Annotated in this window: 53 protein-coding genes and 3 pseudogenes (2 of these 56 running past the window's edge); 36 read left to right on the top strand and 20 right to left on the bottom strand. The window is 61.1% G+C overall.

What is annotated here, in order from left to right; translation table 11 throughout:
- Window positions 1-500, bottom strand: the 5' portion of a protein-coding gene (locus tag ACF8FG_RS22615) for a zinc-dependent alcohol dehydrogenase family protein (RefSeq protein ID WP_014591124.1). The gene continues 502 nt to the left of window position 1, outside the view; only the first 500 of its 1,002 coding nucleotides appear in the window; it begins with the start codon at window positions 498-500; the stop codon falls past the left edge of the window.
- 107 nt (window positions 501-607) lie between these two features.
- Between ACF8FG_RS22615 and ACF8FG_RS22610 the strand changes: the two genes are divergently transcribed.
- On the top strand, window positions 608-1,486 hold the full coding sequence (locus tag ACF8FG_RS22610) for a LysR family transcriptional regulator (protein ID WP_014591125.1): 879 nt from the start codon (window positions 608-610) through the stop codon (window positions 1,484-1,486).
- Between the two features lie 62 nt (window positions 1,487-1,548).
- On the opposite strand, the gene ACF8FG_RS22605 is transcribed toward ACF8FG_RS22610, so the two are convergent.
- The gene (locus ACF8FG_RS22605; protein ID WP_318078880.1) at window positions 1,549-2,370 is read right to left on the bottom strand and encodes an AraC family transcriptional regulator; all 822 of its coding nucleotides are present in this window, start codon (window positions 2,368-2,370) and stop codon (window positions 1,549-1,551) included.
- A 129-nt stretch (window positions 2,371-2,499) separates the two neighbouring features.
- Here ACF8FG_RS22605 and ACF8FG_RS22600 point away from each other — a divergent pair, with 129 nt between their 5' ends.
- Window positions 2,500-3,018 (top strand): carboxymuconolactone decarboxylase family protein, encoded by a 519-nt coding sequence (locus ACF8FG_RS22600; protein WP_010953859.1) that lies wholly within the window; start codon window positions 2,500-2,502, stop codon window positions 3,016-3,018.
- A 13-nt stretch (window positions 3,019-3,031) separates the two neighbouring features.
- The gene (gene grxC / locus ACF8FG_RS22595; protein ID WP_134698447.1) at window positions 3,032-3,286 is read left to right on the top strand and encodes a glutaredoxin 3; all 255 of its coding nucleotides are present in this window, start codon (window positions 3,032-3,034) and stop codon (window positions 3,284-3,286) included.
- Between the two features lie 91 nt (window positions 3,287-3,377).
- On the opposite strand, the gene ACF8FG_RS22590 is transcribed toward grxC, so the two are convergent.
- Complete coding sequence (locus ACF8FG_RS22590; protein ID WP_318078876.1) at window positions 3,378-4,472, bottom strand: GNAT family N-acetyltransferase/peptidase C39 family protein; 1,095 nt, start codon at window positions 4,470-4,472, stop codon at window positions 3,378-3,380.
- 94 nt (window positions 4,473-4,566) lie between these two features.
- On the opposite strand from ACF8FG_RS22590, the gene ACF8FG_RS22585 reads away from it, so the two are divergent.
- Genes ACF8FG_RS22585 through ACF8FG_RS22575 form a run of 3 tightly spaced genes read left to right on the top strand, consistent with a single transcriptional unit; the run spans window position 4,567 to window position 7,262 of the window.
- A complete protein-coding gene (locus tag ACF8FG_RS22585; protein ID WP_014591129.1) occupies window positions 4,567-6,147 on the top strand; it encodes a RimK family alpha-L-glutamate ligase in 1,581 nt (526 codons plus the stop codon).
- Window positions 6,148-6,150: 3 nt separating this feature from the next.
- Window positions 6,151-7,062, top strand: a complete 912-nt coding sequence (locus ACF8FG_RS22580) for a magnesium transporter CorA family protein (protein WP_023390185.1) — start codon at window positions 6,151-6,153, stop codon at window positions 7,060-7,062.
- 56 nt (window positions 7,063-7,118) lie between these two features.
- Window positions 7,119-7,262 carry a hypothetical protein gene (locus ACF8FG_RS22575; RefSeq protein WP_178095693.1) on the top strand — a complete coding sequence of 48 codons (144 nt, stop codon included), beginning with the start codon at window positions 7,119-7,121 and terminating at the stop codon, window positions 7,260-7,262.
- 109 nt (window positions 7,263-7,371) lie between these two features.
- On the opposite strand, the gene ACF8FG_RS22570 is transcribed toward ACF8FG_RS22575, so the two are convergent.
- Entirely contained in the window at window positions 7,372-7,758 is a 387-nt protein-coding gene (locus tag ACF8FG_RS22570; RefSeq protein ID WP_119713823.1) for a putative quinol monooxygenase, read from the bottom strand.
- Between the two features lie 118 nt (window positions 7,759-7,876).
- A complete protein-coding gene (locus ACF8FG_RS22565) occupies window positions 7,877-8,884 on the bottom strand; it encodes a zinc-binding alcohol dehydrogenase family protein (RefSeq protein ID WP_019438519.1) in 1,008 nt (335 codons plus the stop codon).
- Between the two features lie 105 nt (window positions 8,885-8,989).
- Here ACF8FG_RS22565 and ACF8FG_RS22560 point away from each other — a divergent pair, with 105 nt between their 5' ends.
- The 3 genes from ACF8FG_RS22560 (at window position 8,990) to ACF8FG_RS22550 (ending at window position 11,104) form a co-directional block, all read left to right on the top strand.
- Window positions 8,990-9,880, top strand: a complete 891-nt coding sequence (locus ACF8FG_RS22560) for a LysR family transcriptional regulator (protein ID WP_014591133.1) — start codon at window positions 8,990-8,992, stop codon at window positions 9,878-9,880.
- 126 nt (window positions 9,881-10,006) lie between these two features.
- Window positions 10,007-10,573, top strand: a complete 567-nt coding sequence (locus ACF8FG_RS22555) for a TetR/AcrR family transcriptional regulator (protein WP_076403846.1) — start codon at window positions 10,007-10,009, stop codon at window positions 10,571-10,573.
- A 54-nt stretch (window positions 10,574-10,627) separates the two neighbouring features.
- On the top strand, window positions 10,628-11,104 hold the full coding sequence (locus ACF8FG_RS22550; RefSeq protein WP_014591134.1) for a nuclear transport factor 2 family protein: 477 nt from the start codon (window positions 10,628-10,630) through the stop codon (window positions 11,102-11,104).
- An 85-nt stretch (window positions 11,105-11,189) separates the two neighbouring features.
- Here ACF8FG_RS22550 and ACF8FG_RS22545 read toward each other — a convergent pair whose 3' ends face one another.
- Window positions 11,190-12,131, bottom strand: a complete 942-nt coding sequence (locus ACF8FG_RS22545; RefSeq protein WP_014591135.1) for a helix-turn-helix domain-containing protein — start codon at window positions 12,129-12,131, stop codon at window positions 11,190-11,192.
- 348 nt (window positions 12,132-12,479) lie between these two features.
- Between ACF8FG_RS22545 and ACF8FG_RS22540 the strand changes: the two genes are divergently transcribed.
- The 8 genes from ACF8FG_RS22540 (at window position 12,480) to ACF8FG_RS22505 (ending at window position 19,582) form a co-directional block, all read left to right on the top strand.
- A complete protein-coding gene (locus ACF8FG_RS22540) occupies window positions 12,480-12,647 on the top strand; it encodes a hypothetical protein (RefSeq protein ID WP_167665932.1) in 168 nt (55 codons plus the stop codon).
- Between the two features lie 13 nt (window positions 12,648-12,660).
- Complete coding sequence (locus ACF8FG_RS22535; protein WP_318078877.1) at window positions 12,661-13,719, top strand: phenylacetaldoxime dehydratase family protein; 1,059 nt, start codon at window positions 12,661-12,663, stop codon at window positions 13,717-13,719.
- An 82-nt stretch (window positions 13,720-13,801) separates the two neighbouring features.
- Window positions 13,802-14,668: a transporter gene (locus ACF8FG_RS22530; RefSeq protein WP_014591137.1), complete on the top strand. Its 867-nt coding sequence runs from the start codon at window positions 13,802-13,804 to the stop codon at window positions 14,666-14,668.
- 53 nt (window positions 14,669-14,721) lie between these two features.
- A complete protein-coding gene (locus ACF8FG_RS22525; RefSeq protein WP_119713825.1) occupies window positions 14,722-15,246 on the top strand; it encodes a group 1 truncated hemoglobin in 525 nt (174 codons plus the stop codon).
- Window positions 15,247-15,435: 189 nt separating this feature from the next.
- Window positions 15,436-16,950 (top strand): amidase, encoded by a 1,515-nt coding sequence (locus ACF8FG_RS22520; RefSeq protein ID WP_318078878.1) that lies wholly within the window; start codon window positions 15,436-15,438, stop codon window positions 16,948-16,950.
- Between the two features lie 87 nt (window positions 16,951-17,037).
- A complete protein-coding gene (gene nthA, locus ACF8FG_RS22515; RefSeq protein WP_014591140.1) occupies window positions 17,038-17,619 on the top strand; it encodes a nitrile hydratase subunit alpha in 582 nt (193 codons plus the stop codon).
- A 41-nt stretch (window positions 17,620-17,660) separates the two neighbouring features.
- On the top strand, window positions 17,661-18,323 hold the full coding sequence (gene nthB / locus ACF8FG_RS22510; RefSeq protein ID WP_014591141.1) for a nitrile hydratase subunit beta: 663 nt from the start codon (window positions 17,661-17,663) through the stop codon (window positions 18,321-18,323).
- A complete protein-coding gene (locus tag ACF8FG_RS22505; protein WP_019438526.1) occupies window positions 18,320-19,582 on the top strand; it encodes a GTP-binding protein in 1,263 nt (420 codons plus the stop codon). Before nthB ends, ACF8FG_RS22505 begins: the two co-directional genes overlap by 4 nt.
- A 111-nt stretch (window positions 19,583-19,693) precedes the next feature.
- Here the strand turns inward: ACF8FG_RS22505 and ACF8FG_RS22500 are convergent, their stop codons facing one another.
- The gene (locus tag ACF8FG_RS22500; protein ID WP_019438527.1) at window positions 19,694-20,563 is read right to left on the bottom strand and encodes a DMT family transporter; all 870 of its coding nucleotides are present in this window, start codon (window positions 20,561-20,563) and stop codon (window positions 19,694-19,696) included.
- Window positions 20,564-20,684: 121 nt separating this feature from the next.
- Between ACF8FG_RS22500 and ACF8FG_RS22495 the strand changes: the two genes are divergently transcribed.
- The gene (locus ACF8FG_RS22495; RefSeq protein ID WP_134698442.1) at window positions 20,685-22,067 is read left to right on the top strand and encodes a PLP-dependent aminotransferase family protein; all 1,383 of its coding nucleotides are present in this window, start codon (window positions 20,685-20,687) and stop codon (window positions 22,065-22,067) included.
- 141 nt (window positions 22,068-22,208) lie between these two features.
- Here ACF8FG_RS22495 and ACF8FG_RS22490 read toward each other — a convergent pair whose 3' ends face one another.
- The 5 genes from ACF8FG_RS22490 to ACF8FG_RS22470 all read right to left on the bottom strand — a co-directional run bounded on the left by ACF8FG_RS22490 (window position 22,209) and on the right by ACF8FG_RS22470 (window position 27,666).
- Entirely contained in the window at window positions 22,209-22,574 is a 366-nt protein-coding gene (locus ACF8FG_RS22490) for a histone-like nucleoid-structuring protein, MvaT/MvaU family (RefSeq protein WP_014591145.1), read from the bottom strand.
- Window positions 22,575-22,885: 311 nt separating this feature from the next.
- On the bottom strand, window positions 22,886-23,299 hold the full coding sequence (gene arfB / locus ACF8FG_RS22485; protein ID WP_010953846.1) for an alternative ribosome rescue aminoacyl-tRNA hydrolase ArfB: 414 nt from the start codon (window positions 23,297-23,299) through the stop codon (window positions 22,886-22,888).
- Between the two features lie 157 nt (window positions 23,300-23,456).
- A complete protein-coding gene (locus ACF8FG_RS22480) occupies window positions 23,457-24,860 on the bottom strand; it encodes an ATP-binding protein (protein WP_134698441.1) in 1,404 nt (467 codons plus the stop codon).
- The gene (locus ACF8FG_RS22475; protein WP_135198965.1) at window positions 24,857-26,671 is read right to left on the bottom strand and encodes a DAHL domain-containing protein; all 1,815 of its coding nucleotides are present in this window, start codon (window positions 26,669-26,671) and stop codon (window positions 24,857-24,859) included. Before ACF8FG_RS22475 ends, ACF8FG_RS22480 begins: the two co-directional genes overlap by 4 nt.
- Window positions 26,668-27,666: a cytochrome-c peroxidase gene (locus ACF8FG_RS22470; RefSeq protein ID WP_070383879.1), complete on the bottom strand. Its 999-nt coding sequence runs from the start codon at window positions 27,664-27,666 to the stop codon at window positions 26,668-26,670. The genes ACF8FG_RS22475 and ACF8FG_RS22470 overlap by 4 nt, the downstream gene beginning before the upstream one ends.
- Window positions 27,667-27,863: 197 nt before the next feature.
- Here ACF8FG_RS22470 and ACF8FG_RS22465 point away from each other — a divergent pair, with 197 nt between their 5' ends.
- Window positions 27,864-29,234, top strand: coding sequence for an HD domain-containing phosphohydrolase (locus tag ACF8FG_RS22465; RefSeq protein WP_135198964.1), 1,371 nt, complete (start codon window positions 27,864-27,866; stop codon window positions 29,232-29,234).
- Between the two features lie 119 nt (window positions 29,235-29,353).
- Entirely contained in the window at window positions 29,354-30,019 is a 666-nt protein-coding gene (locus tag ACF8FG_RS22460; protein ID WP_135198963.1) for an SOS response-associated peptidase, read from the top strand.
- A 273-nt stretch (window positions 30,020-30,292) separates the two neighbouring features.
- Here the strand turns inward: ACF8FG_RS22460 and ACF8FG_RS22455 are convergent, their stop codons facing one another.
- A complete protein-coding gene (locus ACF8FG_RS22455; RefSeq protein ID WP_070383878.1) occupies window positions 30,293-30,550 on the bottom strand; it encodes a hypothetical protein in 258 nt (85 codons plus the stop codon).
- Between the two features lie 874 nt (window positions 30,551-31,424).
- Here ACF8FG_RS22455 and ACF8FG_RS22450 point away from each other — a divergent pair.
- Together ACF8FG_RS22450 and ACF8FG_RS22445 are read left to right on the top strand one after the other, a co-directional pair.
- A complete protein-coding gene (locus ACF8FG_RS22450; RefSeq protein WP_014591152.1) occupies window positions 31,425-31,898 on the top strand; it encodes an OsmC family protein in 474 nt (157 codons plus the stop codon).
- An 88-nt stretch (window positions 31,899-31,986) separates the two neighbouring features.
- A pseudogene (locus tag ACF8FG_RS22445) lies at window positions 31,987-32,404 on the top strand (substrate-binding domain-containing protein); the annotation flags it as partial.
- A gap of 177 nt (window positions 32,405-32,581) precedes the next feature.
- On the opposite strand, the gene ACF8FG_RS22440 reads toward ACF8FG_RS22445, so the two are convergent.
- Window positions 32,582-33,124 carry an AAA family ATPase gene (locus ACF8FG_RS22440; protein WP_135198962.1) on the bottom strand — a complete coding sequence of 181 codons (543 nt, stop codon included), beginning with the start codon at window positions 33,122-33,124 and terminating at the stop codon, window positions 32,582-32,584.
- A 272-nt stretch (window positions 33,125-33,396) separates the two neighbouring features.
- On the opposite strand from ACF8FG_RS22440, the pseudogene ACF8FG_RS22435 reads away from it, so the two are divergent.
- The 3 genes and pseudogenes from ACF8FG_RS22435 to ACF8FG_RS22425 all read left to right on the top strand — a co-directional run.
- Window positions 33,397-33,752: pseudogene (locus ACF8FG_RS22435) on the top strand (site-specific integrase); the annotation flags it as partial.
- Window positions 33,753-33,772: 20 nt separating this feature from the next.
- Complete coding sequence (locus ACF8FG_RS22430; RefSeq protein ID WP_076402996.1) at window positions 33,773-35,359, top strand: ABC-F family ATPase; 1,587 nt, start codon at window positions 33,773-33,775, stop codon at window positions 35,357-35,359.
- Window positions 35,360-35,587: 228 nt separating this feature from the next.
- Window positions 35,588-36,781, top strand: coding sequence for an MFS transporter (locus ACF8FG_RS22425; protein ID WP_135198961.1), 1,194 nt, complete (start codon window positions 35,588-35,590; stop codon window positions 36,779-36,781).
- Here ACF8FG_RS22425 and ACF8FG_RS22420 read toward each other — a convergent pair.
- The gene (locus tag ACF8FG_RS22420) at window positions 36,743-37,774 is read right to left on the bottom strand and encodes a dienelactone hydrolase (RefSeq protein ID WP_135198960.1); all 1,032 of its coding nucleotides are present in this window, start codon (window positions 37,772-37,774) and stop codon (window positions 36,743-36,745) included. The two genes, ACF8FG_RS22425 and ACF8FG_RS22420, sit on opposite strands and share 39 nt — an antisense overlap.
- 201 nt (window positions 37,775-37,975) lie before the next feature.
- Here ACF8FG_RS22420 and yghU point away from each other — a divergent pair, with 201 nt between their 5' ends.
- From yghU to ACF8FG_RS22390, 6 genes are all read left to right on the top strand, one after another.
- A complete protein-coding gene (gene yghU, locus ACF8FG_RS22415) occupies window positions 37,976-38,818 on the top strand; it encodes a glutathione-dependent disulfide-bond oxidoreductase (protein ID WP_014591211.1) in 843 nt (280 codons plus the stop codon).
- 191 nt (window positions 38,819-39,009) lie between these two features.
- Complete coding sequence (locus ACF8FG_RS22410; protein ID WP_014591212.1) at window positions 39,010-40,713, top strand: amidase; 1,704 nt, start codon at window positions 39,010-39,012, stop codon at window positions 40,711-40,713.
- Window positions 40,714-40,795: 82 nt separating this feature from the next.
- A complete protein-coding gene (locus tag ACF8FG_RS22405; protein WP_135198959.1) occupies window positions 40,796-41,470 on the top strand; it encodes a transcriptional regulator in 675 nt (224 codons plus the stop codon).
- Window positions 41,467-42,384: a pyridoxal-phosphate dependent enzyme gene (locus ACF8FG_RS22400; RefSeq protein ID WP_070383874.1), complete on the top strand. Its 918-nt coding sequence runs from the start codon at window positions 41,467-41,469 to the stop codon at window positions 42,382-42,384. Before ACF8FG_RS22405 ends, ACF8FG_RS22400 begins: the two co-directional genes overlap by 4 nt.
- A gap of 185 nt (window positions 42,385-42,569) precedes the next feature.
- Complete coding sequence (nspC, locus tag ACF8FG_RS22395) at window positions 42,570-43,667, top strand: carboxynorspermidine decarboxylase (protein WP_014591215.1); 1,098 nt, start codon at window positions 42,570-42,572, stop codon at window positions 43,665-43,667.
- Between the two features lie 32 nt (window positions 43,668-43,699).
- Window positions 43,700-44,944 carry a saccharopine dehydrogenase family protein gene (locus ACF8FG_RS22390; RefSeq protein WP_003248123.1) on the top strand — a complete coding sequence of 415 codons (1,245 nt, stop codon included), beginning with the start codon at window positions 43,700-43,702 and terminating at the stop codon, window positions 44,942-44,944.
- 130 nt (window positions 44,945-45,074) lie between these two features.
- Here ACF8FG_RS22390 and ACF8FG_RS22385 read toward each other — a convergent pair.
- Window positions 45,075-46,121, bottom strand: a pseudogene (locus tag ACF8FG_RS22385) (class I SAM-dependent methyltransferase).
- Window positions 46,122-46,365: 244 nt separating this feature from the next.
- Here ACF8FG_RS22385 and ACF8FG_RS22380 point away from each other — a divergent pair.
- Window positions 46,366-47,694, top strand: a complete 1,329-nt coding sequence (locus tag ACF8FG_RS22380; RefSeq protein WP_019438543.1) for a UDP-glucose/GDP-mannose dehydrogenase family protein — start codon at window positions 46,366-46,368, stop codon at window positions 47,692-47,694.
- Window positions 47,695-47,703: 9 nt separating this feature from the next.
- Here the strand turns inward: ACF8FG_RS22380 and mqo are convergent, their stop codons facing one another.
- Window positions 47,704-49,323, bottom strand: coding sequence for a malate dehydrogenase (quinone) (mqo, locus tag ACF8FG_RS22375; protein ID WP_019438544.1), 1,620 nt, complete (start codon window positions 49,321-49,323; stop codon window positions 47,704-47,706).
- A 144-nt stretch (window positions 49,324-49,467) separates the two neighbouring features.
- Between mqo and ACF8FG_RS22370 the strand changes: the two genes are divergently transcribed.
- Both ACF8FG_RS22370 and ACF8FG_RS22365 read left to right on the top strand, forming a co-directional pair.
- Entirely contained in the window at window positions 49,468-50,688 is a 1,221-nt protein-coding gene (locus ACF8FG_RS22370) for a putative DNA modification/repair radical SAM protein (protein WP_014591219.1), read from the top strand.
- Window positions 50,679-51,527: a TIGR03915 family putative DNA repair protein gene (locus tag ACF8FG_RS22365; protein ID WP_014591220.1), complete on the top strand. Its 849-nt coding sequence runs from the start codon at window positions 50,679-50,681 to the stop codon at window positions 51,525-51,527. The genes ACF8FG_RS22370 and ACF8FG_RS22365 overlap by 10 nt, the downstream gene beginning before the upstream one ends.
- Window positions 51,528-51,589: 62 nt before the next feature.
- Here ACF8FG_RS22365 and ACF8FG_RS22360 read toward each other — a convergent pair whose 3' ends face one another.
- The 3 genes from ACF8FG_RS22360 to ACF8FG_RS22350 form a co-directional block, all read right to left on the bottom strand.
- Entirely contained in the window at window positions 51,590-52,561 is a 972-nt protein-coding gene (locus ACF8FG_RS22360) for a biotin-dependent carboxyltransferase family protein (protein WP_014591221.1), read from the bottom strand.
- Window positions 52,558-53,445: an allophanate hydrolase subunit 1 gene (locus ACF8FG_RS22355; RefSeq protein ID WP_014591222.1), complete on the bottom strand. Its 888-nt coding sequence runs from the start codon at window positions 53,443-53,445 to the stop codon at window positions 52,558-52,560. The genes ACF8FG_RS22360 and ACF8FG_RS22355 overlap by 4 nt, the downstream gene beginning before the upstream one ends.
- A 92-nt stretch (window positions 53,446-53,537) precedes the next feature.
- Window positions 53,538-54,296, bottom strand: coding sequence for a 5-oxoprolinase subunit PxpA (locus tag ACF8FG_RS22350; protein WP_014591223.1), 759 nt, complete (start codon window positions 54,294-54,296; stop codon window positions 53,538-53,540).
- A 120-nt stretch (window positions 54,297-54,416) separates the two neighbouring features.
- Between ACF8FG_RS22350 and ACF8FG_RS22345 the strand changes: the two genes are divergently transcribed.
- Together ACF8FG_RS22345 and treS are read left to right on the top strand one after the other, a co-directional pair.
- A complete protein-coding gene (locus tag ACF8FG_RS22345) occupies window positions 54,417-55,334 on the top strand; it encodes a LysR family transcriptional regulator (protein WP_010953821.1) in 918 nt (305 codons plus the stop codon).
- 185 nt (window positions 55,335-55,519) lie between these two features.
- On the top strand, window positions 55,520-55,778 hold the 5' end (the start) of the coding sequence (gene treS / locus ACF8FG_RS22340; protein ID WP_318082054.1) for a maltose alpha-D-glucosyltransferase. It continues 1,808 nt past the right edge of the window; the window shows 259 of its 2,067 coding nt (coding positions 1-259); the start codon lies at window positions 55,520-55,522; the stop codon falls past the right edge of the window.

The following is a 55,778-nucleotide window of genomic DNA, read 5'->3' as shown; positions in this document are numbered from 1 at the left end:
AATTGCACCGCAACTTGGCCGACGCCACCTGCGCCGCCATGAATCAGCACACGCTGACCACTACGAACATTGGCGCGATCTACCAAACCTTCCCAGGCGGTGATGAATACCAACGGCAGCGCGGCAGCCTCACGCATGCCGAGTGCATGCGGCTTTGATGCAATCAGCCTGGCATCCACGGCGATGTATTCGGCCAGGGTGCCTTGGGCGCCGCCGATTCCGCCGGCCATGCCGAAGACCTCCTGGCCAGGCGTGAAGCCATCAACTGCCTCGCCCAGTTCGACGACCGTACCGGCGAGATCCAGGCCGAGCACGGCCGGCAACTCCTGGCGGGCGTGAGCACCCGCACCGATTGCAATCTTGGTGTCGAGCGGGTTGACCCCGGCGGCGTGAATCCGCACCAAAACCTGCCCCTTACCGGGCACAGGGCGGGCGATGTGGCGCACGACCAGCGGGGTCTGGGCGGATTCGGCGATAGCGGCAAGCATGGTCTGATTCATGACGGGAACCTCTGAATGAGTGGACGCTTACAGGTTGCACCGTCTTCCTCATTCCGATAAGAAACTAAATTTGGATATTACTTATTCCTCAAAAAGGCCAAATAGCGATGGATCTGTTCGACAGCATGCGCATCTTCGTGCGCGTCGTGGAGCGTGGCTCGTTTTCCGCAGTGGCTCGGGAGCTGAACATGGGGCAGCCGGCAGTCAGCAAGCAGGTCCGTGCGTTGGAGCAGTACCTGGGCGGAGCCGTGTTCGCCCGCAGCACCCGGCACCTCGCCCTCACCGATCAAGGGCAACGCTTCTACAGCCACTGCCAGGAGATTCTCAGCCAGCTAGAGCATGCCACGCGCAGCTTCGCCAGCGGCCAGGAGCAGATCGCCGGCCCCCTGCGAATAGCCGCACCGGTCAGCTATGGGAGGCTGTGCATAGCGCCCCTGATCGGGGCTTTTCTACAGCGCCACCCCGATGTGCAGATTGACCTGCGCCTGAACGATTACAACGAAGACCTGCTCATGGAAAACATCGACCTGGCCATCCGCATTGGTGTGGTGAAGAGCGAGGGGCTGGTGGCCGTGCCCCTGGGTACCAGCACACGGCGAGTCTATGCTGCACCGGCCTATCTCGATCGCCATGGCCAGCCACGCGAGCCCGCCGAACTGGCAGGCCACAACTGCATCGCCTTCACCTTGCTTGAGCATTACGACCGCTGGCACTTCACCCATCGTGGCGAAGCACTTGAGGTTGCAATCAAAGGCAACGTCACCAGCAACAACAGCGAGGCCATTCGTGAAATGGTCCTCGGTGGCCTGGGCATCTCCCTGTCTCCCCAATGGCTGTTTGCTGCGGACTTCGAGCAGGGTGGCGTGTGTAGCCTGCTCGACGAATACCAGACGACCGCGCTGCCGGTCAGCGCCGTGTTCAGCCGTGAGCGGCGCCGCTCGGCAAGGACGATGGCGTTCATCGATTTTCTTCGGGAGAACGTGTAAGCCACCCCGATGAGGCGCAGGACCTTGCTCATTCCCTGGCGTGCAAGTCGGTCGACCAGGCGTCACACCGTTCCCTGCTGCAGCCATTGTTTCGGGCTCGCGCCCACCTTGCGGCGAAAGGTTCGGGCTAGCGCAGAAGGACTTTCGTAGCCGACCTCATCGGCGATCAGGGCAATGGGGCGCCCTTCGCGAAGGCGTTTTTGCGTCAAACTGATGCGCCAGTTCGCCAGGTAGTCCGCAGGCGTAATACCCACGATCTCGCGAAAGTGCGAAGCGAAGCTTGCCCGCGACATGCCCGAAAGATTCGCCAGTTCCGCCACCGACCAATTGCGCTGCGGCTCATCGTGGATCCCCACAAGCGCGCGAGACAGCTGAGCGTTGGCCAGACCCGCCATCATTCCCGAGGCGATGCTGCGGCTAGCGATGAGGTGGCGAAGCAGTTGAATGATCATCAGCTCGAACAAGCGATTGAGAATGACATCACGACCACACTCATCTCCAAAGGCTTCTTCGAACAGCCAGTCAAGGGTGCCATCAAGGCCGTGCAATTCGCCGAGGGGCTTGATGATGAAGTCCGGCAAAGCCAGGGTCAGCGGATTGTTGGCGCCGCCATCGAACTGCAGGGTGGCGCACACTAACTCCGCTTCATCGGCGGCGGTGGCCAGCAAGTGATGCTCCTGCGGGCGCACCGCCAGAATCAGGCTGGGTTCGGTCAACTCGATCAGCTGGCCACGCTTGCCCCTGAAGGCCAGACGCCCCGAGCGCAATAGATGAGCGTGGCCGACACTGTGTTGCCCAAGGTGGGTGGTTCCACAGAACCCACCCTGGTGAAACGCGCTAGCGTGCAGGTTGAAGTGTTTAAGCAGGGTCGACAATCGGTCCATAGCGCACTCAGGTTTAGACGATCTGTTGCATAACTTCGACGATCTGAAGCCGAAAGAGAAGTCTGCCTCTCTAGTATGGACTCCACGCTTGATAGACAAGCCGGTTAATCAACCCTTTGGAGAACGACCATGACTCGAATTACCGCTCTCTCGCTGGACCAGGCCCCTACTGGCTCGCGCGCAGCCCTCGAAGGCATTCAAAAAGGTCTCGGCTTCATTCCCAACGCATTCAGGACCCTGGCGCACGCTCCGGTCGCGCTCAATGGTTACCTGGGCCTCGCCCAAGCGTTGGGTAAAAGCTCACTGAGCGCCGCCGAGCGTGAAGTCGTTGCCCTGGCCACTTCGGAAATCAACGGGTGCGACTACTGCCTGGCTGCACACACCTTCTTCGGCGGCAAGGCGGGTTTGAGCGATGAGGCCGTAAGCCAAGCCCGAGCCGGCACACTCAGCGCGGTTGCCGCACTGGCGCAGCAGATCACGGCAAGGCGCGGCCAGTTGAGTGACGAGCAGATCGCTGCCGCGCGTGAGGCAGGGCTTACTGATAGCAAGATCGTGGAGGTGGTGGCACAGGTCACGCTGTTAACCCTGACCAACTACCTGAACAACATCGCCGCTACCGATATCGACTTTCCGCCATCGGCAAACTAGGAGGGTAACCGCCATGAGCGCTGTGACTATCTATACCACCCCGCACTGCCCATACTGCCTGAGCGCCAAGCGACTGCTGTCGAGCAAGGGCATCACCCCTGACGAAATCAACGTTGAAGCGTCACCCCTGCACCTGGTGGAAATGATGCAGCGATCCCAACGCCGAACCGTCCCACAGATATTTGTTGGCAAGGTGCATGTCGGCGGCTTCGATGACTTGGCCCGTCTTGACCGCAAGGGCCAGCTCGAGGCATTGCTTCACGCTTGAAGCGCAAAGTGCTCCGGCATGTGAGCCCATCCGGAGCACTATTCATGTTCACTCCATGCCCATGCCATACGTACCCACCTGCACAGCCGTTCTATCGCCCGCGCAACAGCACAGCGGCCCTTACCCGCTGCCTGCCGAAACTGCTCATGCGCTGAAATTCGGCATGGCTTACTGGCAGATGCTGGCAATCCAGAATGCGTTTTTGGCGGCTGTGATCCACATCAGGATCATGCAGGTACACGAATTCGTCATCGCAACCCGTGACCAGAATCCAGTGCGGGGCCTTCAGACGGGTGAAACGGTAGCTGCTAATCAGCACCACCGGCCTGAACCCGGCTTGCAACGCTGACCGCACATCAAGGCCGGGCGCCAGCACCTGATGCACGTCGGTTTCGGCCAACGCCCCGGCAAAGCCGTCCTCGACCAATTGCATTACGCCTTTTTTCTGAGCACTGCGCACCCCATCGAGGAACAGCGATCCAGGCTGGCTGACCACCATGCACACCTCGAACCCGCGGCGCCAGGCCGCCAGTGCAAGCCCCTGCGGGCTGCAACCGCCGTGCCCTGCCGTCATGAAGATGGTGGTTGCTTCTCGCCACAGTTGAATTTCCTCGCTGCGGTGCATGGCCCGCCCCCGTTCGACCGCAGCCATGGCCATCAAAAGGCAGGCCGCTCCGCAGGTGAACTCGGTCGTTTGCGCGTAGTACGGCACTTGCCGTGCAGGGGGCGGAGCACTGCGCAGGATACGCTTCTCGAAACGCAGCGCCTGGCTGTGGTCTTCGTAGTAGTTCTCAACCACGGCGAAGCGTTGATAGCCATTGCTTTCGTACAAGCTGATGGCCGCAGGGTTGTCCGCGCGCACCTCCAGGCGCAGCCAGGCGCAATTACGCTCAAGCGCACTTGCCTGGGCCTGCTCCAGCAGCTGCTGGCCCAACCCATGGCCGCGCCAGGCCGGGCTTACGGCAATTGAATACAGACGGGCAAGTGACGTGCCGCGATGGAACAGCAGCAGCGCGTAGCCCGCCAGATGCCCCTGTTGTTCAGCGACAATAAGGCAGGCATTGGCGCGTCGCACCATCCAGTTGAAATTACGCGGGCTCAGGCGGTCGAGGGTGAAACAGTCCTGCTCCAGGGCAACCAGCGCATCGATATCGGCCACCGATGCAAAGCGAAAATCAAAAGCCATGGCAACACCGTAATGTTTGAGTAACGAACCGGGACAGGTCGGGAAACCCGTGATTTATTGAAGGGGCGTCTTCTTCAACAGGGATCGAATACTCATGTCAGCGGTGCAAGCCAACGTGGCCGAAGTATTGGCCAAAACCGAAGTTTCCACAATAACCCTCTCCGAGGAGCCACCCAGTAAGCGGAGCGCCGGTAACCGCTTGTTGATCGTGGTGGAGCGCAAGGAAGACTGGGCCAGCTATTTTCCCAGCGAGAGCCTGATGCTGGCCCAGGATTACTTTGAACACAGCGACGACGTCGCGAGGCGTACGCAGGTAATCAACCTGTGCCGCAGCTACAAGTATCTGGGGCAAGGCTACTACTGCTCGCTGCTCGCCGAGGCACGGGGCCACAAGGTGTTCCCGTCGGTGCGAACCATCAGCGAGCTTACTCGCAAGGCGCTCTATGGCGTGGGGCTGGATGACCTGGAACGCACGCTGGAGCGAGCCCTGGCCGATCACCCCTATGGCAGCACCGAGGCCTTCACCCTCACCTTGTATTTCGGGCGGACCGCCATTGAGCCCCTTCAGGATATCGGTCGACAGCTGTTCGAGTCGTTCCCCTGCCCTGTCTTGCTGGTGGAGTTTCGCAGGCGTGATACCTGGCAGATCGACGGGATCAAGGCCGGCGCGCTGCACAAACTGCGGGATGAGCAGCAGCACTTGTTTGCCGACGCGCTGGATGCCTTCAACCGCCGGACGTGGCGCCAGCCCGCCTCCAAACGCCTGGCACGGTTCGACCTGGCGATTCTGCATGACCCGGCCGAGGCGCTGCCGCCGTCCAATCCTGAGGCGCTGGAGCAATTCATCGAAAACGGTAAACAGCTGGGCATCGATGTAGAGCTGATCGAAAAGAAGGACTATGCGCGCCTGGCCGAATTTGACGCCTTGTTCATTCGGGAGACCACGCGGGTGGACGACCATACCTACCGTTTTGCCAAAAAGGCCGAAAGCGAAGGCCTGGTGGTGATCGACGACCCCTCCTCCATCCTGCGCTGCACCAACAAGGTGTACCTCGCCGATCTGCTCAAACGCCACAACCTCGGCGCGCCGGCCACGGAGATCCTGTACAAGGACCGCCCGCAGGAACTCGAGCTTGTGGGCCGGCGCCTCGGTTTTCCGCTGGTGTTGAAGATTCCCGACGGCTGCTTCTCGAAAGGCGTGATCAAGGTCGCCGACGCCCAGGCACTGGCCTCGGCGGCACAGGAGTTGTTCGAACATTCGGTACTGTTGCTGGCCCAGGAGTACTGCTACACCGAATACGACTGGCGTATTGGCGTACTCAACGGTGAGGCGCTGTACGCCTGCCAGTACTTCATGTCCAAGGGCCACTGGCAAATCTACAACCACAAGGCCCAGGCCGGCGAAGTCAACGGCCTGTGCCGCGCGGTCCCGGTGGAACAGGCACCGCCCGAAGTCGTAAAGCTGGCCGTCGACACTGCCAGGCTGATCGGGCACGGGCTGTACGGTGTGGACCTGAAGCAGACCGGCGACCGCGTACTGGTGATCGAAGTCAACGACAACCCCAACCTTGATGCTGGCACCGAAGACGCCGTGCTGGGTAACGCGCTTTACCAGCGAGTGCTGCAGGCTTTCGTGCAGCGGCTTGAGCGTAAACACCTCGGCCAGGCCTGGTAAACGATGATCGAATACTACCTCGCCGTAGACGGTGCTCTCCTTGAAGCCCCCGAGGAACGAGCCAGCGTCTGGTTGTGTGTCGCGCCGGACGCAGCGGAGCAATCCCGGTTGTGCGAGTGCCTGGGGGTCAGTGCCCAGTCGCTGGAGTCCTCCCTGGACCCGGATGAAGTGGCGCGTATCGAGATCAAGCCCGATCACCTGTTCCTGATCTGGAAGCGCCCGGAAAGCTTTGATGGCCGGGTATTCAATGTCTCGTCATTCGGCGTTGTACTCAGCGAAAAGCGCCTGGTGGTGATCTGCGCCGCCAACTCGCTACTCGCCGGGGTAGACCGGCAGGCCGGCATGAGTACCCCACTGGATGTGCTGATGGCGATGCTGGCTGAGAGCGTGCATCACTACCTGGGCCACCTGCGGGTGGTAAAGCAGGTGGCCCGTGAAATCCAGCTGCAGTTCGATCGGTCCATGGACAACCAGCACCTGGTGCAGATGTACAGCCTGAGCGAAAGCCTGGTGTATTACGTCAACGCCATTCAAAGCAATGGCGCCGTACTAGCCCTGCTGCGCAGCCATGGCCAGAAACACGGCTTCGGGCCCGAACAACTGGAAGTGCTGAATGACCTGATCATCGAAAACGAGCAAAGCTACCAGCAGGCGAAGATCCATGCCCAAGTCTTCACCAACCTGATCGAGGCCCGCGGCAACCTGGCCAACAACGGCATGAACCACGCGCTGCGCAACCTGACCATGATCAATGTGGTGTTCCTGCCCTTGAACCTGCTCGCCAGCATCGGCGGCATGTCGGAGTTCAGCATGATGACCGCCGGCCTGCCCTGGTGGTTGACGTTCCCCACGCTGCTGCTGGCCATGGCGGTACTTGGCGGGGCCATGGCCGTGGCTTTACGGCGTATGGCATGACCCGCCGTGCCAAGAAATAGTGTCAACCTGTACCCATCAACCCGCAGGACGAGACCATGGAAAATTCAGACATCGGATTATTTATGCTGGCGCTGATTGCAATTACAGGCACCCTGATAAGTCTGTTTGAACACCGCGCCGTACGCTCAGAAGAACCCAGCATCAAGCAGCCGGCAACCAAAGTTCAGCAGCGTCCTTGATAGTGAAATGGCGACCCACTCGCAAACTGGCGCCAACGTCCTCGAGAACAGCCATCCACATCGGTCGAGGTAACAGTGCCCCAGGGCGGGTCGCATTGCCTGGCCTCCCTCAGGGATGGGGCGCAACGGCAGATGACACCGGGTCAAGGAAGATCAGTTGCAAGGGCTCCGCCAACAGCTGTTCGGCCTGCTCAGCAAACCGCTGGAAGTGAGCGGTGGTCAGGTGCGCGTCCAGGGCCTGCTGGTTATCGAACGCCTCGCGCATGTAGAACGTCCCTGGCTCGTCGCTACGTTCGAACAGCATGTAGTCGCGGTTACCGGGCTCCGCCCGAGTCGGCTCGATCAACGCCAGCAAGGCCGCTTTGAGCGTTGGTGCCTGGCCTGGTTTGGCCGTGAGGATGGCGAGGGAAACGAGGGGGTAATCTTGTCGGTTCACATCAAGCTCCTGGTCAGTTGCAAAGAGCAGGCACGGTAGTGCCTGCTTCAATGTGTGCATGCGCTTCACCGGGCGTAGCGCCGGGAATGTGCGCGGCGCAGAGAAACACGGTTCGTTCAAGCATGCAGGCTCCTGGCAGACCGGATCGACCGGTCCGCCGTTGTCTGTCAAACAGGTTTCAGAAGCCTTCCAGGACGATCTTGCCGCGCGCCTTGCCACTCTCGACCAGCGCATGGGCACGGCGCATGTTGGCGGCATTGATGGCGCCGAAATGCTCGCCCAGGGTGGTACGCAGGATGCCTTGGTCGATCAGCCCGGCCACGCGCTCGAGCAGTTCGTGCTGGCGCACCATGTCGTCGGTTTCGTAAAGCGAGCGGGTGAACATCAGCTCCCAGTGCAGCGACAGCGACTTGCGCTTGAGCGGCATGACGTCCAGGGTCTGCGGGTCGTCGATCACGCCCAGGCGACCTTGTGGTCGCAGCACTTCAACCAGTTGCGCAAAGTGCTGATCAGTATGGGTAAGGCTGGCGACATGGCTGACTGACTCGATCCCCAAGGCCTGCAGCTGCCCTTGCAGCGGCGCACTGTGATCGATGACGTGATGGGCGCCCAGTTCGCGTACCCAGTTGCTGGTCTCGGCACGGGAAGCCGTGCCGATAATCGTCAGGCGGGTCAGTTGCCGGGCCAACTGCACCAGCATCGAACCGACGCCGCCGGCCGCGCCAACGATCAGCAGGGCATCGCCCTCCCCGCCGCCCTCCACGATGCCCAAGCGATCGAACAGCAGTTCCCAGGCGGTGATGGCCGTCAGCGGCAGCGCGGCTGCCTGTGCTGCACCCAGGCTACGCGGTTGATGCCCGACGATACGTTCGTCAACCAGGTGATATTCGCTGTAGCTGCCGGGCCTGGCGATGGAGCCGGCGTAGTACACCCGGTCTCCGGGCTTGAACAGGGTCACCTGGGCCCCGACTTCGCGGACGATACCGGCCGCGTCCCAGCCGAGTATTTTCGGCTCACGCGTGAAAGTGCTGGCGCGCACCTTGGTGTCGACGGGGTTGACCGACACGGCGTTGACCTCGACCAGAAGGTCCCTGGGCCCAGGGCTGGGCTTGGGCATGAAGATGTCCTGGAGAGACGCAGGGTCTTCGATAGGCAAGCCTTTGTGGATGAAACTGATCGCTTTCATAGGCACTCGCTGCTGAATGTGGTTTGATTTGGCATTCAGTCTGGCGTGCCAGACGCCCGGGAAAAACGGGCCCTGCCCGTCAACACTTTCATTGCAGGAGTGATAATGATCCGTCTCGACGACCTGGGCATCTTCGTTCGCAGCGCCGCGCTGGGCAGCTTTACCGCGGCGGCCCACGAGGCCGACCTGCTACCCGGCCAGGCGGCCGAAGCAGTCAAGCGCCTGGAGCGAGAGCTGGATGTGCGATTGTTTGCCCGCACCACGCGCAGCTTGCGCCTCACAGCCGAAGGCGAGCAGTACCTACCCTCGGCCCTGATCGCCTTGGAAGCCCTCAGGCACGGGCGCGACAACCTGCGTCAGGAAAGCGCCCAGCTCAGCGGAACGTTGCAGGTGGCCGCGCCCTCCGATTTGGGACGCAACGTGCTGCTGCCCTGGCTCACGGCGTTTCGCCGAGAGCATCCACAGTTGAACCTGCGCTTCTTTCTCTCCGACCAGATTGCCGATCTGTTCCGCGATCCGGTGGATATCGCCATCCGCTATGGCCTGAACGCCGACGCCAACTATGTAGCCCTGCCACTGGCACCTTGGAACCGCAAGGTGCTGGTGGCCTCGCCCGAGTACCTCGCGCGGCAAGGCACCGTGCAAGCCCCCGAAGATCTGCTCGAACACCAGTGCCTGCTGTACATGCAGCAGGGGCGGGTTTACGACAAGTGGCAACTGGGAACGCAGACTGTCCAGGTGCGTGGCGCCCTGCTCTGCGACGACGCCGATATCGCCCGGCGCTGGGCCGTGGCCGGCGAAGGGATAACCTACAAGTCCTGGCTGGATGTGAGCGACGATGTGCTGGCGGGAAGACTTGTCGTGCTCTTGCAGGATCACCCCGGGCCCGCCATGCCCCTGAGCCTGGTGTGCCCGCACCGCAAGCAGTTGTCTCCTGCGGTGAGGCAGCTGCATGCCTGGTTGACCAGCCGCTTTGCCGAACTGGAGCGCGACTGAGCAGCCGGGAAGCCAGCCACCCTGATCGAACGCATGCCGGCGCCCCGCTCGCGCGCAATCGAACAATTTAAAGAGATGCTTGACCAGGGAGAACGATCGTTCTACTCTGGCTACATGGATAAGCCAATGACCGATACACGCGAAAAAATCCTGGCGACTGCCGAGAAGCTGATTTACGAAAACGGGATTCACGCCACGGGCATGGACCTCTTGGTAAAGACCTCGGGCGTCGCCCGTAAAAGTATTTATCGCTATTTTGCGAATAAAGACGACGTAGCAGCGGCGGCACTCAATGCACGCGATATACGTTGGATGACGTGGTTCAGAAGTGAATGCGAAAAAGCGCAAACGCCAGAAGCACGCATCCTTGGCATTTTTGATGCCCTCAAAAGTTGGTTCGAGTCAGACGGTTTTCGCGGATGTGCTTTTATCAACACAGCCGGAGAGGTGGGTGACGCAGACGATCCTGTTCGACAGATCGCAAAACTGCATAAACAAAAGCTACTGGACTACACGCTAGAACTGACCAGCGAATTAGGTGTTAACGATCCAACTGGCTTGGCCAAGCAACTTCTTTTGATTATAGAGGGCACGATAACCGTGGCCCACGTCATGGGTGATCACACCGCGCTCGACAGTGCACGAGAAATCACAAAGGTCTTGCTCAAAGACGTGCAGCGCGCAAGCGCTTAAAGTTAAAGAAATACCCACTCAACTGAACCATCCAAAAAGATTGGAGGCACCACCATGTCCAACGAACACGCTCGTCCGCCACTTCCTCCTTTCACTCGCGAATCGGCGATTGAAAAGGTTCGACTCGCTGAGGATGGTTGGAATACCCGCGAACCCGATAAGATTGCCCTGGCCTATACGGTGGACACCCAATGGCGTAACCGTGCCGAGTTTGCAAACAACCGTGAAGAAGCTCGGGACTTCCTTACCCGCAAGTGGAAGAAAGAACTGGACTACCGCTTGATCAAAGAGCTCTGGGCCTTCACAGACAACCGCATCGCCGTCCGTTACGCCTACGAGTGGCACGACGATTCGGGCAACTGGTTCCGCTCCTACGGCAACGAAAACTGGGAGTTTGAAGCCGATGGCTTGATGCACCGCCGTTTCGCCTGCATCAACGACATGCCCATCAAGGAAAGCGAGCGCAAGTTCCACTGGCCACTGGGTCGCCGTCCGGATGATCACCCAGGGCTGACCGAACTGGGCCTGTAAGTCAGGTTAAACCTGATCCTTTACATTGGGGATCAGGTTTTTTGTTTGAGGAGCGCAGAGCATGGCCAACCGCAGGTTTCAATCCTCACCCCCTACTGCGCCGTAACAACGAATGCGGCGCCACTCCAAACGCCTTGCGAAACGCATGGCTAAAATGCGAAAAGTCGGAAAAACCAAACTCCAACGCCGCCTGCGAAACACTCCTTACCTGCCCACACTCAATCGCTGCGCGGCTAGCGTTCAGCCGTTCCTTCCAGATCTCGGCAACCGGTGACTTCTGATGCCGGGCAAACGCACGTGTCACCGTCCTTGTCGACACGTGATGTGCCAGGGCAATCGACTCGATCGACAGCTCCGGCTCAGTCAAATGGCGTTGAATGTAGTTCATGATTCGCCCATAAAGATCCAGTTCTCGATGGGTAGTATTCAGGTCCTGCAACTCAAGGCTGAGCACCAGCAGGTCGACGATGGTGTTGGAGTACCGCCGAGAGACGCCTTCGTCCTGCAGCAACGGCGCATAACTGGCCGCTTGGCCAATCATCTGCCGCAGCGGGATCACTCCGGGGCGCCCCTCTTCCAGCACCAGCGCGGTGATGTCAGCGATGTGCGGGACGCGCTGTGCGAGCAGCGGCCGGGGGATGCGGATAAGGTGGTTTTCGGTACCACCCAGGCTGAATCGAAACGGTTGGGTTGCGTCGTAAAGAAACACATTGCCGGCCGTGAGCCTGGCCTTGCGGTTGTGTTGTTCAATTTCGCCGTAACCGTCCAGGGTGACTCCCAACCATATGTCTTCGGCGGGGTCGCTGCGCAGGTGTTGCTCGGAGCGCACCCAGTGGTGCAGCGGCGACGACAGCGTCGTGACATCCAACGGGCCGATGCCGTTGACCTGCAGCGCCCCCTCGAAGTTGCTCTGCGAGGAGGGTTTGCTGTCTGCCGACAAACAATGGCGGCAGACCACCTCCCGCCAGTAATCAAAGCGACGGGATGGCGAAACGGCAAGGGTCGAATAGTGGTTGGTCTCAGCCATGATGGCGCTCACCTTCATGTGGCATATCGAAAAAGGGGCACTGTTACAGAAGTTCGCGTAGGCAATATTCACGCCAGCGGTATTCGCTGGTCCATGCTGCGGCCATCTCAGCCTTCGTCCTTATAGCGCCAACAGGCGCTTTCTAAAACCTCCCATATCGCTCCCCATTTCGGGGCAAAAATGCTGCTTTTCCCTCGACGCTGCACCATCGCGGCTCATCCTCAAGCGGGTGTTACGGCGCTGTCGTTTCCAACCAAACGATTGTCCTTGCGAACAAAGCGACGTTGCCCAGTCCTCCCTAACTTTTACCTCACGTTGTTTCCAGCAACTGCGCTGATGAGGTAGCCCATGCAATTACAAAAACAGCGAATAGCCGACGAGTTCAGGTGGCTGCATAGGCGCGACCTGGTGCCCGAAGAGTTTTTATCGTGGGTGCTCGAGTGGGCGGCGTGTGCACTGCGCGCCCGGCTGGCGAACGCACCAGGCAATGCTGAGCGTGTTCTGAACAAAAAATAACAAGGAGCCTGTGATGGAATCTGCAATCGACAAACACCTCATGTGCCCGCGCACGTTATCGCGCCGGGTGCCTGATGATTACCAGCCGCCCTTCCCGATGTGGGTCGGCCGCGCTGATGAGCAGCTGACGCAAGTCGTGATGGCCTATCTGGGGGTGCAGTACCAGGGTGATGGTCAGCGTGAGCGGGCCTTGCAGGCGATGCGCGAGATTCTCGACAGCTTTGGCTTGAACGACGGCCCGCTGACTCACGACCTGACGCACCACACCGACAGCAGTGGCTACGACAACCTGATGATCGTCGGCTACTGGAAAGATACCGGCGCTTACTGCCGCTGGTCACGCTCGCCTGAGGTGGATGGCTGGTGGAGTTCGCCGCAACGCTTGAATGATGGCCTTGGTTACTACCGCGAAATCACCGCGCCGCGGGCCGAGCAGTTCGAGACGCTGTATGCGTTCCAGAGCGATTTGCCCGGGGTCGGGGCGATCATGGACAACACCAGTGGCGAGATCGAGGAGCACGGTTACTGGGGCTCGATGCGCGACCGTTTCCCGGTGTCGCAAACGGACTGGATGAACCCGAACGGCGAACTGCGAGTCGTGGCTGGCGACCCGGCCAAAGGCGGTCGGGTAGTGGTGATCGGCCATGACAATATCGCCTTGATTCGCTCGGGCCAGGACTGGGCAGCGGCAGAAGCGGCTGAGCGCTCGCTGTACCTGGATGAAATCTTGCCGACCTTGCAGGATGGTATGGATTTTCTGCGCGATAACGGCCAGCCGCTGGGCTGTTACAGCAATCGCTTTGTACGCAATATCGACGCTGACGGCAATGTACTCGACATGAGTTACAACATCGGCCACTGGCGTTCATTGGAGAAACTCGAACGCTGGGCGGAATCGCACCCCACCCATCTGCGTATTTTCGTCACCTTCTTTCGGGTAGCGGCAGGGCTCGAGAAGTTGCGGCTCTATCACGAAGTCTCCGTGTCGGATGCAAGCAGCCAGGTGTTCGAATACATCAACTGCCACCCACACACCGGCATGTTGCGCGACGCAAAAGTCAGTTCCAACTAGCCCCCAACTCCACGTTTAGCCCCGCACCTGCCGTCCCTGCGGTAGTGGGGCTCTTTTTGCCCAGAATAAAGGACCTCTGTCCATGAAACAGCTCCGTTACCTGATGCTCGCGGCAGCCGTGCCAAGCGTGTGTGCCCAAGCGTTCGAAGTTGATCCGGGTGATTATGAAGCGCTGCCGGTGGGTGCAACGATCGGTGTGGTCTATTACCAGCATTCCACCACCGACAGCGCTTACGCCAACGGCCACAAAGTCAGCTCCGATTTCAACCTGACCTCCAACGTCGGCATCCTGCGGCTGCTGCACGTCTATCAATTGACTGATCGACTGACCCTGGAGCCGCAATTTCTGCTGCCGTTCGGCCGCGTATCGAGCAGCGGCGATGCCTCGGCCCTGGGCAACACCAGCGGCGTCGGCGACCTCACCCTGACGGCGCCGCTCAAGTACCGCTTGAACGAGGCCAACGACATCCTTGGCGCCACCGTTTACCTCACCGCCCCCACTGGCAATTACGACCGCGACGATGCGCTCAACCTTGGCGAGAACCGCTGGAAGGTCGATCTGCAGGCCGCCTACGTCAAACATGTGGGCGAAAAATGGGCTGTAGACCTGGTCGGTGATGCCATCTGGTACAGCGACAACGACGACTTCGGCTCCAGCTCTGCGCGCCGTGAACAGGAGGTTTCCTACGGGGCACAACTGATGGGGCGCTACATCGTCGACCCTGGCACTTCACTGGCAGTTGGCCTCGGTCACACCTGGGGCGGAGAGAACCAGATTGACGGAACGGCGCAGGACGACCGCGCCGAAACCACCAACTTGCGCGTCACCGCGAACAAGTTCTTCACCGCCAAGGACCAGCTGCAGGTGCAACTGGGCCGTGACCTCGCGGTAGAAAACGGCCCCAAGGAAAACTTCCGCCTGAACCTCAGGTACGTGCGGGTCTTTTAACCCAAGGCCCGTTGGCACCAGCAAGCCCCCCAGCAGATTCGGAGCACCAGTACATGATTGATCAACAGGCAACCCCTGAACAGCAACCTTCGTTGTATACCCGCCTCGGCGGCTATGACGCTATCTACCAGTTCGCCGGCGCGGTACTGCGCAAGACCATGGCCCACCCGGCGATCGGTCATATCTGGGCACACATGTCCGAGTCGACCTTCCAGAAGGAACACATCAACTTCGTCGACTTCCTCTCGCAACACTGGGGTGGCAGCGCCAAGTACCGCGGCCGGGACATGGTTACCGCACACCGCGGCATGGGGCTTACCGAGGTTCATTGGCAAGCCACGCTGGATTGCCTGGAGGAGTGCTACAACGACTACAACCTGCCACCGGAACTGCGCAAGGAGGTCAACGACTTCCTGGTCAAGTTCAAACCCGCCGTGATCGGCAGCCCCTCCTACCGCGATGTGGTGTTGGCCAACCCCACGATGGACCCGGCCAAAGGCATGAAAAGCGTCGGCGTAGTGTGGCCCGGACGCACCGATTCGGCTGAGCAGGCAGCCGTGCCCAAGCTGGAGCCGTAAGCCCACCCGGCCACATTCAGGACGCACTCCACTTGGCGCAACGCAGTCCTGCTCAACAAAGCGACTGTCCTGCTCAACCAAGTACCGCTCGCGCGCTGGCGCTAGCTTGTTACCAGGCCCAGCCGCGGCGAGCCTCTCGAACAGTCATTTACCGGCCCCTGCGGCCTGCCACCGGAAACAGGACACCCCATGGCCATCATCCGCCCGACGCTCGAACAGTTGCAGGCCCTCGCCAGCCGCCTGCACATGCAGCTGCCCCCCGAACAAGCCAGCGAATACCTGGCGCTCATGCAGGCAAGCCTCGACGCCTATGACCTGGTCGACGAACTGCCGGACTTCATCCCCTTGGTGCGCTACGAGCGCACTGCGGGTTACCGCCCCTCCGGCCGGGAGAACCCGTTGAACGCCTGGTACTACCGTACCGAGGTGATGGGCGCCAGCACCGGCAAACTGCTCGGCAAAACAGTCGCACTCAAGGACAACATCTCGCTGGCGGGCGTGCCGATGATGAACGGTGCCGCGCCACTGGCCGGTTTTGTACCGTCATTCGATGCCACTGTGGTTACGCGTTTGCTCGACGCCGGGGTGACCATCCTCGGCAAGGCCACTTGCGAGCACTACTGCCTGTCCGGCGCCAGCCACACCTCGGACCCGGCACCCGTGCACAACCCATTGCGCCCTGGTTTCAGCACCGGCGGCTCGTCGTCGGGCAGCGCCGCGCTGGTTGCTGCGGGCGAAGTTGACCTGGCGGTGGGCGGCGATCAGGGCGGTTCAGCGCGTATTCCCGCAGCGTGGTGCGGCATCTATGGCATGAAGCCGACTTTCGGGCTGGTGCCGTATACCGGGGTGATGGCGATCGAGGCCACCTTCGACCATGTCGGTCCGATGACCAGCAACGTGCGCGACAACGCGCTCATGCTCGAGGTCATGGCCGGTACCGACGGCCTTGACCCACGCCAGGGCGTGCCCGAAGTAGATACCTATGGCAACTACCTCGAGCGCGGTGTACGCGGGCTGCGTATCGGCATCCTCCAGCAAGGTTTCCAGCTCGCTAACCTTGATCAGCGCGTTGGCGACAAGGTGCGCAGCGCCATCGCTCGCTTCGAGGCGTTGGGTGCAGTGGTCGAGGAAGTATCGGTTCCCGAGCATACGCTGGCGGGCTCGCTATGGAGCCCGATCGGCTGCGAAGGCCTGACCATGCAGATGATGCACGGCAACGGCGCGGGCTTTAACTGGAAGGGCCTGTACGACGTCGCCTTGCTCGACAAGCAGGCCGGCTGGCGGACCCAGGCCGACGCCCTGTCGCCCTCGCTCAAGCTGTGCATGCTGGTTGGCCAGTTTGGCCTGGAACACTACCACGGCCGTTACTACGCGAAGGCGCAGAACATCGCCCGTTTCGCGCGCGCCGGCTACGACAAGGCGCTGGAGCGCTACGACCTGCTGGTAATGCCAACCGTGCCCATCATCGCCCAGCCGCTGCCAGCGCCAGGTTGCTCGATCACCGAGAGTGTCTCGCGCGCGCTGGAGATGCTCGGCAATACCGCCGCACAAGACATCACCGGTCACCCGGCCATGTCCATCCCTTGCGGCCTGGTCGATGGCCTGCCGGTCGGGCTGATGCTGGTCGGCAAGCACTATGCCGAAGGCACGATCTATCAGGCAGCGGCAGCGTTCGAGGCCGCGGTGGACTGGCGCACGCTGTGACCCAGGCAGCAGGCGCTGCGCCCCTGCAAAAAACAACTGGCACAACAACAGATTTCAACAACCGTGTTGGACGAGAGGAGTAATCCCATGACGGCAACTTCAACCCCTGGTGAGCGGGCACGCGCATTGTTTGCAGTGCTCAAGCGCAAAGACCTCATCCCCGAGGGCTACATCGAACAGCTCACCCAGCTGATGGAACACGGCTGGAGCCCGGAAAACGGCGCGCGCATCGTCGCCAAGGCCTGGGTCGATCCGCAGTTTCGCGAGCTGCTGCTCAAGGACGGTACGGCCGCCTGCGCCCAGTTCGGCTTCACCGGCCCACAAGGCGAATACATCGTCGCCCTGGAAGACACCCCGCAGTTGAAAAACGTGATCGTCTGCAGCCTGTGCTCCTGCACGAACTGGCCGGTGCTGGGCCTGCCGCCTGAGTGGTACAAGGGCTTCGAATTCCGTGCACGGTTGGTCCGGGAGGGGCGCACGGTATTGCGCGAGCTGGGCACCGAGTTGCCCGGCGACATGGTGGTCAAGGTCTGGGACACCAGCGCTGAAAGCCGCTACCTGGTGCTACCGCAACGACCAGCGGGCTCAGAGCATATGAGCGAAGAGCAGTTGCGGCAACTGGTCACCAAGGATGTGCTGATCGGCGTCGCCCTGCCCCGCGTTGGCTGAGCAAGGCCTCCCAACCCCATTCAACTTCCGGAGTGTTCAATATGGATGGCTTTCACGATCTCGGCGGTTTCCAGGGCTTTGGCAAAGTGCCCCACCGCATCAACAGCCTGAGCTACAAGCAGGTGTTCAAGCAGGACTGGGAACACCTGGCCTACAGCCTGATGTTCATCGGCGTCGACCACCTGAACAAGTTCAGCGTCGACGAAATACGACATGCCGTCGAACGCATTGACGTGCGCCAGCACGTCGGCACCGAATACTACGAACGTTATGTGATCGCCACTGCCACGCTGCTGGTCGAAACAGGCGTCATCACCCAGGCCGAACTGGATGAAGCACTCGGCTCGCACTTCAAGCTGGCCAACCCCGCCCATGCGCAAGGGCGTGCTGCAATTATCGGGCGAGCGCCTTTTGAAGTGGGCGATCGGGTCATCGTACGCGATGAATACGTGGCCGGGCATGTGCGCATGCCTGCATACGTGCGCGGCAAGCAAGGCGTAGTGCTGCACCGGACCACTGAACAGTGGCCGTTTCCGGACGCGATTGGCCATGGCGACCAGAGCGCTGCGCATCAACCGACCTACCATGTCGAGTTCCGCGTGCGGGACCTGTGGGGCGATGCCGCAGACGACGGCCTGGTGGTGGTAGACCTGTTCGAAAGCTATCTGGACAGGGTCGAAAGCCCGCGAGTGGTGCGCGCATGAGTGCCGGCGCCCAGGCAGGCCGGCTGCCGGTGACGGTCCTTTCAGGCTTCCTCGGCGCAGGCAAGACCACCCTGCTCAACCACATCCTGCGCAACCGCCAGGGCCTGAAGGTGGCGGTTATCGTCAATGACATGAGCGAGGTCAACATCGATGCCGCCCAGGTCCAGCGCGACGTTGCGCTGTATCGTGGCCAGGATGAATTGATAGAGATGAGCAACGGCTGTATCTGCTGCACCCTGCGCGCCGACCTGCTTGAGCAGATCAGCGCGCTGGCGCGCCAGCAGCGTTTCGATTACCTGTTGATCGAGTCCACCGGGATTTCCGAGCCGATGCCAGTCGCCGAGACCTTTGCCTTTCTCGACGCCAACGGTTTCAGCCTCAGCGAACTGGCGCGGCTGGATACGCTGGTGACGGTGGTCGATGCCAGCCAGTTCATGGCCATGCTCGACTCTCCCGAAACCGTCGCGCGGGCCGACGTCACCACGGATGACAGCAGGCGCCCGCTGGCCGATCTGCTGATCGAGCAGGTCGAGTATGCCAATGTGATTCTGGTCAACAAACGCGACCTGGTCGACGAGGCGCAGTACCAGGCCCTGCAGGCAGTTCTCGCCGGGCTCAATCCAGGCGCACAGATCCTGCCGATGGTGGCCGGCAACGTCGCCCTGTCGAGCATCCTTGGCACCCAGCTGTTCGATTTGCCCAGCCTTGCCGCAGCGCCCGGCTGGATGAAACAGATGGACGCGCACGACACCCCGGCCGGCGAGTCGCAGACCTATGGCGTGACGTCATGGGTCTACCGAGCGCGCGCCCCGTTCCATCCGCAACGCTTGCTTGATTTTCTTGCACGGCCCTGGCGCGACGGCCGTCTTCTGCGCAGCAAAGGTTATTTCTGGCTTGCCAGCCGCCACCGCGAAATCGGCTTGCTGGTACACAGCGGCCAGCGGTTTCAATGGGACTACGTTGGCCATTGGTGGAACTTCATCGACACGTCACAGTGGCCACAGGACAAGTATCGCTTGCAGGGCATCATGGCCAAGTGGGACAGCATCGTCGGCGATTGCCGTCAGGAGCTGGTGTTCATTGGCCAGGACCTGGATACCCAGACACTGCAACGCGAACTCGACCATTGCCTGCTGAGTGTAGAAGAAATCGCCATCGGTCCGTTGGCCTGGGCAAGGTTGCCGGGGGGCAGCGCGTTCGACAACCGGGCCTTGTCAGCCAGCAAGACGCAGTCATTACCGGCTGATGCCATTTTCTAGTTGGAGGTGCGGAGTACGTCTCGCCGAAAGTCGGCAACCGTTTTGCAGTGGCGAGACAACCGGCCCCGTTAACCCCATCAGCTCGACATTGCACTCTGCCTGGCTGTTCATCTATTGGGCATATTTCCTGGCCCCGTAAACACAGATGACAGCACCCAGCGTCACGAGAAGCATCGTCCAGCTGACATGCTCGTGCAGAAGCAACGCTGCCAGCCCAAGCCCCATGAACGGCTGAAAGAGTTGCAGTTGGCCCACAGCCGCAATCCCCCCCTGGACGAGCCCTCGGTACCAGAACACAAACCCGATCAGCATGCTGAACAGTGAAACGTAGACAAAGCTGAACCACGCCGGGGCACTTACCCTGGCAAAGTCATCAGAGGCTGGAAGATTGACCACCGTCAGCAGCAGCATGAACGGCAACGCTACCAGCAACGCCCAGCTGATCACCTGCCAACCACCCAATGTCCGCGAGAGGCGCGCGCCTTCGGCATAGCCCAACCCACAGACCACAACGGCAGCCAACATCAGCAGATCGCCCACCGCCGACGCCTCGCCTCCGTTCATCAACGCATAGCCAGCGACCAACCCGGCACCTGTCAACGAGAACAGCCAGAACAAGGGCCGAGGTCGTTCACCGCCCCGCAGAACCGCAAATCCTGCGGTACACAATGGCAGGAGCCCGACAAAAACAATGGAGTGAGCAGAGCTTATGTGCTGAAGGGCAAATGCTGTCAGTAGCGGGAAACCGATAACAACGCCGAGCGCTGTTACGGCCAAAGGCGACAAATCCCGCCGTTTGGGCCGAGGCTGGCGTAGCACGATCAGAAAAAGCGCGCCCAGCATGGCGGCAATTGTTGCCCGGGCACAGGTGAGGAACGTCGGTTCGAAGTCGGCCACTGCCACTCGGGTTGCCGGCAACGAACCCGCAAAAATGGCGACACCTATGAAACCGTTGATCCACCCGCTTGCTGATTTTTCCATCGTTAAGTCCTCAATAAGCCAAGGCTCAGTACATCACCGACAGGCTCACCCAGACCATGTACAATCCAATACACTTAAACCAAACTGTTATGCATATGACTCCAGCACAGTTGAGGGTGCGATGAAACGGGACGGAACGCGTATTCGAACTGTCATGGGTGAAATCCAGTCGCGGATAGCCTCTCGAACCTACACACCAGGCGCAAGAATTCCCTCGGTGCGTGCGATGGCTCAGACCATGCAGGTGTCGGTTTCTACGGTGCTTGAGGCCTATGAAAGGTTGATGGCTGAGGGTGTACTCAACTCTCGTCCTGGCTCCGGCTTTTACGTAGCCGGGCCAGTGGCGCCCTTGGTACTCACCGAACTCGGCCCAAGGCTTGATCGTGAAGTGGACCCGTTGTGGATCTCGCGCCAGTCTCTTGACACCGCTAGCGATGCGTTGAAACCGGGGTGCGGTTGGCTACCTGCCTCCTGGATGTTCGAAGCCGGCTTGCGCAAAGCGCTTCGAACCGTTGCCCGTTCTGACACGTCGAAACTGACTGAGTACGCCTCGCCACTTGGGCATCTGCCTCTCAGGCAATTCTTGTCACGGAAGCTGAAAGGCATCGGGATCGAAGCCCCTCTTGAACAGATCATGCTGACTGAGTCCGGCACCCACGCCATCGACCTGATCTGCCGTTTTCTACTGGAGCCGGGGGACACAGTGCTGGTCGACGACCCCTGCTATTTCAATTTTCACGCACTGCTGAAAGCGCACAGGGTGAACATCGTAGGGGTCCCCTACACCGCGACGGGCCCGGACATCGATGCTTTCAGCACTGCCCTGCTCGCGCATTCTCCCCGGTTGTACATAACCAATTCAGGCATCCACAACCCGACCGGCGCCAACCTGTCTCCGGTCACGGCACACAGGTTGCTAAAGCTGGCCGACACCTCCAGCCTGGTGATCGTAGAGGACGACATCTTCGGGGATTTCGAGAATGCGCCAGCGCCACGGCTGTCTGCCTTCGATGGCCTCTCTCGTGTCATCCAGATAGGTAGCTTTTCCAAGACCATCTCCGCTTCGATTCGATGCGGCTACATCGCGGCTCGCAGTGACTGGATCGAGAGCCTGGTCGATCTCAAGATTGCGACCACATTCGGGGGTGGCCGCCTGGCCGCGGACATCATCCATCTGGCGATTACCGATAGCGGGTACCGGAAACACATGGAAAGTGTTCGCCTCAGGCTGGCCGAGGCTATGGACAGAACGGTGGCGCGGCTTCGGGCCATTGGTATCAAGCCCTGGATAACCCCCCAGTCAGGCATGTACGTCTGGTGCCAACTCCCTCAGGGCAAGGATGCAGCAACGCTGGCTCGGGCTTGCTTGAATGAAGGTGTAGTACTGGCGCCCGGAAATGCGTTCAGCCAGTCGATGGCTGCGGGTGATTTCCTCCGTTTCAATGTCGCCCAATCGGCTGATGCCAAAATTTACGAAGTGTTGAAACGGGCGCTGAATGCTTAGTCGCGAAACTTCCTGTTTAACCACGTCAACTCATTCCGCCCAATCACGATGAACGCCCTATTTCGAGGAGGCGACGCTGTCGCTTCCTCGAAAAAGAACAAGGCGTTTCAGATAGCGCAATGAGGGCGACATCAGCACAAATCAGGACACCCAGGATTCCACTTCTTCTGCCCCGTACTGGGCTTTCCATTCCTTGAGCAGCTTGTGGTTGCCACCCTTGGTCTCGATGACCTCTCCATTATGCGGGTTCTTGTACTGCTTCACTTGCCGAGCACGGCGTGGGGCTTTCTCTGTAGCCGCAGGAGCTGCGGAACGGCGACTGGCCTGAGGATCCAGGATGTTGATGATATCGCGCAGGCTGTAACCGTATTTGCTTAGCAGGTCACGCAGCTTGGTCTCGAACTCGATCTCTTTCTGAAGCTCACCGCTGCTTTTCATGGCTTCCAGTTCGGCCAACTGGGCCGCCAACTTCTGTTCAAGCTGTCTAAACTCTGCCAAACGCGACATGTGCATACTCCTGAATACGTGGATGCTGTTTAGAGAATCCTAACGCAGTTCAAGTTCAAACCAAAATTAAAATCAGCGGCCAGTCTTTTTCCTTCTTGCTGCTGCTCCCGTCCCCCCATTCTGTGACCGGAAGATCTACCGTCAGCTCGACGATTGGGTACATCTCCTTCTAGGCGCTGTATGAAAAACCTTGATACTTGGTGATGCTGCGTTGAGAACAGCCTCGGAATGCTCAATTACAAACCCGTAGACTCCGCTTACTCGGCTGTTTCGCCTTGCCTGAACTTCGTCTCAAGGTTTTCATACAGACCCTAGAACTCCACCTTCCCCCGCCCCGCCTTGACAGTGCTCCGCCTGGCTTTTCCTTCGAGGCGGCGGGTCTTCGAGCCGAGGGTCGGCTTGGTGGGGCGGCGTTTCTTTTCGGTCTTGCCTGCGGTGATGATCAACTCGGCAAGACGCGCCAATGCGTCAACACGGTTCTGCTCCTGGGTGCGGTACTGCTGGCCCTTGATGATCAATACGCCGTCGCCGGTGATGCGACTGTCACGCAGCGCCAGCAGCCGCGCCTTGTAAAACTCGGGCAACGATGAGGCCGGGATGTCGAAGCGCAGGTGTACGGCGCTGGACACTTTGTTGACATTCTGCCCACCCGCGCCTTGCGCGCGGATGTATGTGAGTTCGATTTCGGCATCTGGCAGATGCACGTTATTGGAGATAGTCAGCATGATAGGGCCCTTGTCATTGCCCATTATCACAGACTGCGCCGCTCCCCCATAGCACAATGCAGGGTTCTTTGAATCAGTGCGTAAGCCGACCCAAGCGAGCCCTCCACTCGTCGGGGCCCTGCACTTCATGCCAGCCAGCGCTAGAACGCGTGCGCTATCAAAGCGTTACGCTCTGTTTTACCGGCAGTTGTACACGAAACGTTGTTCCCACTCCGACCTGGCTTGATACGGTTATCTCCCCACCGTGTTTCTTTACAATGCCATAGGAAAGGGACAGGCCTAGCCCGGTGCCTTGGCCGACGGGCTTGGTGGTGAAAAAAGGATCGAAGATCTTCTTGATGTTCTCCGGTGCTATCCCCGCGCCTGTATCTGCAACTTCGATGCACACCCAGGCGCCTTGATGAGCAGTGCCCAATGTGATGGTGCCCCGCTCGGGGCCCATGGCTTGGGCGGCGTTGAGCACCAGGTTCATTATCACTTGGTTGATCTGCGACGGCAGGCATTCGACAGGGGGTAACGGCTGGTACCGTTTTACCAGGTCGGCTTTATGTTTCAGCTCGCTCGCGACGATGTTAAGCGTGGAGTCAATGCCCTGCTGCAAATCGGCTAATTGCCACTGCTGAGCGCTGTCAACCCGCGAGAAGTCTTTGAGGTCCTTGACGATATGCGCCACTCGACCGATTCCGTCCTTGGACTCCTTGATGAGGATCGGGATGTCTTCCATGAGGAATTCCAGCTCCGTCTGCTCACGAAGCCTTTGCAAGCGCCCAGTGGTTTCGTTTGCGCCGAGCCTCAGTTCGGCCTCGTGATAGGCGTCGAGCATCGCTGCCAGTTGCTGGAAGTACCCTCCCAGAGTGCCCAGGTTTGAGGACACGAAACCGATCGGATTGTTGATCTCGTGCGCCACGCCGGCGGCCATCTGCCCCAACGAGGCGAGCTTCTCCGATTGCACCAGCTGGCTTTCCAGCTGCTTGCGCTCCTCGATCTCCTGCTGCAGCGCCTCGCTGGCTTGTGTCAGTTGCTGGGTACGCCGCTCTACCCGCTGTTCGAGCTGGTGCATTTTCAGCGAGGCTCGTTGGGTCATTTCCCACTTGGTCAGCAAGGTGCTGGCCATTTGCTGGACCTCGATGTTGTCGAACGGTTTTTTCAGGATCAGCAGGCGATCGTGGGCCTGAAGCCGGTCGAGCAACTCATCCCAGGAATAGTCCGAGTAGGCGGTGCAGACGACTACCTGCAACAGCGGGTCCTCTTCCCACAGGTGCTCAATGGTCTGAGCGCCATCCCATCCACCTGGCATTCGCATGTCGACGAAGGCTAACGCGTAGGGCTTGCTGGCCTGCAGCGCACGCTTCAGCAGGCCGAGTCCTTCCTCACCGCCATAGGCTGAATCGAGTTCGAATACCGGTCGTTCGTTCTTGACCTGCTCGCCGAACAACAACCCTTCCATCTCGTCCAGCTCAGAGTTCTGCGATCTGGCCGGGGCAAGGATCTTGCGAAAGTCCTCGTGGATAGTCGGCATGTCATCGATCAGCAGGATCCGGCGATTGATCATGTCACTCATGCAGGCTCCGTCACCGCAATCAGCGGGATCCTCAGGGTAAAGACAGCACCCAAGCCAGGGCCGTCGCTGTGTGCGGTCAGGTGACCATTCATCTCGATGGCGGCCAGGGCGCAACTGTGCAAGCCGAAGCCATGCCCGTCCTTGCGCGTGGTGAAGCCATGGGCAAAGATCTTCTGCAGGTTTTCAGGGGCAATGCCTTCGCCTTCGTCCAACACGCTCATTTCCAGGAAGCCCTCCTCAACGATGCGCGTCCTGAGGATCATCGTCCGCGGGTCGCTGCCGGGGCCGGACATGGCGTACTTGGCGTTGCTGATCAGGTTGATCAGAATCAGCAACAACCGATGCCGGTCGCCCATCACCAGAGGCAGATCTGCGAAGTCGCGCACTACCCTCACTTGATGCCGGGTCAACGCGCCTGCGTTCATGCGCAGCGCGTCCTCGACCAGGTCGTTGACCGACAGCGGCTCTGGCACATTTTTAGCGCCGGCATAGGATTGCTGGGTGGCCACCACTTCCTTGATGTGGTCGATGCTCTTGTTCATTCGTTCCAGCTCGATCGCCATCTCCTTCTGTTCATCGGCGATCGCCTCGGTCAGCTGGTTGAGGTAGCCGGGAAGCAACCGGCCTCTGGGATCCTCGTCGAGAAACCGACCGATGTCAGTGGCATGCTCGCGGAACAGTTGCATGGCTTTGCCCAAACCCTGGGTTTTGCTGCTGCGCAACGTTCGAGCGATGAGATCAGAGGATGTGTTCACGCTGTTGAGCACGTTGCCCACGTTGTGCAACACATTGGTGGCGATCTCCGCCATACCTGCCTGGCGCGCGGCGTTGAACAGCTCGCTCTGAGCGTTCCGGAGCTCCAGGGTGCGTTCCTCGACCCGCTGTTCCAGGACGTCATTGGCGCTTTGTAATGCGTTGTTGACCCGTCTCACCTCGGCGAAGCTGCGCACCAGCAACGCAGCCAGGCAAATGACCGAGAACATCAGCAAGCCTGATAGCCATAACGTGTAGAGATGGTTTTTACGGTTGATCCTTTCAACCTGCTGTTGATCCCTGTCCAGGAGGCTGGTGATCGTATCCAGGCGTTCGTCGACCGGAATCGCCTCGATCTGCTCGAGCAGGCGGTTGACGACAGGTTGCTCGCGCAGGATCAACGCCACGTGATTGCTCAACAGATTGAGGGGCGTCTGGAATTCTTTGGGCAGGTTCTCCGTGTTAACAGCCAAGTTGCCTAACCCCACCTCTATCTCGGCAGCCCTTTCCACAGAGGTAACCTGCGCGAACTCCAGGGCACTTAGCAAGAGGTCATAAGTGTCAGTGACGAATACGTGTACCTCCTGCCGATTCGGGGCCAGCATGGTGTTGATCCGGGCCTGAATACCGTCCTCGGCGGTGGGTAGAAATGCCAACGAATTTCGCAGCAAGGCATTGTGCGACTTGAATTGCTCCACGAGCCGAGCCTTTTCCCCGAACGCAGAAAGAAAACCGTCATGGGCATCGCGCCACTGATCTGAGTCATCGCGCCCTTGCTCGGCTTCCCGGCGGTCGAATCGTGCCCACAGCCGCTTCATCTCCTTGAGAGGGATCACAAGTGGATCGTAGTTATGGGAGACGGCTACCCGGGCCTTGAGCACCTCGTTTTCCCATACTGCATCCTGTTGCTTGAGCTGACGAATGAGATCTCGGGATTCGTTGTAGGTCTGGGTCTGCTCAGACCCGGAATTCAGGTACAAGTACAGCAGCATCGACGCCAGTACAAAGACCAACCCACTGAATAGAATCAGGCTTGTACGCCGAGAAATCACCCTCATGGCTGACCCGCCTTTTCAGCAGTAAGGGTTTTGAGAAACAGCATGATGAGCCTGCGGTCCTCATCGCTTGGGATTCGTCCAAGCTGATACTGGAACATCACGTCGATCGCACGCTCCAGCGTAGGCGCCGAGCCATCGTGGAAATAGGGCGCGGTCATCGCCACATTGCGCAGGCTCGGCACTTTGAACACACCCCGGTCGGCCTCCTCTCCGGTCACGTTGAAGCGGCCCTGATCCGCCTCGGTGGGGTGGCCGCGATCCGCGATGTAGTCGCCGAACACGCCAAATTTCTGGAACATGTTGCCCCCAATATTCACCCCTTGGTGGCAGGCGATGCAGCCATAGTCCTTGAAGCGCTGGTAGCCGTATTTTTCTTCCAAGGTGAGCGCTTCGGTATCGCCCTGCAGGTAACGATCGAAACGTGCACCAGGGGTAAGAAGCGTCCTTTGGTAATCGGCCAACGCGCTGAGGATGTTGTCCTTTGTCACCGCGTCCGGGTAGGCATCCTTGAACGCCTGACGGTAACGCACGTCTGCGGCGATGCGCTGCTCGATCACGCGCCAGTCTCCGCCCATCTCGTGAGCGCTGGTGATCACGGCATTCCCCTGCTCCTCGAGTGACTCGACCCGGCCATTCCAGAATTGTCGGAAATTAAGACTGGCATTGAGTACCGTTGGCGTATTGACCGCAAGCGGCAGGCCATCTGCACCCATGGAGAACGCCCGGCCATCGGCCCCGTACTTGTCCAGGCGGTGACAGCTGGTGCAGGACAGTGTGCCGTTGCGCGACAACCGCGGATCGTTGAACAGCTGGCGGCCCAGCTCGACACGCCCAGGTGCCAGAGTGGGAATCGGAGGCAGCGGCTTGAGCGGCTCGTCCAGCAGCTCGGCCCCGCTGTCCACACTCAGAACGAGTAGCACCCACAGGCTCAGGCAACGTCGCAAGCGCTGCGGGTGAAGAACGGAACGAAAACGACAGGTTGTCTGCGCGAACATCCGGGAGAATCCTTTTCCCTGGGCTTACGGATATACAGAAGGGTGGTGCCATGCCGTCAGGTTAGATGCCTTCCAGACAATTTGCCTGCCACCCGCCACGCCTTGCTCCGACACCTGTCGCGGAAAAATGATCTAGCCTTTGACCTAAGCACTCGTTGAGCTCGAGTGCTCCATCGATCGACCGCGTGAGGCCTGCCATGGAAGTGCAACCGAACCAGAACCCACCCTATCGGCCGACCGTGTTGCTAGTAGACGACGAGGAGTCGATTCTTAACAGTCTACGTCGGCTATTGCGTGGCCAACCCTATGACGTGAAGCTGGCGACCAGCGGCGAACAGGCACTGGCGCAAATGGCCGAGGGCCCGGTAGACCTGGTGATGAGCGATGCGCGTATGCCAGGTATGGACGGCGCCACCTTGTTGGCGCAGGTCAATCAGCATCACCCCTCGACCGTCAGGATCTTGCTGACCGGCTACGCCGACCCGAGCGCAATCATCAAGGCCGTCAATGACGGTCAGATCCACCGTTACATCAGCAAGCCCTGGAACGACGACGAATTGCTACTGACCTTGCGCCAGGCCCTGGAGCACCAGCATTCCGAACGCGAGCGCCAACGCCTGGAGCTGCTGGCACGTCGGCAGAACGCCCAGCTGAAACTACTCAATATCAACCTGGAGAAACGCGTCGCAGCCCGTACCACGGAGCTGCAACAGACCGCTGACATGCTCGATCTGGCCTACGAAGAGCTGAAACACAGCTATGTTACCGGGACCGAGGTGTTCTCGATGCTGGCTAATCTGCGGCTGCCTCCAGCCAAGCAGACCAATCGGCAGATCATCGAACTGGTGCGTTGCTACTGTCGGGCCCACGCCTTGGACGAGGCGATCAGCCGCGATCTGGCCATGGCTGCGGCGCTGTACAACATAGGCAAATTGAGTTGGCCGGATAGCATGATCGTTGCCCCTTCGGACCAGTTGATGCACAGCGACCGCGACCGCTATCGCGACTACCCACGCCAAAGTGAAGCGCTGCTGATGACCCTTGAGCCCATGAAAGATGCCGCGCGCCTGATCCTGCATCACCAGGAGCACTGGGACGGCAGCGGTTTCCCCGACCGGCTCAAGGGTGAAGCTATCCCGTTCGGCGCTCGCTTGCTCAAGCTGGCCGTGGACTTCGTTGAGCTGCAACGGGGTTTGATTCTTGAACGGCAGATGAACAGTGACGAGGCCTTGCTCTACCTGCGCAAGTATGCCGGCCGGTTGTATGACCCGGCGCTCCTAGAGGACTTCGTCCAGGTTTGCGCATCGTTCCACAGCGATCTCACCTTGGTGGACCCTGAAGTCCAGGTGTGTACCACGCGTGACCTGGCGCCGGGAATGGTGCTTGCGCGCAACCTGAACGCCGACAACGGCATGTTGCTGCTTAACGCTGGCAAGGTTTTGAGCGCCGCGCTGGTGGAAAAGCTGGTGGCCTTTGAATCGATGGAGGGTGGTAAGTACTGCATTTTCGTTCGGGTCCCCTCGAACGACCCTATAACGCCTGGAAGATCGGACTTGGCGCCGTGCTGAATGGAGGTGGGGCGCTCATTCAGCCTTGCACCTCCGGGACTGCACGTACAGCACGCCGTCCCCCCGCCACACCGGCGATACGCCCAAGCGCTATGCTTTTTCTGGCAGGAGGGCCGCGCATGTGTGGAAGGTTGAGTCAGTACCGAGGCATACACGACTTTGTCGAAGCCCTGAGCCTGCCAGAAGCCTGGCGGAACAACGTCGGCGACCAGCCACTTGGCCGGTACAACGTCGCGCCGACCACGCCGGTGGCAGTGCTGCGAGTGGATGAAGCAGGCCCGCGGGCGGACCTGGTGAGATGGGGCTGGCGGCCGCATTGGGCGACCGATCGTGCCGCGCCGATCAACGCCAGGGTCGAAAAGGTGGCACACGGCCCCTTCTTCCGGGCGATCTGGCCGCACCGAGGCATAACGCCGATCGACGGCTGGTATGAATGGGTCGATGAAGGCGGACCGAAGAAACAGCCGTACTACATCCGACGCCGGGACGGGCGCCCTTCCCTTTGCGCCTGCATCGGCCAGTTCGCTGGCAGCGAGCATGACGGGTTCGTCATCATTACGGCCGATGCCCAGGGCGGAATGGTAGATGTGCACGACCGCAGGCCAGTGGTTTTGGCCCCAGACCTTGCGCGTGAGTGGATGCAAACCGCGACGCCGGGCGAACAAGCCGAGCAGATGGCTCTCAACCTGGGCGAGCCAGCCGAGGCCTTCGAGTGGTATCGAGTGAGCACAGCCATTGGCAATGTGCGCAACCAAGGCGCCGAACTGATAGAGCCGCTTCAGTGAAGCAGTAGTAGACCATGCCGGCCCTAGTACCGGCAGCGCAACATCATGGACCACTGATGTGCAGGGTTTCAACTCGGGGGGCCGGGTCGACTTGGAACCCGCGCAGCACGATGATTGGTAACACCACCGTCCACAATGGCACTTACGCAAGCGGTTACTGTTGAAATGGCACGACTCGACGAACAGGGAATACCGTTATCAAAGGCTGCACAGATTCGAAGGCGGTCGACCCGCCCGTGGTTGCGGGGGGTCCGATCGCAGACCTCGGCGAACTCACCCGGCAGAACAAGCTCCGCTTTTCTGACTTTCCACGTACTGTTCAGCCATAACCTTCCCTTCGAGAATGGCTTCTGTCGAAGAGGAGAATGGTCGACTCACACGCAGGGTTCGCGCCGTTGCGCCCGGCTTCCCTACCTCGACCAACATCCCTGTGGGAAATTCGACGCTCGACTCCCACAGCACGTAAATCGATGCCTGGTAACCAAGGTAGGAATGCACGTAAAGGTCATGACTGGTGGACTGAAGGGTCATCACTTTCTCCAACTGGGCGCCTCAATGCGCTTTTGATGGAGATACGACTCAAGCGATCTGACGAGCGTTCCGTTTTCCCTGCATTGTTATCCGTGAAGACGCGAGCCTCTGCGCGGGAGTGGTTCAGGCCCTGGTGCTTTGGGCGCAGGAAAAGCCTTGGCGACCCAGTCGTGAGCACGCTCGAGCGCCCAGGCCATCGCCGCAGACAGTTTCTGTCCACGGCAGTCAGGGTGTACCTCTTCGAGCAAGAGCACGCCTTTTTTCCCGTAGATACCCAAGAAAAGTTGAGTGGCGTTTTCAAGTGAGAGTCGGGCTTGGATGTTGATTAAAGTGCCACAGGGTAGGCGCTCATCGTAGTTGCGGGAATGCAACGCAGAATTGGCCCATTCCCAATAGATTTTGCCGCGATTACGCATGGAACGGACCTTGAACTCATGTTCTTGACTGGAGAGACAGAATACACAGCTGTTCCAATGAATCCACTGCTGAAGGTGTGTGTTACATTTTTTTACATCTGCTTTTTTCATTTAACAGCCGTGATCACACCACCACCCACCCCTTCAAGCGCCGCGCGATCAGCGCACGGTCGCTCAAGGAATGTGGCTACGGTGTTCCGCTAGGCGAGCGCCATGAATTACCGGCGGATGGACAACCTGGCCTAGCGGACAGGCAACTTGGAGCATGACGCATCACGTTGCGCAGCCTTGGCGTCGGTATCGGCCTTGGAGTTCCATCGGTTCATTGCATGTGCTCGGATTGCTCATGCGTCGCTGCAAACACTAGATGCTGGTGGAGAGCCCTCAATCGAGAGCAAGATAACCGCACCCAAGCGATGGGCAAGATTTTCCGGCCGTCTTTCGACACAGGAGTGACCATGAAAGAGCACCATTACGCTGTCACCGTAAATTGGATAGGTAACACGGGTGCAGGTACTGCCAGTTACACGGCGTACCAGAGAGACTTCAACGTGGAGGCTCCAGGCAAGGCACCTATCCTTGGCTCTGCCGACCCCGCCTTTCGCGGGAACCCTGAACGCTGGAACCCTGAAGACATGTTGCTGGCCTCGATCTCGGCCTGCCACAAGCTTTGGTATCTTCATCTGTGCGCAGTCAACAACGTGAACGTCCTGGAATATGTCGACTACCCGGTGGGCCGGATGCTTGAAGGGGATGGCCAGCGCAAGGGCCATTTCAAAGACGCTGAGTTAAGACCTCAGGTCATTATCAGCAGCCAGTCAGATCTGGATCTTGCAAGACGCCTGCATGACGATGCTCACCACGAATGTTTTATTGCCAACTCAGTCAACTTCCCTATCAGATGCAGTGCTGTTATCAAGCATCAGGACTAGATGTTTTGAATACAACTGTTTCCTTTGTTTAACAATGGCTTCTAATCGACGCTATCAATAGAAGGGGCGAGGCTCTCTTTCACGAGAGGCCGCTCCTTCGATGGGTGAGCCCCCTCAGGCCGTCCCAAACAGGCTCGCCCATGGTGAGCAGACGGATGTCATACTGATGGTAGGTTTGCCCTCGAGAACCTGGTGGCCAGCGGTGACGCCGACAAAACAAGTCGAATAGATCCGGAAAGTCTTTGATTGCTATGGCCGTGCGCAAAGGCGAGGACGTGCGCAAAGTGCTGCAAAACAGCAGCTCTGTCGCTTACTCCGACAGCGCAAGCGGTGTAAACCTCTCTAAAATCCTGTTCCCTCGCCATGACCCTGTATTCAGGTGCTGTCGTGAGCAGGAGCCAACATCATGCCGCAGCCCAGGGCTGTTCGACTATCTGGCATCGCCAGAAGCCGACGCAGCAATCAAAGATAGCGGCTTGACACCGCTACCCCATGCAGCAAGCTGACTGCGAACGCCGACAGGTCACTGCCGCGTATCTAGCCCTGCGTCAGCAACACCTCGTCTCGCGCGGCCTCATTGCGATGCGCTGAAACCTCGACCAGCACATCGATCTCAGGCTGGCTGCAAGTTTCGGTACAGCCGTGCTGCCTGCGGGGTGATTGGTGAGAAGCTCATCTGGCATCTAATGACCTTGCACAACCTGATCAGGCTGCGTGCCCATACTCGCGAGAAAAACATCGGTATCCCGATTGGTCCGCAGGCAGACCACGCGACAGCCCGGCGGGGCCGTCGCTACGAATCGCTTCATCGCTTCCCGAGACGAGGCTTTCGTCCGCCACATGAACCTGAAAAACTCCGGCAGATTGGCCAGCAACTCCGGGCAGTTGTCCGGCAAGTCAGGCCGGGATCGACCGCGGTTCAACATCGTTCTGAGGAGCACGCGCCAGAATCGAAGCGGAGCCGAGCGATCAATCCATATCACCATGTCAGCGCGGGCCAGCCGGTTGTTCCATGTGGTGGAATGCCCGCCTTCGAAGATCCAGTACTCACGGGCCTCGATCTCATGACAAAGACGCGTCTTCTCGTCCCGGCTACGCTCGACCCACCCTGGCTGCCAATGAATCGTGTCGATGTGCACGACAGGCAAGCCTGTGCGCTCGCCAAGCTTGCGCGCCAGGGTACTTTTCCCAGACCCTGGCTGACCAATGATCATCACCCGTTGCATTCAAGCTCCCTCTTGCCATGCCTGCTGAATTTTGGGCGCGCGATTTTACGGCAATGGGCGACGTGGTCAACTGCAATCGCTCTCATGCTCTGGGCGTTTGTTGCAAGTCGGCAACTGATCACGCCTCAAGTGGTGTAACTCATCGTGGCTCTGGCCACTGAGTTCGTCGTTTGGTTGAGCACGGCCGGCAGCTTGGTTTGAGGATAAGCGCTGACCACCTCGAACGCCTCCAATTGCATGCAGCGTCTTTGCAGGCACCACTCGTCGTTCTGCACGCGAATCGCCGCAGAGAGGAAAAGGGAGCAGTGACCGAAACACCGTTCCCGCCCCCGCCGTCGAGGAATGCGGAGTGCGTGAAACGGATCTCCGATCTCCACAAACAGTGGGTGCCTGTGCTGATTGAATTGGGGATCAAGCGTCGCCCCCATACAACTGCCGTCACACCTATGCGACAATACGCTCAATGTCCGGCCTCAACCCCGCATTTATCGCCCAACAGCTGGGTCACAGCATTCAGATGCTGCTGTCGACGTATGCCCGTTGGCTTAATTCAAGCTCCGACTGGAGCGAGCTGGAAAAACTCAAGATTGGTATCAAATCGGTATCAGCTGAAAGCCCAGCGTCGTAAGTTACTGATAGGTAAGCCCTTTGATCTCCACCGCTAACATCACCATGCAGTTCGGCTCCAAGCCGCTGTTCGAAAACGTTTCCGTCAAATTCAACAACGGCAACCGCTACGGCCTGATCGGCGCCAACGGTTGCGGCAAGTCGACCTTCATGAAAATCCTCGGCGGTGACCTGGAGCCGTCCGCAGGCCAGGTCATGCTCGAGCCGAATACCCGCCTGGGCAAGCTGCGCCAGGACCAGTTCGCCTACGAGGAATTCACCGTGATCGACACGGTGATCATGGGCCACGGCCAGCTGTGGAAAGTCAAAGCCGAGCGTGACCGTATCTACTCGCTGCCGGAAATGACCGAAGAAGACGGCATGGCCGTCGCCGAGCTGGAAACCGAATTCGCCGAAATGGACGGCTACACCGCCGAGTCCCGCGCCGGTGAACTGCTGCTGGGCCTGGGTATTCCGCTGGACCAGCACTTCGGCCCGATGAGCGAAGTGGCTCCGGGCTGGAAGCTGCGTGTCCTGCTGGCCCAGGCGCTGTTCTCGGACCCGGACGTGCTGCTGCTCGACGAACCGACCAACCACCTGGACATCAACACCATCCGCTGGCTGGAAACGATCCTCACGGCGCGTAACAGCACCATGATCATCATTTCCCACGACCGGCACTTCCTCAACAGCGTCTGCACCCACATGGCTGACCTGGATTACGGCGAGCTGCGCCTGTTCCCGGGCAACTATGACGAGTACATGACCGCGGCCACCCAGTCGCGTGAGCAGCTGCTGTCGGACAACGCCAAGAAGAAAGCCCAGATCGCCGAGCTGCAGACCTTCGTCAGCCGCTTCTCGGCCAACGCCTCCAAAGCCAAGCAGGCCACTTCTCGTGCCAAGCAGATCGACAAGATCCAGCTGGCCGAGGTCAAGCCGTCCAGCCGCGTCAGCCCGTTCATTCGTTTCGAACAGGCGAAGAAACTGCACCGCCAGGCCGTGGTCGTCGAGAAAATGGCCAAAGCCTTCGACGACAAGGTGCTGTTCAAGAACTTCGACATCACCGTCGAAGCGGGCGAGCGCGTTGCGATCATCGGCCCCAACGGTATTGGCAAGACCACCCTGCTGCGCACCCTGGTCGGCGAGATGACCCCGGATGCGGGCTCGGTGAAGTGGACCGACAGCGCCGAAGTGGGCTACTACGCCCAGGACCACGCCCACGACTTCGAAGACGACATGAGCCTGTTCGACTGGATGGGCCAGTGGACCTCTGGTGAGCAGGTTATCCGCGGCACCCTGGGGCGCATGCTGTTCTCCAACGACGAAATCCTCAAGTCGGTGAAGGTGATTTCCGGTGGTGAACAAGGTCGCATGCTGTTCGGCAAGCTGATTTTGCAGAAGCCGAACGTGCTGGTGATGGACGAGCCGACCAACCACCTGGACATGGAATCGATCGAAGCGCTGAACCTGGCGCTGGAAAACTACCCGGGTACCCTGCTGTTCGTCAGCCACGACCGCGAGTTCGTGTCGTCGCTGGCCACGCGCATCATCGAGCTGTCGGCCGATGGTGTGGTGGACTTCAGCGGTACCTACGACGACTACCTGCGTAGCCAGGGTGTGCTGGTCTGATTGATGGGACGGCCTGGCCATCTCGGATGGCCGGGCCTCTTCGCGGGCTTGCCCGCTCTCCCAAGGCCCCACCAGCGTCCAATACCTGTGCGGTCCCTGTGGGAGCGGAGTCCATCCCCATCCCACCGACCGGCACGGCCCGACGAATAATTCGTTAGCCTGCTTTCTTTTCCTTCGCGCAACGGCCATGATGGGTCCACGCCCAACCGCCCGCCCGCGAAAGAGCCCATGACCGCGCAACAACCTGCCCCCGCCAGTAACACCCTGCACATCACCCTGCAGATCCTGTCGATCGTTTTCTATACCTTCATTGCCTTCCTCTGCATCGGCCTGCCGATTGCGGTGCTGCCCAGCTATGTGCACGACCAGCTCGGCTTTGGCGCAGTGATCGCCGGTGTAACCATTGGCCTGCAGTACCTGGCCACGCTGCTGAGCCGCCCGTTTGCAGGCAGGGTGGCGGACACCTTGGGAGGGAAACAGGCCATCCGCTTTGGCCTGCTGGGGATTGCCGGTTGCGGGGTGTTGACGTTGCTGTCAGCCTGGACCCTCACCTTGCCGCTGCTGAGCCTGGCACTGCTGCTCGGTGGACGCTTGCTGCTGGGCATCGCCCAAGGGCTGATCGGCGTAGCCACCTTGAGCTGGGGCATCAGCCAGGTCGGCCCCGAACACACTGCCAGGGTGATCTCGTGGAACGGTATCGCCTCCTATGGCGCGATCGCCATCGGTGCGCCAGTTGGCGTTCTGGCCGTGGACGGGCTGGACTTCAGCGTGCTGGGGCCGGCTTTGCTGGTGCTGGCAACCCTTGCCCTGCTGGTGCTTCGAAAGCGCCCCGACGTGGTCGTGGTGCGCGGCGAGCGCCTGCCCTTCTGGTCGGCGTTCGGCCGGGTTGCCCCGTGTGGCCTGGGTTTGACCCTGGCCTCGATCGGCTACGGCACCTTGACCACCTTCGTCACCCTGTATTACCTCGAGCGCGGCTGGGCCGGTGCGGCCTGGTGCCTGAGTGCGTTTGGTGTGTGCTTCATCATTTCGCGGCTGCTGTTCGTCAACGCGGTCAACCGCTTTGGTGGCTACAACGTGGCGGTCGCCTGCATGGCCACCGAAGTGCTGGGCCTGGGCCTTCTGTGGCTGGCGCCCTCGCCGCCCTGGGCGCTGGTTGGCGCCGGGCTGACCGGTTTCGGACTGTCGCTGGTGTACCCGGCATTGGGTGTGGAGGCGATCAAGCAAGTCCCCAGCAGCAGCCGCGGCGCAGGGCTGGGTGCCTATGCTGTGTTCTTCGACATGGCCTTGGCCATTGCAGGCCCGGTGATGGGCGCCGTGGCGGTACACCTGGGGTATGCCTCGATCTTCTGCGTGGCGGCCCTGCTCGCCTTGGCCGGAGTCGGCCTAACGTTGTGGCTGGCGCGGCGCGCCCGTCGCAGCTGAACGCTCAGCCAGCACCTGGCTGAAGAACGCTGCCGTTTCTCGCTGCAGCGAATGATGGATATGCCGGCGGTCGACGCCGTCGGCGTCCTTGCACAGCGCCGGCATTCGCGCGTACTGCTCGGCATCGCAGTGGGCCATGAACACGAAATGCCCGGCACCGGCCAACAGGCGGTAGTCCGGTGTAACCGGCAGTTTGCGGGCCAGGGCCTCGGCATTACGGTCTACGGCCACAAGCTGATCGCTGTCGCCACTGTAGATCAGTGCGGGTACCTGCACACCGGCCAGCGCATGGCGCCCGAACAACAGGCTCAGCGGCGCCATCAACATGACCGCCCCCACTCGCGGGTCGGTCTCAGGCGCCAGTTCGCTACGGTCGGCAATCAGGATGCCGTGGGTCTTGCAGGCGTCTTCGTCATGCGGGCGCTCCAGGCAGTACTGACGCAGACGCTCCAGGTCGGGGCGTGCGCCAGACAGGATCAACGCGGTTTCTCCGCCGGCCGAGTAGCCGATCACACCCACCTTGCCGTCATTCAGATAAGGCCCGACCACTGCATCATCACGCGCTGCGGTGATCGCCGCGCTGACTTGCAGCGGCCGCCCATAAAGATTGCTCAGGGTGCCAAGGCGGCTGTGGTCGCGCACGTTGTCCCCCGGGTGCACCACCGCCACCACCACGAACCCTTGCCGCGCCAGCGACGTGGCCAGGTAATGCAAGGCCAATGGGCTGCCCGTATTGCCGTGAGACAGCACCAGCAATGGGAATCGCCCCATGGCGACGGGCGCCTCTTCGGCCACGTCGACGGGATACCCGTCTATACGGCTGCTACGGGTTTTGCCAACGGCCGGGTAGAACGCCAGCGCTTGCATCGGGCGGCTATCGACCGGGTCGGTCAAGGTCATAAGGTGCAGGCCGGCAACCCACGGCGCGGCCTCGGCGCGGGCCAACAGGCCGCCGAGCAGGACCAGCGCCAACACGCAGCGTGCAAGGGTCATCGGCCAGCGGTTCCTTGCAGGACGAAGGGATAACCCAGCATAAAACCGGCCGGAGTTGTGCCGGATGAAAACTGGATGAAACCGCCGTCATGCAAGCTGCGCCTGCACCCTGTGCATTTGCGCATTGCGTCGAACCCGTGGCATAGATGCAGGTCAACGTTTTCACGTGACCGTTTTCGCGCCTTTGAAGGAGATTCATGCATGAGCAAGCCTGCCTACGTGCCACCCAAAGTCTGGCGCAACGACGCAGCCTCCGGCGGCCAGTTCGCCAGCATCAACCGCCCGGTAGCCGGCCCGACTCACGACAAGGACCTGCCGCTGGGCAAACACCCGCTGCAGCTGTATTCCCTGGCTACGCCCAACGGCGTCAAGGTCACCATTGCCCTTGAAGAGCTGCTTGCCCTGGGCCACGCCGGTGCCGAATACGATGCCTGGCTGATCCGCATCGGCGAGGGTGATCAGTTTTCCAGTGGCTTCGTCCAGGTCAACCCCAACTCGAAGATCCCTGCCCTGCTCGACCGCAGCGTGGAGCCGCCGGTGCGGGTGTTCGAATCAGGTTCGATCCTGCTGTACCTGGCAGAAAAGTTTGGAGCGTTGCTGCCGAAATCGCCGGCGGCGCGCACCGAATGCCTGAACTGGTTGTTCTGGCAGATGGGTGCGGCGCCTTACCTGGGCGGTGGTTTTGGCCACTTCTACGTATATGCACCGGAAAAGTTCGAGTACGCCATCAACCGCTTCACCATGGAGGCCAAGCGTCAGCTGGACGTACTTGATCGTCGCTTGGCCGAAAGCCGTTATCTGGGCGGTGAGGAATACAGTATTGCTGATATTGCCGTGTGGCCGTGGTATGGCCAGCTGGTGCGCGGCAACCTGTATGACGCCGCGCAGTTCCTGGCGGTTGACGAGTACCCTAACGTACAGCGCTGGGCCGAGGATATCGCCCTGCGCCCTGCTGTGCAGCGCGGTACACGCGTGAACCGTACCTGGGGAGATGAACACAGCCAGGTGCCGGAGCGCCATAGCGCCGCCGACCTGGAAGGTTGACGCAGACCGTGTGGGAGCGGCCCTTTGACAACAAAAGGCCGCCCCCATAATGGGCCGGGTGACGCCTGTGAATACCCCCGACAATGCCCCCCTGCATAAAACCATTTGCCCCTGCGCAAACCTGCGTCCGCCAAGCCCTTCTTGTACACTCCTCGCATTAGCCCCCACCTGCACATTTTTTTGGTGAACGCATGATCGAGGTAACCGAGGTTTCCATTGCCGAGCTGCGCGACGCGCTCGAGTCGGGCCGCACGACAGCGGTCGAGCTGGTCAAGGCCTACCTGGCGCGCATCGACGCCTACGATGGCGCTGACACGGCCACTGCCCTTAATGCCGTAGTGGTACGCAACCCGGAGGCGCTGAAAGAAGCCGAGGCCTCCGATGCCCGCCGCGCCAAGGGCCAAGTGCTTAGCCCGCTGGACGGCATCCCCTACACCGCCAAGGACAGCTACCTGGTCAAAGGCTTGACTGCCGCCTCCGGCAGCCCTGCCTTCAAGGACCTGGTCGCCCAGCGCGACGCCTTCACCATCGAGCGCCTGCGCGCCGCCGGTGCCGTGTGCCTGGGCAAGACCAACATGCCGCCCATGGCTAACGGTGGCATGCAGCGCGGCGTCTATGGCCGCGCCGAAAGCCCGTACAACGCCAACTACCTGACCGCGCCCTTCGCCTCGGGCTCGTCCAACGGTGCCGGAACCGCCACCGCCGCCAGCTTCAGCGCCTTTGGCCTGGCCGAAGAAACCTGGTCCAGCGGCCGTGGCCCGGCGTCCAACAACGGCCTGTGCGCCTACACCCCGTCGCGCGGGGTGATTTCGGTGCGTGGCAACTGGCCGCTGACACCGACCATGGACGTGGTGGTGCCCTATGCCCGCACCATGGCCGACCTCCTTGAAATCCTCGACGTGGTGGTAGCCGATGATGCCGACAAGCGCGGCGACCTGTGGCGCCTGCAGCCATGGGTGCCAATCCCCGCTGCCTCGACGGTACGTCCGGCTTCGTACCTTGAACTGGCGGTAGATGCCAGCGCGCTCAAGGGCAAGCGCTTTGGCGTACCACGCATGTATATAAATGCCGATCCCGACGCGGGCACCGCCGAGAAGCCAGGCATCGGTGGGCCGACCGGCCAACGCATCAACACCCGCGCCACGGTGATCGACCTGTGGCAACAAGCACGCCAGGCCCTGGAAGCGGCGGGTGCCGAGGTACTGGAAGTGGACTTCCCGCTGGTGTCCAACTGCGAAGGCGACCGCCCAGGCGCGCCGACCGTGTACAACCGTGGCATCGTCAGCAAAGCATTCCTGCATGATGAACTGTGGGAACTGTCGGGCTGGGCCTTTGACGACTTCCTGCGCGCCAACGATGACCCCAAGCTTAACCGCCTGGCCGATGTCGACGGGCTGAAGATCTTCCCCCACGACCCGGGCACCTTGCCCAACCGTGAAGATGACCTGGCTGCCGGCATGGACGAGTACGTCAACATGGCCAAACGTGGCCTGAAGACCTGGGACCAGATCGAGACCCTGCCCGACGGCCTGCGCGGCCTGGAGCAGACCCGCAAGCTGGACCTGGAAGACTGGATGGACAAGCTGGGCCTGGACGCGGTGCTGTTCCCCACCGTAGCCGACGTTGGCCCGGCCGATGCCGATATCAACCCGGTATCGGCGGACATCGCCTGGAGCAACGGTGTCTGGGTAGCCAACGGCAACCTGGCAATCCGTCACCTGGGCGTGCCGACCGTGACCGTGCCGATGGGCGTGATGGCCGATATCGGTATGCCGGTGGGGCTGACCTTTGCCGGGAAGGCCTATAGCGACAACGCGCTGCTGAGTTTTGCTGCCGCGTTCGAAGCCACCGGCTCGCGCCGGATGATTCCGCCGCGCACGCCGGCGCTCGGCTGAGTCTTACAGGGCCCACAAAAGCAGATCGCGAATTTCAACCATATGTGTAAAAATGCACAAACAGTTGATTTTGCGATCTGCCATGCCTATCACCCCCAGCGAAGAACGCCAACTCACCCTCACCGTGCTCAAGGCCGCCATCCAGGCCCTGGGCAGCGTTGCCGCGCGCAATATGGAAATACTCCTGCACGACCTTGACCACCCCGAACACTCGGTGGTGGCGATCATCAACGGTCATCTTTCCGGCCGCAGCTTAGGCAGCCCGATCCTCGCCGCACCGGAGCAGGACCAGGGTTTCAAGGCACTGATGCAGGCCTCGTCCGACCAGCACGGCAGTGAGCCGGTGGTGCTGCCCGATTACCCCACTACGCTCAAAGGCCGCACGCTACGAAGTGCCACGGCAATCTTCCGTGACAGCAGCGGCCACCCGTTCGCCAGCCTGTGCGTCAACACCGACGTCACCGGCCTGGATGCTGCCATGAACTTTCTCCAGCAGTTGCAGCCGCTGGGGGCCATACCTGCGGTCAACGAACCTGCCGACATGGAGCTGCTGATGAGCGAGATCATCCAGGCCGCCCTGCAGCGCAGCGGCCAGGGGCGGATGAACAAACAGGCCAAGGTCGAGGCCGTGCGCGTCATGCAGGAGCGCGGCCTGTTCATCGTCAAGGGCGGCGTCGAGAAGGCTGCCAGCGCCCTCGGCGTGACGCGCTACACCATTTACAACTACCTCGAGCAACTACGCGGAGCCAGCCAATGACCTTGCACATTCATACCCCCCTGATCGAATCGCGCCCGCTGTCGTTGGCGGCCGGTCGTAATATCTGGCTCAAGCTCGACGCCCTGCAACCCTGCGGTTCGTTCAAACTGCGCGGTGTAGGCCACGCCTGCGAGGTACACCACGCGCGTGGCGCCCGGCACTTTGTGTCCTCGTCAGGTGGCAATGCCGGTTTGGCAGTCGCCTACGCCGGACGCAAGCTGGGGGTGCCGGTGACCGTGGTGGTACCCGAAACCACCACCGAACGGGCCAAGCAGCTGCTGCACCTGGAAGACGCCAAGGTGGTGGTGCACGGCAGTTCATGGCAAGAGGCCAACGCCCTGGCACAGACACTGGTAGGCCCGAACGATGCTTTCATCCACCCGTTCGACGACCCACTGCTGTGGGCCGGGCATGCCAGCCTGGTGGATGAAGTGGCCGAAGCCGGCCTGAAGCCGGACGCGGTGGTGTTGTCAGTCGGCGGGGGCGGCTTGCTCAGTGGCGTGGTAGAGGGGCTCAAGCGCAATGGCTGGGGCGATGTGCCGGTGCTGGCAGTGGAAACCGAGGGCGCGGCGTCGCTGCATGCGGCCATGCAGGCTGGGCATTCGGTGGAGCTGGAGCGCATCGCCTCGGTGGCGACGTCGCTGGGGGCCAAGCGTGTGGCTGATCAGGCGCTGACGTGCGTGCAGCAGCACCCGGTGCACAGCCATCTGGTAAGCGATCGCGCAGCGCTGGAGGCCTGTGAGCGGTTTTTGCTGGACCACCGTGTGCTGGTCGAACCCGCGTGCGGGGCGGCGTTGGCAGTGGCCTATGATGCCAAGGCACTGGGCGCCTTGCGCAATGTACTGGTGGTGGTCTGTGGCGGCGCTACCGCAACACTGGAGCAGATCCGGGCCTGGCTGCATCAGGCAGACTGAAGCTGCCATCTGTCGGGGGTGATTACGACAGTCACATGCACCTGATCTACTAGGCTCGCCGCAACCGAAAAAGCCCTCGCAATAGCGTCAACCCTGACGAAATGCGTATCCCGCCCTTTCGGTCTGCGGCAAGTGAAGGCACAATGCGTGTCCTTTTTTTGGCCGGCCTGGCCGGGGGCCTTTAAATGATCAAGACGCCGTATTACCTCATCGATAAAACCAAGCTGCTCAGCAACATGGAGAAGATCGCCTACGTGCGCGAACACTCCGGAGCCAAGGCGCTGCTCGCCCTCAAGTGCTTCGCCACCTGGTCGGTGTTCGACCTGATGCAGCAGTACATGGACGGTACCACCTCGTCCTCCCTGTTCGAGCTCAAGCTCGGCCGCCAGAAGTTTGCCGGCGAAACCCATGCCTATAGCGTGGCCTGGGCCGACGACGAGGTCGAGGAGATGCTTGAGAACTGCGACAAGATCATCTTCAACTCGATCGGCCAACTGCAACGCTTTGCCGACCAGTCCGAAGGCAAGGTGCGTGGTCTGCGCGTCAACCCGCAGGTCAGCAGCTCCGACTACCTGCTGGCCGACCCGGCCCGCCCGTTCAGCCGCCTGGGCGAATGGGACCCGGCGAAGATCGAGCAGGTGATCGAACAGATCTCCGGTTTCATGTTCCACAACAACTGCGAGAACGGTGACTTCGGCCTGTTCGACAAGATGCTCACGCACATCGAAGAGCGTTTCGGCCACCTGCTGCACAAGGTCGAGTGGGTCAGCCTTGGTGGCGGCATTCACTTCACCGGTGAAGACTATGCAGTAGACGCCTTCTGCGCGCGCCTGAAAGCGTTCTCGGAAAAATACGGCGTGCAGGTTTACCTGGAGCCGGGCGAAGCCGCCATCACCAACAGCGCCTCGCTGGAAGTGACCGTGCTCGACACCCTGTACAACGGCAAGCACCTGGCCGTGGTCGACAGCTCGATCGAAGCGCACCTGCTCGACCTGCTGATCTACCGCCTCAACGCCAAGATGGCCCCCAATGACGGCGAGCATACCTACATGGTCTGCGGCAAGTCATGCCTGGCCGGTGACATCTTCGGCGAGTACCAATTCGACCGTCCGCTGGCCATTGGCGATCGCCTGTCGTTCATCGACACGGCGGGTTACACCATGGTCAAGAAAAACTGGTTCAACGGGCTGAAGATGCCTTCCATCGTGGTCAAGCAGCTCGACGGCAGCGTCGAAGTCGTCCGCGAGTTCGGTTTCGAAGACTACGTTTCCAGCCTGTCGTAAGACCGGCTTTCAAGTAAGGAGCAAAGAGTAAATTGAAGAAGAACGTTCTTATCATTGGTGCAGGAGGTGTCGCCAAGGTGGTGGCCCACAAGTGCGCGCAGCATAACGACGAACTGGGTCGTATCGCCATCGCGTCACGGAACATCTCCAAATGCCAGGCCATCATCGACAGCGTCAAGGCCAAGGGTAGCCTCAAGGTACCCGCCGACATCCAGGCCTTCTCGCTCAATGCCCTCGATGTCGAGGCAACCAAGGCGCTGATCCGCGAAACCGAATCGCAGATCGTGATCAATGTGGGTTCCGCCTTCCTCAACATGTCGGTGCTGCGTGCTTGCATCGATACGGGTGTCGCCTATCTGGACACCGCTATCCACGAAGAGCCGGGCAAGATCTGCGAGACCCCACCGTGGTACGGCAACTACGAGTGGAAACACCTCGAAGAGTGCCAGGCAAAGAACATTACCGCCATTCTCGGCGTCGGTTTCGACCCGGGTGTGGTGAACAGCTACGCCAAGCTGGCGCAGCAGCAGTATTTCGACAGCATTGATTCGATCGATATTCTCGACGTCAATGCCGGTTCGCATGGCAAGTACTTTGCCACCAACTTCGACCCGGAAATCAACTTCCGCGAGTTCACCGGACAAGTGTGGAGCTGGCAGAACAGCCAGTGGACCAGCAATACCATGTTCGAGGTCAAGCGTACCGACGACCTGCCAGTGGTAGGCTCGCAAAACCTGTACCTGACCGGCCACGATGAAGTTCACTCGATTTCGAAGAACCTCAACGTCCCGAACGTGCGCTTCTGGATGAGCTTCGGCGAGCACTACATCAACGTGTTCACGGTTCTGAAGAACCTGGGCCTGCTGAGCGAGCAACCGGTGAAAACCGCCGAAGGCCTGGAAGTGGTACCGCTGAAAGTGGTCAAGGCCGTACTGCCAGACCCGGCCTCGCTGGCCCCTGGCTACACCGGCAAGACCTGTATCGGCGATTTGGTCAAAGGCACCAAGGATGGCCAGCCCCGCGAAGTGTTTATCTACAACGTGGCCGACCACGAAGAAGCCTACGCCGAGACCGACAGCCAGGGCATTTCCTACACCGCCGGGGTACCGCCAGTGGCCGCTGCCCTGCTGGTCGCTCGTGGCGAGTGGGATGCCAAGCGCATGGTCAACGTCGAGGAGCTGCCAGCCGAGCCGTTCCTCAAGGCGCTGGACGTGATGGGCCTGCCGACCCGCGTCAAAGATGAAAAAGGCGATCGTCCTTGGGACGCTGAAGCCTAAGCGACAAACAGAAGGGGTGCCATGCAGCACCCCTTCTGCTTTCCAGGTCCAGGATCGCCACAGGCCTGAAACAAGCACGTAACCTGTGGCAGCGGGCAAGCCCGCGAAGAAGCCGGTGCAAGATCACGCTCTACTTGCGGGCCTCCAGAATCAGGTTGAACGGCGTCTGCGTCGCCCGCCGGAACCTGCTGAACCCTGCCTCCTCGAAGACCGCCCGCAATCGCGCCTCCCCGGCCTGCGCACCCAACCCCAGCCCCACTTCCTGCGACAACGAATTGGGCGTGCAAATAAACGTCGAGGCCGCATAGAACAAGCGCCCGACCGGTGTCAGGTTACCCTCCAGCGAGTCCTCGGCATACGGCTCAACCAGCATGACCGTGCCATCAGCCTTCAAAGCACGGTAGGCATGCCGGGCTGCCCCGACCGGGTCACCCATGTCGTGCAGGCAATCGAAGAAGCACACCAGGTCATGGTCATGCCCCGGGTACTCCTTGGCGCTGGCCTGCTGGAAGCTCACCCGCGCCTCCAGCCCCGCTTCACGTGCACGCGCGTTGGCGGTGACGATCGAAGGCTGATGATAGTCGTACCCCACGAAGGTCGACGCCGGAAACGCCTGCGCCATCACCAGCGTCGAGGCACCATGACCGCAGCCCACATCCGCCACCTTGGCGCCCGCTTGCAGCTTGGCCACCACACCCTCCAGTGCCGGCAGCCAATCCGCTACCAGGAAGGTGCGATACCCCGGCCGGAAAAACCGCTCGGTACCGCTGAACATGCACGGGTGGTGATCGCCCCAGGCCAACCCGCCATCGCCGCGCATGGCGGCTACCAGCTTGTCCTTGTCATGGAACAGCGCCGCCACCACTGCCGCGCCGCCGGCCATGTAAGCCGGGGAGTCCTCCAGCGCCAGGGCCATGGCCTGTTCTTCAGGCAGCACAAAACGGCCCTTGTCATGGACCATGTAGCCCGATGCCGCCTGGGCATTCAACTATTCTCGCACCAGCCGCGGGTGGCAGCCGGTCTTTTCCGCCAGTTGCTCAGGGGTGACCGCCTGGCTGTCGGCCATGGCCCGGTACAGCCCCAGTTCATCGCCGAGAATGACATTGGCCAGCGTCGCCGCCGCGCCCATGTCGCCCACCAGCTTGCCCATGAAATCGTGAAGCCTTGCCTCGTCCATGACCTGCCCTCCTCTGCAAGAAGGCCATCGCCAACGAGGGACATCCGCTCCGAGAAGGCGGTGGTCGGTTCAAGGGTTTTCGTTCGCGGTACAACGCGCTACCGCGAGCTGTCAGTAAGTTTAGATGCTCTGCCTGGGCGACGTGGAATAACGGCCATATGGTCCACGCGCGCATCCTTCAGGTCACAATTCCTAAACAACGATGTGACATTTTTTTTCAGCTTTCCTATCAAGGAGCTGTCAAATGAAGGTCACGGTTTTCGGAACCGGCTATGTCGGCCTGACCCAGGCGGTGTGCCTGGCCCAGGTAGGCCATTCGGTGTTGTGCATGGATGTCGATGCCGATCGGGTGGCCAGCCTGAATGAAGGCCATTGCCCGATCTTCGAGCCCGGCCTTGCGCCGCTGCTGGAGAAGAACCTCGCCTGCGGTCGGCTGCGCTTCACCACTGATGCCGCAGTGGCTGCCAACTATGCCAGGTTGCAGTTCATTGCCGTCGGTACTCCACCGCAAGCCGACGGCAGCGCCGACCTGAAGCACGTTTTCGCCGTGGTCGACAGCATCCTCGAGCACGCTGACGGGCCCAAAGTCATCGTCAACAAGTCAACCGTGCCGGTGGGTACGGTACACCGCATCAAGGCACGCATCGCCCAGGCCGTGGCCGATACCAGCCGCTTCCAGGTGATCAGCAACCCGGAGTTTCTCAAGGAAGGGTCTGCGGTGGATGACTGCATGCGCCCCCAGCGCATCATCATCGGCGGCGCAGAAGCGGCCGAAGTGGAGTTGCTACGCGAGCTTTACCTGCCGTTCAACCGCAACCGCGAAAAGTTCATGGTCATGGACGCGCGCAGTGCCGAGCTGACCAAGTACGCAGCCAATTGCATGCTGGCCACCAAGATCTCCTTCATCAACGAAATCGCCAACCTGGCCGAGCACCTGGGGGCCGATATCGAAATGGTGCGCCGTGGCATCGGCTCGGACCCGCGCATCGGTTACGACTTCATCTACGCTGGCTGCGGTTTTGGCGGCTCGTGCTTCCCCAAAGACCTGCAAGCCTTGCGCCACAGTGCCGAGGCAGAAGGCTTCGAGACGCAGTTGCTGCGCGCAGTAGAGTCGGTCAACGAGCAGCAGAAGGGCCGGCTGTTCAGCAAGATCCAGCGCCACTACCCTGGCGGCCTGCGGGGCAAGGTGTTTGCCCTGTGGGGGTTGTCGTTCAAGCCCAATACCAATGATATCCGCGAAGCTTCCAGCCGGGTCCTGCTGGAAGCACTGTGGGCCGCGGGCGCGCGGGTGCAGGCTCACGACCCTCAGGCCATGGAAGAAATCCGGCGCCACTACGGCCCGCGTGCCGACCTGCAACTGGTGCCCTGCAAGGACGATGCGTTGCGGGGCGCCGATGCCCTGGTGATCGTCACCGAATGGCAGGACTACCGTGTGCTCAACCTGGACGAGGTGCCGCAGCAGCTGGCCGACCGGGTGGTGTTCGATGGCCGCAACCTGTACGAACCCGAGCACATGGCCTCGGCAGGGCTGACTTACTACGGCATCGGACGTGGCAAGATTGCGCCAGCTTGACTGCAATGATTACCGGCTGGCCACTCCCTGGCTGTCAGCCGGCCTTATCGACTCAGGGCGCTGCGGACTGACAGGCGGCTCAAGCTGCAGCACCTCGTTGGTATATGCCCACTCCTTCTCTAGCTGATCCGGGTGGTCGTTCAGGCGGATGCCATAGGACGGGATGATCTGTTTGATCTTGGCCTGCCACTCGGGCGACGCCACCTTGTTCTTGAACACCTTGTTCAACACATCGAGCATGATAGGCGCAGCGGTCGACGCACCGGGAGAGGCCCCCAGCAAGCCGGCGATACTGCCGTCCCTGGACGTCACCACCTCGGTACCGAGCTTGAGCACGCCGCCCAACGCTTCGTCTTTCTTGATGATTTGCACCCGCTGACCCGCCTGCCACAGCCGCCAGTCTTCTTTCTTCGCCTCGGGGAAGTAGGTGCGCAGCGCTTCGAAGCGGTCATCGTCCGATTGCAGCACCTGCCCGATCAGGTACTGCACCAGGTCGAACTCGCGTACCCCTACTCGCACCATCGGCCAGGCATTGTGCACGCTGGTACTGGCGAGCAGGTCAAGCAATGAGCCCTGCTTGAGGAACTTGGTCGAGAAGGTGGCGAACGGCCCAAACAGGATCAGGCGCTTGCCATCAAGTACCCGGGTGTCCAGGTGCGGCACCGACATGGGCGGCGCACCGGTTGCGGCAATGCCATAGGCCTTGGCCATGTGGCGCTGGGCGATAGCCGGGTTGTCAGTGACCAGGAACGAGCCACCGACCGGGAAGCCGCCATAGTCCTTGGCCTCGTCGATACCCGACTTCTGCAGCAGCGGCAGTGCCGCCCCGCCAGCGCCGATGAACAGGAACCGGGCATCGGTGGCTGCCTTGCTGCCATTCTTCAGATTCTTGTACTCGACGTGCCAGGAACCGTCGTCGTTACGGGTGATGTCCTGCACTTCGCTCGACAGCTTGAGATCGAAGTTCGGCCGCGTCTGCAGGTAACCCACATACTGCCGGGTGATCTCGCCAAAGTTGACGTCGGTGCCGATCGGCGTCCAGGTCACGGCCAGCTTCTGGTTGGGATCGCGGCCTTCCATCATCAGCGGGACCCATTTGCGGATCTGCTCGTGGTCTTCGGAGTACTGCATGGGTTTGAACAGGGGGCTGGCCTGCAGGGCCTCGTAGCGTTTTTTAAGGAAACGAATGTTGTCATCGCCCCAGACAAAGCTCATGTGCGGGGTGGTATTGATGAACGAATGCGGATTTTTCAGCACACCCTGCTTGACCTGCCAGGCGAGAAACTGGCGCGTTACCTGGAACGACTCGTTGATTTCAACCGCCTTGCTGATGTCGATCTTGCCGTCTTTTTCCGGGGTGTAGTTCAACTCCGCCAGGGCCGAGTGGCCGGTGCCGGCGTTGTTCCAGCCGTTGGAGCTCTCCTCGGCTACCTTGTCCAGACGCTCGACCATTTCCATCGACCAGCCGGGCTCCAACTCGTTGAGCCACACGGCCAAGGTAGAACTCATGATGCCGCCGCCCACCAGCAGCACATCGACCTTCCTGGTTTCCGCCGCTTGGGCATTGAGCATGCCGATGGCCAAGGCCAGCCCGGCCATCGCCAGTTTTGGCTTGATGGTGATCTTCATAACCTCTCCCGCGCCTCGTTGCTGTCCGTGGTTCAGCCACAAGCTTAGCCGACGCGTTTAGTCGGGTATGACGACGCACAAACACTTGCAATCGGCCACATCTCAAAATACTGTATGAATACTCAGTATCGCAGGTCAGCCACCATGCAACTCATCGCCAAACTCGGCATCCTTGCCGACGCAGCCAAGTACGACGCCTCCTGCGCCAGCAGTGGTGCGCCCAAGCGCAATTCGCGCGGCGCTGACGGCCTGGGCGCTACCAATGGCATGGGTATCTGTCACAGCTACACCCCCGACGGCCGCTGCGTATCACTACTCAAGGTACTGCTGACCAACTTCTGCCTGTATGACTGCCAGTACTGCGTCAACCGCCGCTCCAGCAACGTGCCACGCGCGCGCTTCAGCCCCGAGGAAGTGGTACGCCTGACCCTGGACTTCTACCGGCGCAACTGCATCAGCGGCCTGTTCCTCAGCTCTGGCATCATCCGCTCGGCGGACTACACCATGGAGCAGCTGATCCGTGTGGCCCGGCTGTTGCGCGAAGAACACAGCTTCCGCGGCTACATCCACCTCAAGGCCATCCCCGATGCCGACCCGCTGCTGATCGAAGAGGCCGGGCGCCTGGCCGACCGCCTCAGCGTCAACATCGAACTGCCCACCGACGCCAGCCTCAAGCGCCTGGCGCCGGAAAAGCAAGGGCGCACCATTCGTCAGGCCATGGGCGTGATCCATCAGGGCCAGCAGGCCGTGGCCAACGAGCCCAGGGCGCCGCGCTTTACCCCGGCCGGGCAGAGCACCCAAGTCATCGTCGGCGCCGACAGCACCGACGACAGTACCTTACTGCGCAATGCCGAGTCGCTGTACCAGGGCTACGGGCTCAAGCGCGTGTACTACTCCGCCTTCAGCCCGATCCCCGACAGCCCCGGCAGCGTGCCCCTCGCCGCACCACCGCTGCTGCGCGAACACCGCCTGTATCAAGCCGACTTCCTGCTGCGTGGCTATGGCTACAAGGCTGGCGAGCTGCTGGGCCACAGCGGTAACCTGGCACTGGACATCGACCCCAAGCTGGCCTGGGCGCTGGCCAACCGCGACGTGTTCCCGCTGGACGTGAACCGCGCCGAACCTGCGCTACTGGCGCGTATCCCCGGCATCGGCCTGCGCAGCGTACAGCGCCTGGTCGCCTTGCGCCGGGAGCGGCGCATCCGTTATGACGACCTGATCCAGCTGCGCTGCGTGCTGGACAAGGCACGGCCGTTCATCGTCACCAGTGACTACCGCCCCGCCCAGGCCGAGCTGCGCAGCGGCTTGCTGCGAGCGCGCTTGAGTGAGCCGCCAGCGCCCGTGCAGATGGGGTTATGGGGGTGATCGCACTCGACTGCGACGACCTGTTCGCCACCTGGCGCGACCAGGCCCGGGTGTTGTTGAGCCATGGCATCGACCCGTCGGAAGTCACCTGGTCGCAAGGCCCGATGGCGGACCTGCTGGCCGTGCCGGCTGCGCCGCCTGAAGGGCCTGGCCCTTTCCGGGCCAAAGTCCCGGCCGCACTGCTGAGCCAGTTGGAGCAGGCCTCTCGCTACCGTGGCGAACAGCGCTGGAACCTGCTGTATGAAGTGCTGTGGCGTGTCGCCCATGGCGACCGCACGGCAATGCTGGCCGGTGACCGGCTGGGCAGTGAGCTGCAACGGCGCATCAAGCAGGTAACCCGCGAGGCGCATCACTTGCACGCGTTTGTACGCTTCGTGCCGTTGCCTGAGGAACTGGCTGAGCACTTGCAGCTGGATCTGGTGGCCTATCACGAGCCGGCACACGACATTCTGCACAGCGCCAGCGCCCACTTCGCCGACCGCCTGGGGCGTTTGCGCTGGTTGATTGCCACGCCACAGGATGGCATTCGCTTCGACGGCCAGTCGTTCGACTACCAGCGACAGTGCCCCGAGCCCTGGCGCCAGTGGGCCCGCAACGCCGAAGACCCCGGCGCCGAACTCTGGCGCACCTACTACCGCCATACCTTCAACCCGGCCCGCCTCAACCCGGATGCCTTGCGCCTGCACATGCCAGGGCGGTTCTGGCGGCATTTGCCGGAAGGCATGCTGATACCGCAGCTTGAAGGCCTGGCGCGCCAAGGCAAACAGCGGGACGGCCAAGCCCTTGAGGTGGCCTCGCAAACCGGCAAGACCATCAGCAAGCCTGCGCGCTCGGTGTAGCCGCGGAGCCCGATGCGGCCCCGTCGGGGCACAAGGCCGCAGCTACAGCGAAAACATGATGCTCAGCTGAAGAGCCTGGCCAGGCAGGCCAGCTTCTTCTTGTACGAACGCCGCGCCTCCAGTGCCTGCTCCAGGCTCACCGGCAGGAACCGCGCCTGCTGGTTGGGCTGCATCTGCCCGATCAGGTCTAGGTCGGCACTGATCACCGTGCCGATCATGGCGTAGCCGCCCCCCGACACTGCATCGCGATGCAGGATGATCGGTTCCAACCCTGCCGGCACCTGGATCGATCCGATCGGGTAGCAGCTGTCGACGATATTCGACGGATCCGACCCGGCACCGAACGGCTGCTCGCGCGGCTGGAAACTCAAGGCGCCGCCGCCTTTGTAGCGATAGCCGATACGGTCCGCTTCGGAGCCAACCGTCCAGGCATCGGTGAAGAAACGTTGCGCTGCAGCCTCGGTCAGGCGGTGGAAGTAAAGCCCAGGCACCACCCGCAACACCACCTCGCCCCCCAAGGCCTGACGCAGGGCCATGGGCAAGCTTGCACCGGCACGGGTCTTGCCGCTGGGCACGCCGACCGGCAGCAGGTCGCCCGCCATCAGTTTACGCCCATGAAAGCCACCCAACGCGCCCAGTGCGTAGGTGGACCGGCTACCCAGTACCTCGGGCACATCGATGCCTCCGGCCACTGCCAGGTAGGCCCGGGCGCCCGCTGTTGGAAAGCCGAAACGCAACACTTGCCCGGCCCGTACGGCAAACGCAGTGTCCGGGCGCTGCTCGCGGCCATCGAGCAACGCTGGCATCTGCGCACCGCACACAGCGACCAGTACGTCCTGCTGGAACTCCAGCTCCGGTCCCACCAGCGCGCACTCCAGGCCCGCAGCGCCGGCCGGGTTGCCCACCAGGTGATTGGCTGCGCTCAAGGCGTACTGGTCGAGTGCGCCGGACGGTGGAATGCCCAGGTGGTAGTAACCTTCGCGGCCCAGGTCCTGTACAGAAGTGGCCAAGCCCGGTTTGAGTACCTTGATCATGCCAGCACCTCTTGCAACGATTTGGGGTAACCGACCGGGTCGGCGAGGAAGGCGTCCAGGGAAAACGCCACCGGGCGAATGCGCAGGTCGAAGCAGCCATCCTCTACTTGCGCCACCGCCTGGTCGTAGGTGCGGCGGTCGATAGGCTTGAACTGCACGATGTCCCCCGGGCGGAAGAACACCATATGCTCTTTCAGGTAATTCAAGGTCTGCTGCGGGTCGTAGATCGGTGCCGGGGTGACGCCGAACATCTGGTAGCCCCCGGCCCCGCGCACCGAGTAGATGCAACCAAAGCAGCCGCCATGGCCCAGGGTGAGCTTGGGCGTGTCGGTACGGGGGCGCAGGTACTTGGGCACCTGCAGCTGCCGCTGGCGCTCGACCATCTGGAACATGAACGGCAGGCCGGCGACAAAGCCGACCATCGAAACGAACCATGGCGCGCCACTGTGGGCGGCGATGAAGGCCTCGACATCGGCCAGGCCGTTGATGCGCGCGGCGTACTCCAGGTCAGTGCTGGTCGGGTCCTGGTGGCGATCCCGAAAGCGCATCAGGGTTTCATGGGTCCAGGGGTCGTTGTACAGCACCGGGATCTCGATGATCCGTGTCTGCAGCGAACGCTCGGCCACCGCCTGCGCTTCGGCGCCGCGCACGGCTTCAAGCAGTGCCTCGGGGGCGATACGGTCCGGGTCGAAGCGGACCTGGAACGACGCATTGGCCAGGCACACATCAAGCACGCCATCCAGGGCCATGCGCTCCACCGCACGGGTGACGGCCATACCCTTGAAAAAGGCCTCCAGCGACATGCTTTCGCTGACTTCGGCAAACAGGTGCTCGTCGGCGCCGAAGCTGTAACGGATCGGGGTTGTAGCAAGCGGTTCGGCCATGACAGTTCCTTTTCTTGGAATCTTTATAGAAAGGCAGGCGAAAACAAAATGCACGGGCTCCGGCTTGTCTGTTTGCCGGATGCCTGACAGGCTCAGCGCGGCGCACGCACCCCGATGCCGGCCGCATCCAGTGCCCTGCGCGTGGCCTCGACCAGGTCCAGCGCGCCCGGGGTGTCACTGTGCAGGCAAATGGAATCGAATTCGATCGCCAGGTCCTGGCCTTCGACCGTGCGCACCACGCCTTGGCAGCAAGCACGCAGCACCCGCTCGGCGACGGCTTGGGGCTCGTAGCCACGCACATTGCGGGTAAACACGATCGACCCGCTCAGGTCGTACTCGCGGTCGGCATAGAACTCGCGAATCACCGGCTGCCCCATTTCCTGGGCAATGCGGCAGATCACCGAACCCGGCATGCAGTACAGCAGCAACTCGGGCTCGATCACCCGCAGGTTCTGCACCAGCAACCGCGCCGCTTCTTCATCACGCGCCAAGTGCATGTACAGCGCCCCATGCGGCTTGATGTGCTGCAGGCGCACGCCCTGGGCACGGGCGATTTCACGCAGCGCGCCCAGTTGATAGAGCATGTCGTCCACCAGTTCCTGCGCCGAGGCATTGATGTGCCGGCGGCCAAAGCCGACCAGGTCGCGGAAACCCGGGTGTGCTCCCACCGCAACCCCAAGGGCCTTGGCGCGCTCGACGGTGCGGCGCATCGTACCTGGGTCGCCAGCATGGAAACCGGTAGCGATATTGGCGCTGCTGATGTAGCCCATCAGTTCGTGATCGACGCCGTCGCCAATAGTCCACGGGCCAAAGCCCTCACCCATGTCCGAGTTGAAATCCACTGCTAGCATGACCGCGTCTCCTGGCACTTGTGACTGCATGCAAGCCACGTTAGATTCTCTGCACCCCCTTGGGAAGATCTATAAACAGATGGGGTACCTTCTGAAAAAAAGATACCCCGGGAGCCTACTGTGTCACTCACCCTGCGCCAGGTCCGCTACTTCGTTGCCACCGCTGAAATCGGCCAGATCTCCCAAGCTGCTATCCACCTGAATATCTCCCAGTCGGCAGTGACTACGGCCATCAAGGAGCTGGAAGCGATGCTCGGCGTGCTGTTGTTCCAGCGCTCGGCCCAAGGAATGAGCCTGACCGAAGCCGGCCGGCACTTCTTGAACCGTGCCTACGTCATCCTGCGCAGTGTCGACGATGCGTTGAACAGCCCGCTACCGGACGTGCGTGCCAGTGGCCTGTTGCGCCTGGCGGCGAGTTACACGGTGATCGGCTACTTCCTGCCACACCACTTGCAGCGCCTGGAGCACTGGCATCCGGGCGTGACCCTGGAGCTTTACGAGCAGGAGCGCAGCGCCATCGAGCAAGGCCTGCTGGAGGGGCGTTTCGACATGGCGGTGGTGCTCACCGCCAACCTCACTCACCCCGACATCGTCTCGGAAACCCTGTTCAACTCCGAGCGCCGGCTGTGGCTGCCCGGGCATCACCCACTGTGCGAGCGATCGGCCGTGAGCCTGGCCGAGGTGGCCTGTGAGCCGTTCATCCTGTTGACCGTGGATGAGGCCGAGCAAAGTGCCATGCGCTACTGGGAGCAGGCCGGGCAACGGCCAAGCGTAAGGGTGCGGACCAGCTCGGTGGAGGCCGTGCGCAGCATGGTCGCCAATGGCAGCGGTGTGGCGATCCTGTCGGACCTGGTGCACCGCCCGTGGTCACTGGAGGGCAAGCGCATCGAGACAGTGACCATCAGCGACCCGGTCACACCGATGAGCGTGGGGTTGGCCTGGCACCGGGAACGGGCATTCAGCCCGGCGATGCAGGCGGTGCGCAATTACTTCCATGATGCGTTTCTGGCACCGCAGCAGTTGTCGGCCCGGCGCTGAGCCTGCCTTTGCAGGCCCGGCCTCTTCGCGGGCGCGCCCGCTCCCACAGGTGCAGCGCAAATCTTCAGCGGTATGGGAGCCTGCGGGCAAGCCCGCGAAGAAACCAACACCCATCTCGAGCCGAACGTTCAGGCCACAGCGCCGTCATAACCTGAGCCGGTGCCGACACGCAAAGAGGACGCGAAATGACCCAGCCCGACCCGTCATACGTCAAATGGCTCGAAGATCGTGCCATGCTCAAGGCCTCCCAGGCGCGTGCCAGCCTGTACTCAGGCCAGTCGCGCCTGTGGCAACAACCCTACGCCGAGGCCCAGCCCCGCCGCGCCACCGAAATCGCCTCGGTGTGGCTGACCGTCTACCCCGACGCCATCATCGCGCCCGAGGGTTGCTCGGTGCTCGGTGCCCTGGCCCACGAAGCGTTGTGGAAGCGCCTGTCGGAGATCG

The sequence above is a fragment of the Pseudomonas sp. YQ_6 genome, assembly GCF_043103245.1.
GTDB lineage: Bacteria > Pseudomonadota > Gammaproteobacteria > Pseudomonadales > Pseudomonadaceae > Aquipseudomonas > Aquipseudomonas alloputida.
Note: the sequence above shows the minus strand (reverse complement) of the source record. Positions and strands in the feature narration are given on the sequence as shown.

Excerpts from the sequence above, each read along its gene's own strand:
- ACF8FG_RS22610 (WP_014591125.1), top strand. The coding sequence starts at position 608 with ATGGATCTGTTCGACAGCATGCGCATCTTCGTGCGCGTCGTGGAGCGT.
- ACF8FG_RS22605 (WP_318078880.1), bottom strand. The coding sequence starts at position 2,370 with ATGGACCGATTGTCGACCCTGCTTAAACACTTCAACCTGCACGCTAGC.
- ACF8FG_RS22600 (WP_010953859.1), top strand. The coding sequence starts at position 2,500 with ATGACTCGAATTACCGCTCTCTCGCTGGACCAGGCCCCTACTGGCTCG.
- grxC (WP_134698447.1), top strand. The coding sequence starts at position 3,032 with ATGAGCGCTGTGACTATCTATACCACCCCGCACTGCCCATACTGCCTG.
- ACF8FG_RS22590 (WP_318078876.1), bottom strand. The coding sequence starts at position 4,472 with ATGGCTTTTGATTTTCGCTTTGCATCGGTGGCCGATATCGATGCGCTG.
- ACF8FG_RS22585 (WP_014591129.1), top strand. The coding sequence starts at position 4,567 with ATGTCAGCGGTGCAAGCCAACGTGGCCGAAGTATTGGCCAAAACCGAA.
- ACF8FG_RS22580 (WP_023390185.1), top strand. The coding sequence starts at position 6,151 with ATGATCGAATACTACCTCGCCGTAGACGGTGCTCTCCTTGAAGCCCCC.
- ACF8FG_RS22575 (WP_178095693.1), top strand. The coding sequence starts at position 7,119 with ATGGAAAATTCAGACATCGGATTATTTATGCTGGCGCTGATTGCAATT.
- ACF8FG_RS22570 (WP_119713823.1), bottom strand. The coding sequence starts at position 7,758 with ATGCACACATTGAAGCAGGCACTACCGTGCCTGCTCTTTGCAACTGAC.
- ACF8FG_RS22565 (WP_019438519.1), bottom strand. The coding sequence starts at position 8,884 with ATGAAAGCGATCAGTTTCATCCACAAAGGCTTGCCTATCGAAGACCCT.
- ACF8FG_RS22560 (WP_014591133.1), top strand. The coding sequence starts at position 8,990 with ATGATCCGTCTCGACGACCTGGGCATCTTCGTTCGCAGCGCCGCGCTG.
- ACF8FG_RS22555 (WP_076403846.1), top strand. The coding sequence starts at position 10,007 with ATGACCGATACACGCGAAAAAATCCTGGCGACTGCCGAGAAGCTGATT.
- ACF8FG_RS22550 (WP_014591134.1), top strand. The coding sequence starts at position 10,628 with ATGTCCAACGAACACGCTCGTCCGCCACTTCCTCCTTTCACTCGCGAA.
- ACF8FG_RS22545 (WP_014591135.1), bottom strand. The coding sequence starts at position 12,131 with ATGGCTGAGACCAACCACTATTCGACCCTTGCCGTTTCGCCATCCCGT.
- ACF8FG_RS22540 (WP_167665932.1), top strand. The coding sequence starts at position 12,480 with ATGCAATTACAAAAACAGCGAATAGCCGACGAGTTCAGGTGGCTGCAT.
- ACF8FG_RS22535 (WP_318078877.1), top strand. The coding sequence starts at position 12,661 with ATGGAATCTGCAATCGACAAACACCTCATGTGCCCGCGCACGTTATCG.
- ACF8FG_RS22530 (WP_014591137.1), top strand. The coding sequence starts at position 13,802 with ATGAAACAGCTCCGTTACCTGATGCTCGCGGCAGCCGTGCCAAGCGTG.
- ACF8FG_RS22525 (WP_119713825.1), top strand. The coding sequence starts at position 14,722 with ATGATTGATCAACAGGCAACCCCTGAACAGCAACCTTCGTTGTATACC.
- ACF8FG_RS22520 (WP_318078878.1), top strand. The coding sequence starts at position 15,436 with ATGGCCATCATCCGCCCGACGCTCGAACAGTTGCAGGCCCTCGCCAGC.
- nthA (WP_014591140.1), top strand. The coding sequence starts at position 17,038 with ATGACGGCAACTTCAACCCCTGGTGAGCGGGCACGCGCATTGTTTGCA.
- nthB (WP_014591141.1), top strand. The coding sequence starts at position 17,661 with ATGGATGGCTTTCACGATCTCGGCGGTTTCCAGGGCTTTGGCAAAGTG.
- ACF8FG_RS22505 (WP_019438526.1), top strand. The coding sequence starts at position 18,320 with ATGAGTGCCGGCGCCCAGGCAGGCCGGCTGCCGGTGACGGTCCTTTCA.
- ACF8FG_RS22500 (WP_019438527.1), bottom strand. The coding sequence starts at position 20,563 with ATGGAAAAATCAGCAAGCGGGTGGATCAACGGTTTCATAGGTGTCGCC.
- ACF8FG_RS22495 (WP_134698442.1), top strand. The coding sequence starts at position 20,685 with ATGAAACGGGACGGAACGCGTATTCGAACTGTCATGGGTGAAATCCAG.
- ACF8FG_RS22490 (WP_014591145.1), bottom strand. The coding sequence starts at position 22,574 with ATGTCGCGTTTGGCAGAGTTTAGACAGCTTGAACAGAAGTTGGCGGCC.
- arfB (WP_010953846.1), bottom strand. The coding sequence starts at position 23,299 with ATGCTGACTATCTCCAATAACGTGCATCTGCCAGATGCCGAAATCGAA.
- ACF8FG_RS22480 (WP_134698441.1), bottom strand. The coding sequence starts at position 24,860 with ATGAGTGACATGATCAATCGCCGGATCCTGCTGATCGATGACATGCCG.
- ACF8FG_RS22475 (WP_135198965.1), bottom strand. The coding sequence starts at position 26,671 with ATGAGGGTGATTTCTCGGCGTACAAGCCTGATTCTATTCAGTGGGTTG.
- ACF8FG_RS22470 (WP_070383879.1), bottom strand. The coding sequence starts at position 27,666 with ATGTTCGCGCAGACAACCTGTCGTTTTCGTTCCGTTCTTCACCCGCAG.
- ACF8FG_RS22465 (WP_135198964.1), top strand. The coding sequence starts at position 27,864 with ATGGAAGTGCAACCGAACCAGAACCCACCCTATCGGCCGACCGTGTTG.
- ACF8FG_RS22460 (WP_135198963.1), top strand. The coding sequence starts at position 29,354 with ATGTGTGGAAGGTTGAGTCAGTACCGAGGCATACACGACTTTGTCGAA.
- ACF8FG_RS22455 (WP_070383878.1), bottom strand. The coding sequence starts at position 30,550 with ATGACCCTTCAGTCCACCAGTCATGACCTTTACGTGCATTCCTACCTT.
- ACF8FG_RS22450 (WP_014591152.1), top strand. The coding sequence starts at position 31,425 with ATGAAAGAGCACCATTACGCTGTCACCGTAAATTGGATAGGTAACACG.
- ACF8FG_RS22440 (WP_135198962.1), bottom strand. The coding sequence starts at position 33,124 with ATGCAACGGGTGATGATCATTGGTCAGCCAGGGTCTGGGAAAAGTACC.
- ACF8FG_RS22425 (WP_135198961.1), top strand. The coding sequence starts at position 35,588 with ATGACCGCGCAACAACCTGCCCCCGCCAGTAACACCCTGCACATCACC.
- ACF8FG_RS22420 (WP_135198960.1), bottom strand. The coding sequence starts at position 37,774 with ATGACCCTTGCACGCTGCGTGTTGGCGCTGGTCCTGCTCGGCGGCCTG.
- yghU (WP_014591211.1), top strand. The coding sequence starts at position 37,976 with ATGAGCAAGCCTGCCTACGTGCCACCCAAAGTCTGGCGCAACGACGCA.
- ACF8FG_RS22410 (WP_014591212.1), top strand. The coding sequence starts at position 39,010 with ATGATCGAGGTAACCGAGGTTTCCATTGCCGAGCTGCGCGACGCGCTC.
- ACF8FG_RS22405 (WP_135198959.1), top strand. The coding sequence starts at position 40,796 with ATGCCTATCACCCCCAGCGAAGAACGCCAACTCACCCTCACCGTGCTC.
- ACF8FG_RS22400 (WP_070383874.1), top strand. The coding sequence starts at position 41,467 with ATGACCTTGCACATTCATACCCCCCTGATCGAATCGCGCCCGCTGTCG.
- nspC (WP_014591215.1), top strand. The coding sequence starts at position 42,570 with ATGATCAAGACGCCGTATTACCTCATCGATAAAACCAAGCTGCTCAGC.
- ACF8FG_RS22380 (WP_019438543.1), top strand. The coding sequence starts at position 46,366 with ATGAAGGTCACGGTTTTCGGAACCGGCTATGTCGGCCTGACCCAGGCG.
- mqo (WP_019438544.1), bottom strand. The coding sequence starts at position 49,323 with ATGAAGATCACCATCAAGCCAAAACTGGCGATGGCCGGGCTGGCCTTG.
- ACF8FG_RS22370 (WP_014591219.1), top strand. The coding sequence starts at position 49,468 with ATGCAACTCATCGCCAAACTCGGCATCCTTGCCGACGCAGCCAAGTAC.
- ACF8FG_RS22365 (WP_014591220.1), top strand. The coding sequence starts at position 50,679 with ATGGGGGTGATCGCACTCGACTGCGACGACCTGTTCGCCACCTGGCGC.
- ACF8FG_RS22360 (WP_014591221.1), bottom strand. The coding sequence starts at position 52,561 with ATGATCAAGGTACTCAAACCGGGCTTGGCCACTTCTGTACAGGACCTG.
- ACF8FG_RS22355 (WP_014591222.1), bottom strand. The coding sequence starts at position 53,445 with ATGGCCGAACCGCTTGCTACAACCCCGATCCGTTACAGCTTCGGCGCC.
- ACF8FG_RS22350 (WP_014591223.1), bottom strand. The coding sequence starts at position 54,296 with ATGCTAGCAGTGGATTTCAACTCGGACATGGGTGAGGGCTTTGGCCCG.